Here is a 57,671-nt window from a genome sequence, read left to right on the forward strand (position 1 = left end):
AGTGAGCATGAATAAAGCTTTCCATGCATATATCAACTCCTTCTACAGCTGTCAAACTATAGCTTGTGCAAAATGGTCGATAGTATGCGACAATCATGTATAACCAAAATAAGAGTGAGGTGGCAACATGAATAAACAATTAAATGTAACAAATCCAATGTATCCAATTATGATTGCAATCGGTGTTGCTCACCTTATCAATGATACGATGCAAGCTGTTATCCCAGCGATGTTTCCTATATTTAAGAGTGAATTAGGTTTGACCTTTACACAAATTGGTATGATTTCTTTTGTTTTAAACATATTTGCTTCTGCCTTACAGCCTGCTGTAGGCTTTATCAGTGATAAAAAACCAATGCCCTATGCTTTACCTATAGGTATGATTAGTTCATTTATAGGGATTGCCATTATAGCGTTTACAACAGAGTATTGGATTATTATTATTGCGGTATTATTTATCGGCTTTGGTTCAGCTATCTTTCATCCTGAAGGATCAAGAGTTTCATTTATGGCAGCTGGCTCTAAAAGAGGACTTGCTCAGTCTATCTATCAGGTGGGGGGGAATTCAGGACAAGCTCTTGCACCGTTAATTAGTGCTTACATCTTTGATATTCTCGGGCAACGTGGTGCTGCGATTATATTAGTCATTGCAACGTTCGGTATCATTTTATTAAGTAAAATTGCAACATGGTATAAAAAACAATTGGAGCAGGAGCGTATAGCGAAGAAAAAACGTGTACTCGTCTCAACATTGCCTCCTTTAACAAAGAAACAAGTAGGAATTGCGTTAACGTTATTATTTACAATTATTTTTGCACGATCATTTTATACAACAAATATAACTAGCTTTTATGTGTTTTATTTGATGGATCACTATGATGTCAGTCTTCGACTAGGGCAAATATTAATATTCACCTTTATGGCATTTGGGGTAGTAGGTACATTTTTCGGAGGCTCTTTATCAGATCGTATTGGTAGAAAGAATGTCATAATTCTTTCTGTTGTAGTACCAATGCCATTTTGTTTAGCATTGCCTTATGTACCATTATGGACCGCTATGATATTTTTAGTCATTATCGGTACATTAATCATGATTAGCTTCTCCGTAACGGTGGTCTATGCTCAAGAGCTAGTTCCAACAAAAATTGGCACAATGGCAGGTTTAACAACGGGCTTTGCTTTTGGTATGGGAGCAATAGGGGCAATGGTTATCGGGGTTTTAATGGATCATAAAGGCATTGATTTTACAATGATTGTCGTTTCATTATTACCTTTATTATTACTAGTAGCCTTCTTCTTACCGAAGGATAAACCAGCATCTGCTGCTGTCTAATAAAAAAACGCGTATCTACGCGTTTTTTTATTCTTAGTGTTGAAAAACAAAACAGTCAATTGAAAGGTAGAAATGGATTTCCGTTGCAGGCTACTTGCTTTCCTGTGGGCGAGCGCCGAATCGCTTCCTCCGCTACCGCTCCGTGCAGGGCTTCGCCTGTCTCGCTATCCCACGGGAGTCAAGTAGCCTTCCACTCCAACCCACTGACTTTTTAGCAAAGGTGTTCAAATAAAGGGAAGGTGTTCACTACTCTTTATGAAGAGGTTTTGTCACGCTTCACTTCTCCACATTGAAAATAAGAGCTCATCCCCTCTAAGAATACAGATAATGGGCGATATGATCGCTATGCTACTATGAAAAACAGTAAAGACACTTTGCAGAATGGTTGATTGGAGTGGAGCCAGCGTCACTCCAAAGGGATTTAGCGTCACAGAGGAGACCCTGGAGCGAACGTAAGTGAGTGAAGCGGCTCATCGGACGCCCCCTGGAAAGGACGCTGACGGAACGGAAATCAACCCCTCGCCTTGCAAAGTTGCTTTTTCTGCCGTTGACATCATCTTTTTTTATTGTCTTAATGGCGCTAAAAATTCTGCTGGCAGTTTCTCCTGATCGACTACATAGCCCTCTGAAATATGAACTTCATGCATTTTATCGTTGTAAGTAAATTTAAAGATGCCATTGTCAAAATCTGTGCCAATTTCTTTGAAAAATATACCCTCAATCGATACATATTTAGGACATGTAAATGCTACTTTAAAGTTATCCTGCTCTTTAATTAAGTAAGCACGTACTCCTTTTTCATATGTTTCATTTGCATCATCGTCTGTTGGGCGTTGAACAGCTACAATATGAAAATCAACAAAAGGAACTTCTTTTAACAGTACATTTAGGAACGAACCTTTAGTAATTTCCTCCCAACGGCTTTGTGCGCTTTGCCCTACGATAATTTGCGAAATGCCATAATTCTTTGCGACTTCTGCAATAACTTTTTGTATGGGGCGTTTTTCATTATCTTGCAAAATAAATTTTTCAACCTCAAGCTCATCTGATAACTTCTTCCATTGCTCTATATAACTAGATTTCTCTGCGTCAAATGCATCAAGGGGTTGCGAATCGACTGAAAGAATATAGAGTGGGCAATCAAGCATTGTGGCCATCTTATGACCACGATGTATTAAACGCTCGCCATTTAAGCCGTAGTAAACACAAACTAATATACTTTCATCCAAACGCCCTTTTACATGCTTCATAAAAAATGTACACCTCTTATCTGTTGGTATTTTGTTAATTTCACTGTTGATTTTGAAAAAATTATCCTAAAACAGCTAAAATCAATGCTGTTACAGTGCATTATGCTCATTTATAATGTATACTTAAAAATGTATAAAAGTTAACGGAAATATATTGGAAAACCCTTGAAGGATGAAGCTTAAATCAATAATTTGAAATTATTTAATTTATGCATTCTGTGCATCAAAGCTAAATTGCTTTCATATGCCACACTATTATGCAGTGAGTTAAATAGATAGTCAAGTGTCTTCATTGTGCTGATATAAACTAAGTTGTAACTGTATAAATTATCTGATTTTCCACAAGTTATTTAGGCTTGCATCGGGTTAGAAGTGACTAAATAACTAAAATAACCATTTTTATAAACGATAAGGCACTTTAACACCCCACCACATTCCTTTAAAAAATTTCAAGAATACATCTAATATGTTACTTAGCTTGAACAAATTTCTAAAGTCTTAGCACTTTACATGCCAATCACCACAAAAATTTGCTAGATGATTTTGATAGTAGGAGGTTTTCATTTGGTCACAGTTCTCATCGCAATACTTTTGCCATTTGTTTGTGCTGCACTGATTCCATTGCTTTACAGGCGACTAAGGCGTGTCACACATCTTGGCTGGTTTGTTTTATCTGTTCCATTCATCTTATTTCTTTTACTCGCTCGCTATATTCCTCAATTAGCCGAGAGTAAAACGTTTATTCATACATATGAGTGGATTCCCTCTTTTAATATAAATTTCACAACTTACCTAGATGGACTCAGTATGATTTTTGGTCTGCTGATTACTGGTGTAGGTAGTTTAGTTATTTTATATTCTATTTTTTATTTATCAACGAAAGAATCTCTTCATCATTTTTACTGCTATTTATTACTATTCATGGGCGCTATGCTTGGCGTTGTTTTTTCAGATAACCTAATGGTATTATACACATTTTGGGAATTGACAAGTGTGTCATCATTCCTATTAATCGCATTTTGGCATCATAGAAAGGCATCTCGTGCAGGGGCCAAAAAAGCGATGATGATTACAGTCTTTGGCGGACTATCCATGCTTGCAGGCCTCTTAATGCTCTATGTAGCTTCACATACATTTAGTATTCGTGAAATTGTAGCGAATGTAGAGATTATACGGGATCATGCTCTATTTACGCCAGCCCTCATTTTAATTTTACTAGGAGCGTTTACAAAGTCTGCACAATTTCCATTCCACATTTGGTTGCCTGATGCTATGGAGGCCCCAACACCTGTTAGTGCTTACTTACATTCCGCAACAATGGTTAAGGCAGGCATTTATTTAGTTGCTCGCTTTTCACCAGTTTTTGGCGGAGAAGCAACGTGGTTCTGGCTAGTTAGTGTTATCGGTCTAGTTACATTATTCTGGGGTTCATTTAATGCGGTTCGTCAAACAGATTTAAAAGCTTTATTAGCCTTTTCAACAGTGAGTCAGCTTGGCTTAATTATGAGTCTATTTGGTCTTGGGTCTGTTGGTCACTATTATGGCTATGGTGAAGATTCTATTTTATACACACAGGCAAGCTTTGCAGCACTATTTCACCTCGTGAATCATTCGACTTTTAAAGGAGCCTTATTCATGATGGTTGGAATTGTCGATCATGAAGTAGGTACTCGTGATATTCGTCGTCTCGGTGGCTTAATGTCTTTAATGCCTATCACTTTTACAATCGCAGTCATTGGTGGCTTCTCAATGGCAGGACTACCACCATTCAATGGCTTTTTAAGTAAGGAAATGTTTTTTGCAGCAGTATTGGCTATTCGCGATGTAGAAGCATTCTCTATTGCTGATATAGGGTTATTTTTCCCATTAGTAGCATGGGTGGCAAGTATTTTTACCTTTGTCTATAGTTTGATTTTAATTAGTCGTACATTTTTGGGTAAACTACAGCCTGAGAAGATCGATAAAAAACCACATGAAGCTCCACTTGGCATGTTAATTTCGCCAATTATTTTATGCTTGTTGGTAGTTGGTATCTTTTTCTTCCCGAATGTGTTAGGTCACTATATTTTAGAGCCTGCCATGGCAAGTATTTATCCTACATTCCCGACTACAAGTGAATTAACACCACATATCCATGCATGGCATGGCATTAATGCAGAGTTATTGATGACAGTAGGTGTCATTATTATTGGGATTATCTTATTCAAAACTTTAAAAAGCTGGAAGCCACTCTATCGTCTGTTTTCACAAAAGTATACGTTTAATACGTATTACAATCGAATGATAGAGATGAGTGAAAATGGCTCACAGAAGCTTACTAATAAATATATGACAGGTAATTTAACACATTATTTTGTCTATATATATGTATTTTTTATTGCACTTATAGCTGGTTATTTTGTTTGGTCAGATGCTATGACTTTTAATTTTGACAAAGATTCCGCTATTGAATACTACGAGTTAATCCTTGTATTTGTCATGATCTTTGCAGCCGTTTGGATGATTTTCGCAAAGGGTCGAGTGACAGCGATGTTGCTTAATGGTGTACTAGGCTATTCTATTGCCTTCTTCTTTGTTATTTTCCGTGCACCAGATCTAGCTTTAACACAATTAGTTGTTGAATCGGTCACAACAGCTTTATTCCTTTTATGTTTTAAATATTTACCAGATTTAATGCCAGAGGTACCACGTAAAAGGGTTCAATGGTCAAAAGCATTGATTTCTATTTTTGTTGGGGCAACCGTAACAATTGTTGGTTTAGCAGTCGTACACTATGATCGCTTTGAACCAGTGGCTACTTACTTCAATGATGCTTATGAATTGGCTGGCGGTTCCAACATCGTTAATACAATATTAGGGGATTTCCGTGCTTTTGATACGATGCTAGAGGTTGTTGTTCTTCTGATTGCTGGCTTAGGGGTCTATGCTCTGACAAAGCTTAAGCCACGAAAGGAGGAAGCAGATCATGAAAATTAATGATGTGATTTTAAGGACCATCACCAAGGCAGTCGTGTTCATTATTTTAACACTCGGTGTGTATTTGTTCTTCGCTGGGCATCACGCTCCTGGTGGTGGCTTTATAGGTGGTCTGGTGTTAGCCTCGGGCATTGTTTTATTATATCTAGCCTACGATATTGAAACTGTGCATAAAGGGATGCCTTTCGACTTCAAAAAAGTTGCAGCTCTTGGTGTATTGCTTGCAACTGGAACTGCAATAGGTTCGTTGTTTTTCGATGTACCATTTTTAACACAAGCACATACGTATATAGATGTTCCTATATTTGGGAAAATGGGTTTTTCAACTGTCACTATTTTTGAAGCGGGTGTGGCTTTAACAGTGGTGGGGGTTGTTGTAACAATTATTTTAAGTATAAGTGAGGATGAGTAGCCAATGGAGTCTTTAATACTTGTTTTAGTAGGTATATTAGTAGCTGTTGCGACGTACTTAATCCTCTCGAAGCAGTTATTGCGTGTTATTTTAGGTACTGCTGTTTTATCACATGCTGCCCACCTACTGATTCTGACAATGGGAGGTCTAAAAAAAGGAGATGTACCATTATTAGGGGAATCAGAGGGACCATATACAGATGCGTTACCACAAGCATTAATTTTAACAGCTATTGTCATTAGCTTTGCTGTCACTGCCTTTGTTCTCGTTTTAGGCTATCGTGCGTACAAAACAAATGGTTCAGGGAATTTTGATGAATTGAGAGGTACGCCGGATGAGTAATATGATTGTTTTACCATTAATTGTACCGGTAATTACAGCTATTTTACTGGTGTTTTTAAAAGAGCATGTGATGTTACAACGTATCATCAGCTTATTGACATTGAGCTTTATTATTATCATTAGCATCATTTTATTAGTAGAGATTCAAGAACAGGGTGTGATGCGCATTGATTTTAGCGGTTGGGCACCTCCATTTGGAATCTCATTTGTTGCAGATTCATTTGCGACACTTCTAGTGTTAGTTGCAAATCTTGTAGCCCTCATTTGTATGTTATATGCAATTTTTACGATGGAGCTAAGGTATGAAAAAATGTATTTTTATTCATTTACCTTACTCATGGTAGCGGGCGTCAATGGTTCATTTTTAACTGGAGATATTTTTAACTTATTTGTATGTTTTGAAGTAATGTTGCTCGCTTCGTATGCACTTATCAGCTTAGGTGGCGAAAAAATTCAGCTACGTGAAGCATTGAAATATGTACTCATCAACATTGTTGCCTCTTGGATTTTCTTAGTGGCGTTAGCTTTTCTGTATGGAACAGTCGGCACTTTAAATATGGCTCATATCTCCGTTCGTGTAATGGAGGCAGGAGTTAATCCACTTATTACAACAGTGGCGCTTATTTTCTTAATCGTCTTTAGCTTGAAGGCTGGACTTTTATTATTCTTCTGGTTGCCAGGCTCATACAGCGTACCACCAACTGCCATTGCTGCTTTATTTGCTGCTTTATTAACAAAGGTAGGGATCTATGCACTTGTACGTAGTTTTACATTGCTGTTCCCTAATAATACTGAGGTCTCACACACAGCGCTTGGCATCATGGCTGTAATTACAATAATAGCAGGATGTATCGGTGCTCTTTCAAGTCGTGATGTTAGAACGATAGCCTCCTACAATGTGCTAATTGGTGTTGGCTTTATAATAGTTGGACTAGCGGTTGGCACTGAGTCAGCATTACAAGGTGTTATCTATTATTTAATGCATGATATGGTAGCAAAGGCTATGTTGTTTTTAGCAGTTGGTATGATGATATATGTCACTGGGGAAACAGTAATTGATAAAATGAGTGGACTGATTCGTAATTATCCTTTCTTTGGGTGGCTATTCTTTATAGCGATGTGCTCATTAGCTGGTATACCACCATTAAGCGGTTTTTTAGGAAAGGTTTTAATTGGACAAGGTGCGATAGAAGGTGGCCATTTCGTTCTATTAGGTCTAGGGTTTTTCTCTAGTTTAATTGTTTTATATTCACTGCTACGGATATTTCTTTCTTCCTTTTTTGGTGAAACGATTATTAGCTTAGAGGATGAAAAACCTTTACCAAAACGTATATTGTTGCCATTAACATTACTGGCTGCCTGTACAATTGGTTTAGGTATTGGGGCAGAAAAATTGGCACCCTTTGTAACAGATGCAGCTGAAACACTTTATACACCATCTATCTATATCGATGCAGTTTTAGATGGCGAACAATGGCAAGGTGAGGTGAATAAATAATGGCGATGCAGTTTATTTTAAATTTATTTATCGCAGCACTTTGGTTACTCCTACAGGATGAAGTGACACCACAATTTTCGACATTTTTGATGGGCTTTTTTGTAGGTATGGGTATTCTATATGCAATGCATCGCTTTTATGGTACTCAATTTTACTTGCGAAGAGTCTTTTCAATCATTAAATTATTATGGCTGTTTAACTGGGAGCTATTTTTATCAAGCTATAGTGTATTAAGACAAATCACTACACCTAAGCTAAACATTACGCCTGGTATTTTCACATATAAAACTGTACTAAAGGGAGACTGGGAGATTACAGCACTTGCATTACTGTTAACATTAACACCTGGCTCTGTCGTCATGGAAGTGTCTGAAGAGGGCGATGTTTTTTATATCCATGCCATGGACATAGAACAGTCTAAGGATGCTGTTATACGATCAATTGGAAAATTTGAGCAAGCAATAATGGAGGTGACACGCTAATGATTAACAATATATTACTTCTTGCACTTGCTTTCTTTAGTATTTCCATTGCGCTGTCATTGTATCGTGTTATCCGTGGCCCATCAATGCCGGATCGAGCAATAGCTCTCGATACAATTGGTGTTAATCTATTATCGGCTATTGCGATTGTCTCTATTATATTGAAGACGAAGGCATATTTAGAGGCTATTCTTATTTTAGGTATTTTAGCGTTTATCGGAACGATTGCCTTTACAAAATATATAGAAAGAGGTGTGATTGTTGAACGTAAATCAGATGATTGAATGGGCGGCAGTTATCCTTATTCTTATAGGTTCCATCGTGAGTGTGATTAGCGCATTTGGAATGATTCGCTTACCAGATGTCTATACACGATCACATGCTGCTACGAAAAGTTCTACGTTATCAGTTTTAACCTGTTTATTAGGAGCGTTTATTTATTTCTGGGTGCATGACGGTTTTGTTAGTGTACGGCTCATTTTAGGTATTCTTTTCGTCTTTGTGACAGCACCAGTCGCTGGACATTTAATTTGCCGTGCAGCCTATCGTTCTCACGTTCCATTAGCAGAGGGCTCTGGAGAGGACGAATTAAAGTCAAAATTATTTCCTGAAGAGCATTCGATAAAATAGAGATAGAAGGAAGACTGTTTGCCCTAAAGCAAACAGTCTCATAGTCTTGAAAAGCAAAACCATCAATAGAATTTTTGTGAAAGGTGAAAACGGATTTCCGTTGCAGGCTACTTGCTTTCCTGTGGGCGAGCGCCGAATCGCTTCCTCCGCTACCACTCTGTTTAGAGGCTCGCCTGTCTCGCTATGCTACTATGAAAATAAGTAAAGACATTTTGCAGAATGGTTGATTGGAGTCGAGCCAGCGTCACTCCAAGGGGATTTAGCGGCTCATCGGACGCCCCCTGGAAAGGACGCTGGTGGAGCGGAAATCAACCCCCTCACCTTGCTAAAAGGTTGATGGATAGATTTTTACAAGGGGGGATACAATTCTGAACTAGATGAGAGAGTAGTGGATTCTAGTCAGTAATCATTGGGCAATTCAAGTGGAAAAGGGAAGTTGATCGGTTTAATCAACTTCCCTTTCAAATTATTCAGCTTGAAAAACTAATTGATAGCCAGAGCCTCTTACCATAACAATTTTTGCTGTGTGTCCTGGGATCGTTTCCAGTTTTTTTCTTAAATTACTGATATGAACTCGTAATGCTTGTGTTTGTCCAAAGCTATCCTCGCCCCATATAAGTCGATACAGCTCAGCAGCGGGAAAGGCTTGATTACTATGCTGTGCTAAAAAGGATAAAATTTGAAATTCCTTTGTTGGTAAAGTTAATACAGTATCACCAATTGAAACTTTCCCTGAGTGTATATGAAAGTGTAATGTGTGAATAATTTTAGTTCCTTCATTCACAGAAGTATAATCAATTGGTTGTATCAACTTTTTATGACGCTTCCGTTCAAGTAGCCGCTCAATGGTTTTTAAAAGTCGGCTGTGGTCAATGGGCTTTAAAATATAATCTATAGCCTGTACATTAAAGGCCTCTAAAGCATAATTTTCATATGCTGTAACAAAGACAATATCCATGTAGCTTGAGACATCTTCTATTTTAGAAGCAAACTCAAGACCGGTCATTTCGGCCATTTCAATGTCTAAAAATAGAATATCAGGTTTTAATATATCAATATTTACTAAACCATCCTTTGGATTCTGGAAGGTTCCAATAATCTCAATAGAGCCACTTGCCTTTAGCATGGATTCTAATAAACGAATGGCTAAAATTTCATCATCTATAATAACTGCTTTTAACAAGCTGCTCACATCCTTTATGTAGTAATTATCGGAAATCTTATTTCAACAGTCGTTCCTTCATTTTCAAGGCTATCAAAATGGATAGTAGCGTTATCGAATTTTTTTAATCTTTTAGAAATATTTAGAATACCAATACCTTGACTAGCGGTTTTTTCACCGTTTTGAATTTGCTGTAAAAGCTCTGCAGATATACCAATGCCATTGTCTATCAGTTGGAAAATCACCATTTGCTTTTCCTCCTTTATAACTAATTGTAGCCTGCTATGCCCTTTTCCTACTTTCAGACCATGAAGAAGTGCATTCTCCACTAAAGGTTGAAGCAATAAAGGAGGAATAAGACATTGAATAGGCTCATCCATGCAAATTTTAAATTCTAATTGCTCTGGATATCTAGTTCGATGAATATTTACATAAGCCTCAATAAGACTAAGCTCCTTTTCTAAAGGAACAAGACTGTTGGCATTTTCAAAGGCAAAACTATTACGCAAAAATGTAGCAAAATCTGTAATCATTGTCCGTGATTTATCTAAGTCTAAATAGCTAAGTGAAAGAATGGAATTTAAGACATTATAAATAAAATGCGGTTTAATTTGTGCTTGTAAAAACGCGGTTTCCATTTTCACAGCTGTTTCTGCAGACTCCTTCAATAAAAGAAGATTACGAACTCTTGTCTTAAGCTCGGTAGCATCCAAGGGCTTATGTAAAAAGTCATTTGCACCAGATTGAAAGGCTGCAATCATATCCTCTGGGCGAATCGCTGCTGTCAACATTAAAATAGGTAGCTCTGTAGACGTGTAATTTTGTCTAACCTGTTGGCAAATCTCGTAGCCAGAAATAGTGGGCATCATAATATCCAAAATTAATAAATCAATACTAGGGTGTTGTGTAAGGTATTCAAAAACATGGTGTCCATTATCAATTGCTATAATGGAATAGTTTTCTTGCGTCAAAATATCTATTAACACCTTTAAGTTAACAGCGTCATCATCCACAATTAGGATTTTTTTCTTCCCTATATTTTCAACAATATGTGGGAATGTTAGGAAGGGATGTTGATATGTTTGGATTGGCATTGATGGTAATTCCTCGTTTGTAGGCTGTGCTTTTCGTAATTTGATTGAAAAGGTTGCGCCTTGTCCAACAATAGATTCTACAAAAATTTTTCCACCCTGCCGCTCAACAAGCTCCTTTGTAATATGTAAACCTAATCCACTCCCATCAATTGAATAGTTGAATTGTTGAAATGCATTAAAAATAGTTTTTAAATTTTCTGGCGCTATCCCACAGCCAGTATCCTTTATTTCAATCACTAAAAATGACTGTTTCTCATAACAAGTTATATCAATTTTTCCTTCATTTGTATACTTCACTGCATTATGAATTAAATTATATAAAATTTGGCGAAGGCGATTTTCATCTGCTTGGACAAAGGTTCCCCGTTCAATATGATTATAAATTTTTACATTTTTGCTGATCGTATAGGATAGCACTTCTACAGTCATATGTGTAATTGCATATAAATCTACAGAGGTCATACGCAGTGTTAATTGGTTCTCCTTCAGCTTTGAAAAATCAAGTAAATCATTGACTAAATAGGATAGACGTTCAGCAATATTGAAAATAAGTGATACTTTTTCTTTTTGTTCGTCCGCGGAGATGGGAACGCTATTGTCTTTCAGCATAGACTGCGAAATGCCAATAATACCATGTAAAGGTGTTTGGAATTCATGGGATGTTTTAGCAAGAAATTCATCCTTTAATTTATCTACACGGATAAGTGCCTCTGTTAGCTTGCCTTTTTCTAAATAAGAATCTGCAAAACGATGAGAAATATATAGTGAAAGCATTGTTAGGCAAATAAATGGCAACAGCGGTGGTAGGGCATTCAGTTCTAGATTAATATTTGTATTTAACGTTGCAACGATAAAATAAAGCAAAATGGCTAATGAGCTTAAAGTTAAATACATTACACCAGTAGCACGTTGGTAAATTGCCATAATTTGCGCATAGAAAATATAAACAATATTTGCGAATACATATAATGAGTTAATATTCTGAAATAGCGAATTAATTGATGTGGGAAGCATTGCAACAAGAATAAGAAGGGTTCCTACAGCGCAAAGCACTTTCACAACCAAACGATTCATATGTTTTTTTAGAGCACGGTAAAAATATAACAATATGAAAAGACCGACAGCTATACTAGAGATCATTTGCATTTTCTGAAATGGTGCGTAGGGCATATCTATAAAGGCTAGTAATAACTTTTCCCCATGTGTAAGGGTGTAGAGACCACTTGAAAAGCAAAATAAAGCAAAATAAAGCTGCTCTATACCAAATTTTGAATAAAGATAAGAGCCAAAAAAGTAGATAAACATTGTTAAAAAGCCTGCTAAGGTAATTAAATCGTAGAATAGTGCACCCTCTCGTAGCTTGGCAATACTAGATTGATCTCCTAAAAAAATGGAGCTAATAATTCCTCCGCCGGGTGCATAATCAAAATTTGCCACATGTACAATCAATTCAAGTTCTTTTTTATCAGGCGAAAAATAAGCAGTATATGGAGTATTGTGTGGTATATAACTGCTATCCTCAGCTGGCTCTCCGCTGTGCCCAACTCGCTTTCCGTTAATATACAATGCGTTCGACATACGGATGTTACTTGTCTTAATCCCTAAAATATCTTCGGTATCATCGATTAAAACCTTGAGACGATAAGTCCCGCTATCAAATACAGGTATTTGTTGCCCATCAATTGTATATTTTGTCCATGCTGAAGGGACATCGACAAGATAGCTTTGATAAGTATCAAAGGCTTCACCGTCAACTAAATGATTCGGGATGAATGACCACTCTCCATCCAATTTGATAGGCGTATTATCGTTAAATGTATGATGGCGTAAATCCATCACACCTTTAATCGCTTGTTGCCCATGCGACTTAGGTTGAGTTAAGAAAAAGGTAATGCCTGCTATCAGCATTGAACCAATAATAATTGCGAACAACAACGATAATTTTTTCATTATAAAAATCCCTTTCAAATGATTTAGTTGGATTATACAAGATAACTTACGCCATTAATATAAAATTCCTACTAACGATGAAATCAAACTATTGTGAGCTTAAATGATGATGATCAATCCCTGTATCTGAACCGCCTAATTTAAGTTGTTTTTATGATCGAGGAATAAATAATGATAAAACGGAAAATAGTAAAGTTACCTTATAGAAAGAACGAAAGAAAAATAAATTGACTTATCAGAAAATTATGTATAAAATATTTAGCTAAAAATTTTTTAGTTTATCTTGATTATTATTTCAAAAGAGTATATCTTAATTAGCAGATAGATTTTTTATTCTTCAATATGAATAAATATCCAATCGACTATTTTCGAGAAATGTATTCTCATACACAATAAATTATAAATAAAAGGAGTTACTGAATATGAAGAACAAGTTATTCATCACAATGCTTGTATTAGTAATAGGTGTTCTTGCAGCATGTGGCACTAAAGATAATAATGCAAGTGATACAGGATCTACTACTGATACAGAAGGTAAGCAAGTATTAAAAGTTGGAACTTCAGCAGATTATGCACCATTTGAATATGTGGATGCAGCAAAAGGTGAAGAAATTATTGGCTTTGATATTGATTTAATTAAACTCGTTGGTGAAAAAATCGGTGTTGAAATGAAGGTGCAAGATATGGATTTCAATAGTCTAGTACCAGCTTTACAAGCAGGAAAAATTGATGTCGTTATTTCTGGTATGACACCGAACCCAGAGCGTGAAAAAGTGGTTGATTTCTCTGATAAATACAATGAAACAGAGCAAGTAATACTTGTTAAAAAAGATAGCGGTATTAAAAAAGAAGCTGACTTAGCTGGTAAAAAAATAGGTGTACAGACAGCATCTATCCAAGAGAACTTAGGTAATGCAATAGCGAAAAAGGTTGATGTAAAAGTCGAAGGGCGTACACGAATTCCTGAGATCGTTCAAGATATGATGTCTAAACGTTTAGACGCAGGTATTTTAGAGGGTGGCGTTGCGAAAGGCTATTTAAAAACAAATGATCAATTAGAAGCTTTTCCTGTAGAAGAACAGCCTGAAGATTTCAAAGCAATCGCTGTGCCAAAAGGAAGCGATTTAAAAGATAAAATTAACAAAGCATTAAAAGAGCTAGCTGAAGAAGGCAAAATTCAAGAGCTAGAAGAAAAATGGCTAGAAAAAGTTGAATAATAATTGCGTGCGATAGCTCTATTTTTGGGCTATCGTTTGTGCTTTTCATTTTTATCCACTATATTTCTTCCAAATTTGTTTTTGGTACAAAAAACAAAGCTACATCATGATGAAAAAGAAAGGAGGGAGCGCTGTGAATTTAGATTTTACAGCTATTGTTCCCTCTATTCCTTATATTTTAAAAGGGATAGGTGTTACACTTCAAATTGCAATCGGTGCATCCATCATCGGTTTTATCGTAGGTATACTTTTAGCATTATGTAAAATTGGTAAAGTGAATTTTTTACGTTGGTTTGCTGATTTCTATACGTCGATTTTCCGCGGTACACCACTTGTATTACAATTACTGATTATTTATTATGCAGTACCACAATTACTAGATATTCAAATTGAACCCATTCCAACAGCGATTATTGCTTTTGGTTTAAACTCAGGTGCATATATTTCAGAAATTATCCGTGCGGGTATTAATGCAGTCGATAAAGGACAAATGGAAGCGGCACAGGCACTGGGTATTCCATATGCAAAAATGATGAAGGATATTATTATTCCGCAAGCAGTGAAAAATATTTTACCATCTTTAGTAAACGAATTTATTACATTAAATAAAGAAACGGCAGTTGTGACAGTAATCAGTGCATTAGATATTATGCGTCGTGCCTATATTGTAGGGGGTTCGACATATCGTTATCTTGAGCCATTACTTTTTGCAGGAGTAATCTATTACATCATGACGCTTGTTTTAACGTTCCTTGGTAAACGAATCGAGAAAGGAATGAGAAAAAGTGATTAAAATTGAAGATTTACACAAATCTTATGGACAGAATGAAGTATTAAAAGGCATTTCAACTGAAGTTAAAGAAAAAGAAGTAATTGCTATTATTGGACCTTCTGGATCAGGTAAATCGACATTTCTTCGTTGTTTAAACTTATTGGAAACTCCGACAAGTGGAAAGGTAACGATTGCAGGGGATGTCCTAACAGATAAAGGGACAAATATTATGAAAATACGTGAAGAAGTAGGGATGGTATTTCAGCATTTTCATCTTTTCCCTCATAAAACAGTTCTTGAAAATTTAACATATGCGCCAATTAATGTAAAGGGTATGGATAAGGCTACTGCTGTCAATAAAGCAGAAGAGTTACTAAAGAAAGTAGGTCTGTTTGAGAAGCGTCAAGAATATCCAAATCGCTTATCAGGCGGACAAAAACAACGTGTTGCGATTGCGCGAGCACTTGCTATGAATCCAAAAGTTATATTATTTGATGAGCCTACATCGGCACTTGACCCTGAAATGGTGAAAGAGGTATTGGCTGTAATGAAAAACCTCGCAGATTCTGGTATGACCATGCTGATTGTGACACATGAAATGGGCTTTGCTCGTGAGGTTGCTGATCGTATTCTTTTCCTTGATGGCGGCAAGCTTATTGAAGATGCTTCACCAGAGCAGTTTTTTACAGCGCCATCAACACAGCGTGCTAAGGATTTTTTAGAAAAAGTTTTATAAAAAATAAAAGGCATTTAGCTTCCCGTCTAGGCGAATGCTAAATGTCTTTTTTATTGAATGGACATTTCGAATTGAGCCTGTAAGGTTTCTAAAGTAAATAGCTCCTCAATATGATAGGCTCCTGATGGATGATTGTTGTTAAGGAGTTCTTTCGCAATAAATGCTGCAACTTTCGCTGTTACGAGAGATTCATCGCGTTCTAGAAAGTCTAATGTATAACTTGTTTCTTTGTGATGCTTTTTTCCAATGGCTTGTATTTGTATACCACACACATCAGAACCAATTTTAATTTTTTGAATAAGTGAAGCGAGCAAGGTTTGGATACGGTCAAATTTTAATAAGTAAGCAATTCTACTTTTTTGTAAAAAGGATACAAATCTATTGAGCGACTCTACATCAAAACCTAATCTTGTTTCGATAGGAATAGAAGGAAAATGCTTTGTTAATGTGTGCTGGTCAGAGAAATTAAATTGATACACACTACGTTTTCCAATCTTCTTAAATTTCACGGTTCTCTTATTAGTGAAATTAGCAACTCTCTGATTGTTGTAGCTACTGAACGGTTTATTTAATTGATGCAATATCCAAAGAATTGCTGCAGTGCCATGCGTATCGCCTGCCCCGAGTAAGATAGAAATATGCAGCCCCTCTACGGAGGATAATTGCTTTGCAGCATGCATGGCCATTAAATTGGTCAATCCTGGAGCCATACCAACACTAAATACGGCTGTTGAATGATTCTGTTCAGCTAGTAAATGGAGTGCCTCTAACTTTTTAAGGAAGGTATAGCTTGCAGTAATATCGATATACATAATCCCTTCATTTAAGCAAAGCTGTGCAAATGCAGTATCTTTTTGCTCTAAACACATAATAACCAGTGCTACATTATTTAATTGCTCTGGGTGCACTTTTTTCGACACATCCAATTGTAGAGGTCTTACTAAGTTATTGTGCTGGGCGCAGAAATCCTTTGCCTTTTCTATATTTCTTCCGGCAATCCATATTCTGTTAGGATAGCTTTGCAACAATAATTTTGCAATTTTCCCTCCCACTTCACCATAGCCTCCGATGATTAAGATATTCCCATTTTTCATAAAGTAGTTTCTCCCTTAATAGCGACTAAAGCGTCAATCATATGTGTTTTAAAATATGGAAGGATTGTCGTAAAACCAGCCTCTTTCAGCAAATCAATAAGCAATTCAAGAGTAATCGGGTGAGTTGTCATGCGAAAGGATTGTTCAAAGCGTTCCCAATGATCCTCGCTTATTCCGTTATGAAGCATGGAACTTCGCCAATAACGAAGCTCGTGTTTGAATGTTGGGGAAGTTAAATCAGCATTAATCGATGAGATAAATAACACACCATTTTCATTTAAGCTATCCGCAATTTTTTGAAGCATTGCCCTCTTCTGGTCCAAGTCTTCAATAAAATGTAAAACTAAATGACAACTAGCTACATCGAATAACTCATTCACTCTTAGGGAGAGTAAATCCTTATCAAGCCACTTAATAGTAAGCTCGTGTGGTAGCGATTCAATTTGTTTAGCAGCCAGATCCAGCATTACCTTTGAGGTATCGACTGCTGTGAAATGGGCAGAAGGAAAGGATTTGCCTAATGTGAGTAATTCCTGTCCGCCACCAGCACCTACTACTAAAAATTTATTTGCAGCAGTAAAATTGTGAAGTATACTGGCCATCATGTCATAGATAAGATCATAGCCTATGATTTTTTGTCGAATGGACTGTTGATATGTGTTGACAGAAGGACTGTCCCAGTTATGTAAAGATCTATTCATTAAAATACCTCCAAATTAATTAATTTCTATGCGTTAAGATTCCGAGAGCAATTCCTTCATCTTTAAGCAATCATTCGGATGAAAGGCTGATGATTGTTTAGTGAAGTCACCCAGTATTTGTGTAGGACTATTCCCAAAAATAAGTATTCGTTGTCCAAGAAAAAGAGCCTCGTGTAAATCATGTGTCACTAATAAAACGGTTGGTTGATAGTCCAACCAAAGTGTATGGACTAACTGCAACATTTCCTTTTTTAAACGGACATCCAGTGACTGGAATGGTTCATCCATTAATAAAAGAGCTGGTTGATTAACCATCGCTCGAATAAGTGAGACTCGCTGTTTCATACCTCCACTTAATTGATGCGGATAGTGTGCTTTATTGTGATAGAGCCCTGCAATTTTTAATAATTGATTTATCCGTTCCACATCAACTGTCTCACTGACCCATGCAATATTTTCAAATACGGTGAGACTAGGAAGAAGACGTGGCTCCTGAAAAACATAGCCTAAAGATCCAGTAGGAGAGCTTATTAGCCCTGAATCGGGTGATATAAGCTTTGCAATAAGCTTTAATAATGTCGTTTTTCCGATACCTGAAGAGCCTAAAATACATGTCACTGTCTGAGGGGCAATTTGTAATTGAAACTGTTGAAAAATTTCCTTTTGATTTCTTGAAAAGGATAGATTCTCAAGGATTAACATAGGCTAAGCTCCTTTCTAAAGATGTACAGGAATAATACTAGATAGATTGCTTTAGTAGTCTTTGTAGGAAAAACTCCATAGCTAGACCAACTAATGCAAGTATGATCGTCCAGGCAAACACTGTTGGGGTATCAAAGAAAACACGTGCTTGACTAAGCTGCTGACCAATCCCTCCATGACCCACAATTAACTCTGACATGACAATTGTCTTCCACCCCATTCCAACTGCTATTAATAGGGCTGAATGTAAGTAAGGTGATACTTGTGGAAAATAAATATCTCTTATCACTTTCTTACGTGAAACTCTAAAACATTGAGCTATTTCGAGCAGTTCTTGAGGAGTTTGAAGTATCCCTTTCATGACATTAAAGAAAAAGATAGGCACTAAAGTGACGAAAATAATAAAGATTTGAGCACCACCCTGTTCTCCAAACCATAAAACCGTAAATAACATCCATGAAACGGGAGGGATGGATTGAGCTAATGTAATAAGCGGTTTTATAAAATCTTTTAACTTATTTGATAAACCTGCTGCGATTCCTAAAATACTACCCAATAACAAAGACAGCAGTATTCCAATAAGAAAGGACAGTATTGTAATAAAAAAGGCGGACCAAAACACAGGGTTTCCTAATAGTTTGAATAAGACAGAAACAACTACAATAGGGCTAGGTAATAGTACGTCAGGATATTTAGTAGCTAATATAATCCAGAGAAGTATTAGCACGATCATGCTACCTGTTGAACGAAGTAGGCTATTCATTGTAATAGAAGTCTTCATTAGGTAATGCACCACCTATAGAGTCAGGTGCAATTTCTAGTAAAATCTTAAAATAAGCTTCTGTTTCATTCCGCGCTTGTTGAGCGGTTTGAAAGTGTAAGGAGCTATTTGTTAATGCACTTTCAATGATTTTTTCATTGCTTTTGAAAAAATCACTCAATAAGGGCAATGAAACATCAGGCTGTTGATATAAATCAGTAATTGCTTGTTCAGAAAGTGCTTGAAATTGTTTAATAGCATGTTGGTTACTAGATGCCCAAGCCTTATTTACAAAAATACCGGTTTGAGGTAATTGTTTGCTAAATTGTTTCTGCCATACTTCTTCAAAATTGATGGCAATATGTAAATCTGTCTGTAAATTAGCTTGCACTATACTTAACAATGGCTCTGGAATAACAACATGTTGAATAGCTCCTGATGCTAGTTGTTGACCAATTTCAGTTAGATTGACAAAGGAGAGCTTAACACCTGGGATATTATTTTGAGCAATTAAGTAATTTGTTAAAATATCTGGTGGACCACCTTGACTAGGTACGAAAATAGTTTGATGTGCTAAATCTTCTAATTTTTGAACCTTGTCATCCGTAGAAACAAGAAACATAGAGCCAAATGTATTGACTTGAATAAGCTGTAAAGGCATACCTTTTGCATATAGATTTGCCCCCATATTAAGAGGAAGTGCAATAAATTGTGCTTGTTTTTTTTGTATTTGAGCTAAAAGGGTATCTGCTGTTTCCCAGGTAATAAGTTCAATATCCTTCTGTTGCTCTGCCAATAAGATACTTGGAAAAATAGCTGGCGATTTAGGTGCACTAATAGTAGCTTTAAGAGTTTGCTGTTCTTCTGAATTCTGATCACTACCCGCAGTTGCTTGAGATGATTTCTCTGAGCAGCCACTAATAACGGCAGTTGTTAGTAAGACAATAAAAAATAAAAAATAAAATTTCTTCAAAATAGTATTCCTCCTTGTTGAACTTCTGTACAATTCAATTAAGAATTATTCTCAATTATAAACTTTCGGAAAAAAAGAACTATCCCATATTTCTGGGGGGAGGTAGGTTTTTATGAAGGAAGCACACTATTGGCAAAGAAAATCTGAACAATGTTTCAAGCACAGCAAAAATTCATTTGAATATCGTCAATTGATGATAGAAGCTCTACGAACACATATAAATTTTGATGCTTATTGCTGTACATTAACGGATGCACATACACTTTTTTCAGTAGGAGCAGTCACAGAACAATCAATAGAGGCGATTCATCAGAAGATTATGGAGTTGGAGTATACGACAGAAGATGTAAATAAATATGGATTCTTAGTACAAAGTGGTCAAAACATAGGCAGGTTAAGCGATTCGTCAAGTCAAAGCTTCCGTTATAAAGAAGTGTTTATGCCCAATGGTTTTAGCGATGAAATAAGAGCTGCATTAACCTATCAAGGACAATGCTATGGGTTTTTAACACTTTTCAAAAGAGCTGAAAATGAGCAGCCTTTATTTCAAGATCAAGATCTAGTGCTTATAAAAATACTGATGCCAATTATGGGGGAATCGTTAAAGGAGTTCCATCATTATATTATTGAGGAGAGGATTCCAGCTGTAGAAGGAGAACAAGGCATTGTTATTTTTGATAAAAGGTTAAAAATTCTTTCAAGTAATACCAAAGCTTGTGAATTGCTATCTATATTAAGAAAGTATGAAGGTTTAGCCGATATACAAGTACCTAAGCCTATTCAAGCTATATGTGCAAAGCTACTAGCTGACAATTACAATTCAAATACTTCTTTAATAGTACCTATCAAAGATACAGGCTATATTGCTATTCGGGCATCACTATTGCTGACAAGCCAACAAGAACAGCAAATTGCTTTATTAATAAATGAAGCATCATCAAGAGAAATGCTCAATTTTTTAATAACGGCCTATAATCTTACCCCTAGAGAAAAGGAAGTAGTGTTTGAAATTATTAAAGGGATTCCTACAAAAGAAATTGCTCATAATCTTGATATTTCAACTTACACAGTACAAGATCATTTAAAGGTAATTTTTCAAAAAGTAAATGTCTCGAATCGGAATGAACTAGTTTGGAAGATCTTCTCCCGATTCCAATTAGATTAATAAGGTGAACAATCAAAAGAATCTGCTAGCTTTCTGGCAGATTCTTCATTGTGTTGAAAAAAGATGATGTCAATGGCAGAAAAAGCAACTTTGCAAGGTGAGAGGTTGATTTCCGTTCCGCCAGCGTCCTTTCCAGGGGGCGTCCGATGAGCCGCTTCACTCACTTCCGTTCGCTCCAGGGTCACATCTGTGACGCTAAATCCCCTAGGAGTGACGCTGGCTCCACTCCAATCAACCATTCTGCAAAATGTCTTTACTTTTTTCATACTAGCATAGCAATCAATTAGTCCATTATCTGGATTCTTAGAGGGGATAAGCTCTTATTTTCAATGTGGAGAAGTGATGCGTGACAACACCCTTCCATAAAGAGTAGTGAACACCTTCACTTTATTTGAAATCCATTTCTACCTTTCAATTGACTGTTTTGTTTTTCAACACTAATAAGAATCTGCTAGCTTTCTAGCAGATTCTTATTGTTTATTAACATTCCATCAGTAGGTGTGTGATTGGAAGCTATTAAGCTACATCAGTGATAGTTAAAAAGAAGCCAATAACTATACTTTAGCTACTAACATCACTAATCATAATAAAAGGTTAAGAAAAATTAACCTAAAAAATGGAATAAATTCATAGTGAAATCTATTGACCTATAATATAATGAAAAAAAGGCTGAAAGTCACCAAATAAATGCAATAATAGACTTTAAATTTGGGTATTAAGGATTAGTTATTAATAGGGTTTAAAAAATCTGAATTTTAAGATAAATGAAGTGGGAGAGATATAACAGACATGGGTTATAACTCTATAATCATTAAGATTTTCAAGAAAAGAAGGGGGTGAGAGGATGAAAGTAGAGCTTAAATCTACTACAAAAGATGATGAGCCATTCCTTTACGAAGTCTATGCTTCTTCTCGTAGGAAGGAAATAGATTCATGGGGATGGTCTGCTGAACAAATACAGCACTTTTTAGAAATGCAGTGGTGCGCACAGCAGACCTCATATAGACAGCGATTCCCACAGGCAAACCACTGTATTATTACTTCAAATGAGCAATATATAGGGAGATTGTTAACAGAAGACTTACCTGAGCAACTACATATGATTGATATCTCTATTCTGCCAAGTTTCCAAGGTAACGGAGTAGGAACTTATCTAATTAGCGATCTTCAGCAAAAGGCAAATGAAGAAAATAAACCAGTGATATTGCAAGTTCTTCATACAAATCCTGCAAAAAATCTATATGAGCGATTAGGATTTCAAGTAGTGTCAACGGATGAAATCTATTTAAAAATGAGATGGCAATAAACAAAATAGATTTGAGTGTTTCCACTCTTTTAAAGCTGCAACCCGTCCATTATTAAAAACTAAAGAGAGGTGAATGTGAATTGCCAATATCAAATACGGCTTTACAGACATATGAAGAAGATTTACGGCAAACGATTCAGTGCTTTTTTAATTTAGAGGGACAAGTCGAAAGTATCATTGTTCACATTGACAGCAATATCAAAAGCTATATTCGAAAAAAAGAAAGAGGATTTTTATTAGCGAGTAAAAAGAAAGAAAAATACCTAAGAGAACTAAAAATACTACAATCGGATTTACAAAAATCTTTAATCGGTATTTCTCATATCAAACAGCTACTTGTCAATGAAATAAACACTTTGCTAAAAGATAGCAGAGAATTTCAGCAAGCTTTTAAGGAGATGCTTCCCTTACTGCCATTTGCACTATCAAGCTATCCCTTTGAGACAAGCCTTTCTTCAAATGTTCAATTTAGCGTATTTCTGTCCCCCTTAATTGAAAAAGAGATAGTAACAAAATTGCCACTACTAACTGCAGCATTTGAATCGAGCCAAGTGAACGGGATAATAGTAACTCTAGAAAAATTTGATGTGAACATAAAAGAGCAAATAAATGAAGCCAAAAGCAGTGTAGCTAAATTAATGTCTAGCGTAACGGAAACAGAAAATGAATTGGATAGGCAATTTGGTAATGTCATCTCAAATTTAAATCAAAGTGATAGATTGTCAGAATCGCCCTCTACTCAACAGGACTTCATTGCTGAGATTAAAAGCAAGGGAGAGCAGTTGAAAATATGGGCGGACCATTATCAAATGTTTCATACAATGCTTGGAAAAGATATGGAATTCCAAGAAGCTATACATCTAACGGCAAAAGTATTAAGCGAAAGTTTAGAGGAACCAGCGCAAATCTATCAAAACCAGAGAATTTTACAAGGAGCTTATCTACTTGAAACAGGCGCGACCTATATGACATTAGCACAAGATTTAAAGCTTTCTGAACAACAGGCAAAGCTGTTAGTAGCGGCATACTTATTGCTAAACCAAGAGAGCATAGTAGTAGTTGCTGAACAAGTGAATTTGGAATTGATGGAGATTGAAGCTTTTTATAAAGAAAATAAAGAATTTTTTTCTTTAATTATTTCCTAAACAGAAAGGAGAAAATGCTATGCCAATTTCGGAATACCAATTAGACAATTATGTGAAGGAACTTCAACCCAGTATTAAAAATATAATTGAACTAGAAGACAAGCTTGGAAAAGCCGGTGGAGATATAGACAGTATTTTATCCAAATTAAATGATGAAGGATTTGATCTTGGTGCATGGCTTGGTGACAATCTATTTCGGACAGATAACCCGAAAAGGAAAGAAACAGCTATTCAACTGTTAAATGACTTAAACAATGAATTAAGTTATGCAAAAATTGATTTGAATATTTTAAAGCATGATATCCAAGATGAATTAAATACTTTATTAAAGGAATATGGGGAATGGAAAACTTACTTTGATAATAGGTTACCATTCATTGCATTTTCCATAGCTGTACCTAAATTCCAGGCTTCTAATCCCTTTCATCGATTAATGCTAGGGTTTGTATTAACCATCGTATTGAAAGATATATTATTACCAATATTTGAGGTGTTAGGGTTAGGTGTTGTAGGTCTTATCGTGGTGGTGGTGTTAATAGATGGAATAATTCAAGGCGAAAAAAGAATGGAGCTATTTGAAAATATCCAAAAAGAAACAAAAGTAGCGATGGAAGATGTTAAAAAGCTAAGGCAGGATATCAATGATGTGCAGGTACAAGTAAATACCTTTTTTGAAGATGTGGCAAAGAGCTTTCAAGAAACAGGCTTGTTAACGAAGCCATATACAAACCATCAGGAGCTAGTATCGTTTGTAAAATTACAGGCTGGGACATTAAGACGTTGGTCGGATCAATATGATTCGATGAAGCGAATGATTAATAAAGGCTTAGATATTGAATTTTCAGCAGAAGTGGTTGCTGCAAATCTAGTAAATAAACAAGATGATAAAAGTGAATTAGACAATTATACCAAGCTGTTAATGGGTGCATACCTTATTGAAATGGGAGAGTCCAATAGTGTAGTGTCTCAAAAGCTTGATATGTCCTTAGAAAGAATTAAAAAAGTAAAAGCAACCTACATGTTATTTAAAATGCATACACCAGATGAAATTGCACAAATCTTGGAAATGGATGTAAACGAGGTCATGACGATTCAAGAGACGAATAGCGATTTAATAGCAATTGTTAGCTAAAAAATAATCTTAGAATGGATGGATAATATGGCGATTACAGAAGCGACATTAGCAACCTATGTAGAAGAATTACAGCCTGCTCTAAAAAATATTTATGAGGTAGAAGACAAGCTGGCTGAGTGTAAAGAGGGAATTGATAGCATCATTTCTAAGCTATTAGACGAGGATTTAGAAATTAGTGCATGGCTTGGTGATAATCTATTTCGTACAGATAATCCAGAGCGAAAAGCTCAAGCAATTAAGCTTTTAAAAGAGCTGAAAAGTGAGTTAAGTGGAACATCAATTGACTTAAATATTTTAAAGCATGATATCCAAGATGATTTAAATAGTTTGCTAATGGAATTCCTCGAATGGAGAAAATGCTTTAAAAATACGTTGCCGCTGATTTCTTTATCAATCGTTGTGCCTTCTTATAAAAAAATCGCTTTAGATAAATATGTGGCGCTTACATTATTTGTAGTTAATCAATGGATTGGAAAAATAAAAGTGCTGGATAGCTTAGTTGCGAAACTAGGTACGCTTGGTGCAATAGCCGCTGTCCTTTACCTTATTACAGGAATTATTCAAGGAGAATTGCGGAAAGAGTATTTTGAAAATATTCAAGCAGAAACGAATAAGGCAAAAGAGGATTTAACTAAGACTAAACAAGAGATTAATCGTGGACAAAGTCAAGTTAATGCTTTCTTTAAAGATCTTGCAATGACATTTAAGGAGACAGGACTTTTACAAGATACTGTTGTAAATCATCGAGAGCTAGTTTTCTTAGTAAAGGAGCAAAACTTTACATTACGCAAATGGTCTGATCAATTTAATGCTATGAAACGGATGCATGAAAAAGGGATGGATTTATCCGTGGCAGCGAGTATAGCTGCTGAAGCATTAAGTAAAAACACAGCGGATCCAAATGAGTTACAAAAAGTCACTAATACTTTATTAGGTTCGTATTTAATAGAGAGTCATACAGATTTAGCTGAAATCTCCAATACCTTAAAAGTTTCTGGGGATCAAGCAAAGAAAATAAAGGCTATGTATATGTTATTTACGAAGCATACACCATCCGAGATAGCAAGAGTCTTAGAAATGGAAATCCAAGAAGTCGAATCTATTAAAGAAGAAAATAAGGATATTTTAGCGAGTGTTGCTTAATATAGCATTCATCGAAATCACAATAAGGGAGGATGTGCATAATGTCAGATCAATATGTAGGAGAAATACGCATGTTTAGCGGTAAATATGCTCCAGTAGGGTGGGAATTATGCAATGGTCAATTATTGACTATTACAGGTAATGAGGCACTTTTTTCATTAATAGGTGTCAAATATGGGGGAGATGGTAGAACGAATTTTGCATTGCCAGATTTACGTGGAAGACTACCAATTCATAATAGTTCCCAGTTCCCATGGGCAAGTAAAGGTGGCACAGAGACAGTTACATTAACAGAGGAAAACTTACCTGCCCATACACATGGAGTATATGCCAATAATATACCAAATGAAGCAACCGAAAACTCACCAGCTAATAATACCTGGGGAATATCTAGCCTTACAAACTATCAAACGAATGTTTCCAGTAATATTGTACAAATGAACAACGAGTTAGTTTCTAATGTAGGCGGAAACCAATTTCATAATAACATTATGCCTTCATTTGTCCTTAATTTTATAATAGCAACGCAGGGACTTTATCCCGATTTTCAATAAAAAGGAGTGAGTATAATGGCAGAGCCATTTTTAGGCGAAATACGTCTTTTTAGTTTCAATAAAATACCGAGAGGGTGGCTTCCTTGTAATGGTCAAATATTACCTATAACTGGAAATGTTGCGTTGTATTCATTGTTAGGAGTTACGTATGGAGGGGATGGCAAGACAACCTTTGCGCTTCCGAATTTACAAGGTAGAGTACCATTACATCAAGGTAATCAGATTGCTTACGGAACAGTAGGAGGAGAGGAAGCACATACATTGACAGTTAACGAGATACCCTCTCATACCCATGAAATAACAGCAGATTCCTCAACAACAGATAAGCCTTCACCAAAAGACAATACATGGGGTGCAGTTAATGGAAAGAATATTTATGCTAAAAACCATAATACAGCTATGAATGAAGCTGCTTTGTCAAGTACAGGACAGAATAAAGCGCATAATAATATGCAGCCCTATTTAAGCTTATCATTTTGTATTGCAACAATGGGCATTTTTCCAAGTAGAGGATAAGGAGGGACTACAGAATGGATCCGTATTTAGGTGAGATTAGAATTTTCGCAGGAAACTATGCTCCGAGAGATTGGGCATTTTGTGATGGCAGTCTATTGTCTATTGTTCAATACAATGCTTTATACTCCATTATCGGAATAACTTATGGTGGAGATGGTAAGACAACATTTCAGTTACCTGATTTAAGGGGACGTGCCCCCATGCACTATGGCGATGGTCCTGGTTTAACGCCAAGGACATTTGCCCAATCAATAGGATCAAGTACAGTAACTCTTAATGAAACACAAATGCCTATTCATAAACATATAACACAGGGGTCCTCTGTAGTAGCAGGTGGCATTAACAACCCCACTAATGCTATTTGGGGTAGTGAGTCAGCGCTTTCGGCAAAACCATATGTTAATTTAAAAAATGCAATTGCAATGAAAGTAGATATAGTAAATCCACAAGGTGGAAATCAACCACATAATAATATGCAGCCATTTGTCGCAATGAATTTTATTATTTGTTTAGACGGAATATATCCTCAGAAGCCATAAGAAGGTGGAGTGAGAATGGAATTAGCTTCTTTTATAAAATCAACAGTATATAAAATATTAATAATTTTAACCATTTCTACAATGGTTTTCTCAACCTTAGGAATACAACCTGCAAGTGCTAGTTCTACAGACACATTATCTCCTGTAGAACAGATGAATGTAAAAAAGGATTCTAACGGTCAACTTTTAGGGGAATATAATGACCCTGCTATGATGAATGTTGCAACTAAAGATTTTGCTGCTTTGAAATTTAGTATTGATACATCTAAACCCATCCTTTCAGCTCAGCTTGCTTTAGCTGGAATAAATCAAGATAATAAACCTTTTTCTAATCTAGAAGTTAGAATAGGTAATAATAATTGGAATAGTACTTCTCCAGGAAATAACTTTCCAGATTTTATACAGGGAATTCCTACAAAAAATGAAGCTGTAGCTCAAGGTGACGGTGAACAAGTTTATGAAGAATTGATTGATGTGACAGATCTAGTAACAAATTCATCAGCAATTATAGGTAATAATGTAACATTTATATTAACGAGTAATTCAAATGAGATGACTGTAGTTAAATTTAGTAGCTCGATGGATTCTGAATTGGCACCCTTGGCACCTACTCTAAAAATTACCTATGGTGATGGTCAAAATAGTGTACCCACCGATATATCATTAAATCCAGCTACAGTAGAAGAAAACCAACCAACAGGAACAACCGTGGGAATGTTAAGTACTACAGACCCCGATGCAGGAGAGACGTTTACGTATAGTTTAGTAAATGGCCCAGAGGATAACGATAATAATAGCTTTAGCATCGATGGAACACAGTTAAAAACAGCAGGTGTGTTTGACTATGAAGCCAAGAGCAGTTTTAGTGTACGGATCAGGGTAACTGATAAAGGTGGTCAAGGTCTATCATTTGATAAATCGTTTACTATCAATGTGACAGATGTCAATGAAGCCCCAACAGATATTTCATTAAACCCAACGACAGTAGCAGAAAATCAACCATCAGGAACCAAAGTCGGAACATTAAGTGCTACTGATCCTGATGCAGGTTCCTCTTTTACGTATAGTTTAGTAAATGGAGCAGGTTCAACAGATAATAGTAGCTTTAGCATAGTAGGTAATGAACTCCGAACAAATAGTTCGTTTGATTATCAAACAAAGAACAGCTATAGTGTTCGAATTCAGGTAACGGATAATAAAGGATTAACGTTTGAAAAAATATTTACCATTTCGGTGACAGAATTGAATGAGGGTCCAACAGATATTACGCTAAGCTCACTTACAGTAGCGGAAAATGAGCCTGTAGGAACGGTTGTTGGTACATTTAGCACTACTGATCCTAATGTTGGAGACACATTTACTTACAGCTTAGTGGCTGGCACAGGAGCTACAGATAACAGTAGCTTTACCATCGATGGGAATCAGCTAAAAACCGCAGAAATATTTGATTATGAGACGAAGGATAACTACAGTGTGCGAATTAAAGTATCCGATAGTACCAATAATTTATATGAAAAAGCATTCACTATAAGTATTTCAGATGTCAATGAAGCCCCAACAGATATTTCATTAAGCCCAACATCAATAGCAGAAAATCAACCATCAGGAACCAAAGTCGGAACATTAAGTACCATGGATGCTGATGTAGGAGAGACGTTCACGTATAGTTTAGTAGTTGGTACAGGTGATACCGATAATAGTAGCTTTATTATAGTCGGGGATGAACTGCGGACAAATAGCTCATTTGATTACGAAACCAAGAATAGCTATAGTGTTCGGATTAGGGTAACAGATAAAGATAGCTTATTTTATGATAAAGAATTTACTATATCGGTTACCGATGTCAACGAAGACCCAATACCTACACTGATATCAACAGCACCAGCCAATAATGCAACAAATATTCCAATTAACCCTACACTAACTTTAACATTTAGCGAAAATGTGAGTGGTGTTGCAGGAAAGAACATTCGTATCTATGGTCCAAATAATAGTTTAATAGATACAATAGACGCTACTAATGCAACAGTAAATGGCTCTACGGTATCAATTCAACCAACTAATACTCTATTAAAAGAGATAACTTATTATGTATTAATGGACGATGGGGCATTTGTAGACACAGCCAATCAGGGTGTAGCAGGTATAACAGCAAATAATATATGGCATTTTACTACGCTATCTCCTAGTGATAATGCCAATTTAAGTAGTTTAGTTATTTCATCAGGCAATTTAAATCCTAATTTTACAGATAGTACAGTGAATTATCAGGTTAATGTTGCTTATAATGTTGAAAATATTGAAATAACGCCAACGACCGCAGATAGTAGTGCAATCCTTAAATTCAATGGTATCTCCATTGCAAGTGGACAATTGAGAACAATACCTCTAAATGTAGGTAGTAACACGATTACCATTGTTGTAACTGCTGAAAACGGAGTAGCAACTAAAACATATACCCTCACGGTGATAAGAGCATTACCTACTCTCGAACAAGTAGACAATGTGGCTTTAAGCACTAGTGGTATTGCGACATGGACAGATATAGCAGGTGAATCTTCCTATGCTGTACAGCTCTATAAAGATAGCTCTCCGATTGGTAGTGTCGTTGACATATCAGCAGATACAACAACGCATAATTTCCTAACAGCAATGCGTGCTGCTGGAGTGGGAGCGTATACAGTAACCGTAAAAGCCAAGGGAGATGGGTTAACATATTTAGATGGTGCTCCGTCAATCTCTTCTAACACACAAACGATTATTAAACTAGCAAGTATTACAAACGGTTTGAACTGGGATGGAGATATTGCGAAATGGCAGGCTATTCCTAATGCGGTGAGCTATGATGTGCTTCTGTATAAGGGCGGTATAGCAGTTGGAACAGCAACAAATGTATTAGCTGGTAATATCAATGAAGGTGTTGACTTTACTACCGCATTCCAAACAAATGGCATAGGAAGCTATACTTTTACTGTACAGCCAAAAGGTGATGGACTACTAATTTTAGATGGGGATCAAGGAGTATCGTCTTCAACAAAAATCATTTCACCTTTAACTTATACAGTTTTATACGATGGTAACGGTAATACAGGTGGAACTGTACCTCAAGATAATGCAATATATAGTCAAAATGACGATGTCACTGTAGCTGCCAATGATGGCGGTCTAGTTAAAACTGGGCACTCATTTATAAGCTGGAATACAAAGGCGAATGGTACAGGTACATCTTATCTGCCAAATAATACATTTAAAATAGCAACCGAAAATATCACACTTTTTGCACAATGGGCAATTAATCATTATACAGTGAGCTTTGATGTAGATGGAGGAAGTACCATCTCGAATCAAACAATAGATTATGGGGAAAAAGCTAGTCAGCCAACCCCTGCGCCAACGAAAGCTGACCATATATTTGAAGGCTGGTATACGAGTAATGCCTATACAACATCATATGATTTTAACAGTGCTATTACTAGACACACAACAATCTATGCAAAATGGAGTCCTGTGATGTATACGGTGAGTTTTGATGCCAACGGAGGAAGTGCCGTCTCGAATCAAACGGTAGGGCATGGGAAAAAAGCAAGTCAGCCGACACCAACGCCAACAAAAACTGGTCATACATTTGGAGGCTGGTATACAAGTAATGCCTACACAATGCCATTTGATTTTAACAGTGTCATTACAGGGAACACAACAATCTATGCAAAATGGAATCCTGTGACGTATACGGTGAGATTTGATGTAGACGGAGGAAGTGCCGTATCAAATCAGACGGTGACACATGAAGGAAAAGCAAGTCAACCGACATCTGCGCCAACAAAAGCTGACTATACATTTGGAGGTTGGTATACAAATAATGCCTACACAACACCATATAATTTTGATACTGCAATTACAGCCAACACAGTGATCTATGCAAAATGGATTAGTAATAATACAGGTGGTGGTAATACCGATCCTTCACCAAATCCTGATTCAGGTTCATCAACACCTTCAACCAATGTAGAGGAAATTGTGGTAGATGTTGAGTCTGGTGAGGGTGACCTAGTTTCTAAAACAACAATAAAACGAACAAAAAATGTAGATAACACTATAGACGATGAAGTGACATTAACTGCTGAGAGCGCAACAGAGACGATTAGAAAATTAAAGGAACAAGGAAATGATAAAGCAAGAATCATCATTCCGGATCAGCAGGATCAAGTAAATCAAGTTCATGTGTCTATACCCAATAATGTGGTGACACTTCTACAAAATGGTGCAGTCCATCTTGAAATTGTCACAGATAACGTCAAAATTGAAGTGCCAAAAACTTCGTTGGAAATGTTTAATGATAATCTCTATTTCAGACTTATTCCTATAAGAGGGCAGGCTGAACAATTGGATATCCAAGAACAAGCAAAAAAGGAAAGGGTTGTGCAGCAGTTGGCTGGAAGTGCAGTTGTTGAGTTGCTTGGTCGTCCAATGATCATTGAAACAAATATGCAAAGCCGTCCCGTCACATTAACGTTACCTTTACCTACTGATTTAACGCAGGAACAGCTCAATCATCTGGCTATCTATATTGAGCATAGTGATGGCACAAAAGAGGTTGTGTATGGAAAGATTGTAGAATATGAAAAAGGAATAGCAGGTTTACAGTTTGAGGTAAATAGGTTCTCTACATTCTCTATTCTTTACTTACCAGAAAAGGAAGAAGTGAAGGAGCCAACTACTGACGCCGTTACACATTCACCTTATATCCAAGGCTATCCAGATGGTACCTTCCGTCCGAATGCACCTGTTACACGAGCACAAATGGCAAGTATGTTTGCCCGTCAATTAACAGGTAATGCAATTCCGCAAGCGAAGGCAACCTATACAGATACCATTCAGCATTACGCAAAAGATGCGATTGAATTTGCAAAGGAAAAGGGTTTGTTTACAGGGGTTACGGCAACTAACTTTAATCCAAACGGCTTGATTACGCGTGCACAGATGGCAACAGTAGCTGCCCGCTGGATAGAACAGCAATGTGTAGATCGTCCTGATGCAGATTTCTGTCAACCAACCTTACAAAGTGCAGTATTCAAAGATATGAGCGACAATCATTGGGCAGTGAAAGCGATTGATACTGTCAATACAGCGGGAATTATGACAGGAGTAACAGCAGATACATTCAATCCAGATGGCTACTTAACACGTGCACAAGCGGTGAAAGTATTAAATCGACTGTTTGAGCGTCAAGTCCTCGTTGAAAATCAACCACCATTATTTACAGATGTGCCAAGACAGCATTGGGCATTTTATGAAATTCAAGAAGCAGCAAAAAAATAAGCTGAAAATTGGGCGCGACGATTCGTTATGTAATCGCCGTGCCCAATTTTCATGATTCAAATAGAAATTGATACCCAGAACCTCTCACGGTTACAATCCTAGCTCTATGGCCAGTGACAGATTCCAGTTTTTTTCGTAAATTACTAATATGAACCTTTAATGCCTGAGTATGCCCAATACTTTCCTCTGCCCAAATAAGCTTATACAATTCTGAAGGATGAAAAATTTGTCCTGGCCGTTGTGCTAGAAAGAAAAATATTTGAAATTCCTTTGTGGATAAGGCTAAAGCTGTGTTACCAATATAAACTCTTCCTGAGTGAACATGAAAGTGAAAATCTTCTATAGTACGAGCATCTTCATCTATTGGGTGTACATCGGCTTTTAATTGAAACTGCTTTCTACGCAAAGAAATTCTTTCAATTGTTTTCATTAAACGTTCTTTCTCAATAGGTTTTAAAATATAATCAAAAGCCTGTACAGTAAAAGCCTCTAAGGCATAATGTTCATAGGCAGTTACAAAAACAATGTCTATTAAATGCACAAAGTTTGCAAATTTACTGGCCAATTCAATACCATTCATTTCGGCCATTTCGATATCTAAAAAAAGAATATCTGGTTTGAGTGTAGGGATGTTTGCTATAGCTTCTAGTGGATTTAGAAATTTCCCCACAATAGTAACAGCACCATTGTCGTTTAATGTAGCTTCTAATAAATTGATTGCCAAAATTTCATCGTCTACAATGATGGCTTTTAACATTTTTTCACCTCTTTTCATCTAAAATTAGGGGGCTTTTTCAAATATCACTAAGAAGTTGGTAGAAGTAAAACTTCTGTCACCAATGCTATACTTTATCCACAGCAACGGGACATCCACTAAATAATTACATGTTTTTGAAAATTCAATAATTTTGAGGTGGCAGAACGCCGTTCGCCGTCCAATTTAATTGGAATATTATCCTGCAAATTTTACTAGCGCAGGTCTATTACTCCTTTAACTGTTTTAGGTTTATTAGTATTCTCGCACCTTAGTAAATGAGATGCATCTCTCAAATCGTGATGTATTATGAATGGATACTTAATTATGCCATTCTACCCATAGTATAGCATGTCAAAAGTTAACTAAGAATAGATAAAACCGTGCATCCTTATCTAATGATAGAAACTTTAATCAAAGGGATTTTGTGCATTTTGTGTATTTAAAGTGCATATACTTACAATCACTCTGTTTTTTGCTTATAATAGGAAAGTCAGAATTTTTTCTGAAAAAAGTAGCCACAAAGTGAGCGATTGCGATTGAAAAAATTATTATATGGTATTTTCTTTGTTGTTTTTATAGTCATTTTTTTGTACGTAAACAATCACTGGCTAGTCGTAAGTAAACATGTGTTTGAATCAGAAAATGTACCTGCTAGCTTCGATGGGCTACGCATAGTACAAGTTTCGGATTTACATGATGCCGTCTTTGGTGACAATCAACGAAAACTGATTGCAAAGGTGAAGGATACAAAACCTGATTATATTTTTATCACAGGTGACGTAATCGATAGTAATCGCTATGATTTAAAACAAAGTCTACAGGCAGTGAAAGGACTAGTTGAAATAGCGGATGTTTATTATGTACTAGGTAACCATGAGGTAGCAACGAATAAGGTGAGTGAAATTTATGAGGCGCTGTCATCGTTAGGGGTACATATAATGGCCAACGAATCGACCGTGTTAGAGCGCGACGGGGAGCGCTTGGCGATTGTTGGAATTGAGGATCCGTTAATGGGTAGAACAACAGAAGACATGCTGGACATTGCAACAGCCTATTTGCCAGATGATATGTTTAAGTTGTTACTAGCACATAGACCAGAAATGTTTAATACGTATGTAAATTATCACATAGATCTAGTATTTTCGGGACATGCGCATGGTGGACAAGTTCGTATTCCTGGACTAGGAGGACTTGTTGCACCAGGACAGGGATTGTTCCCAAAATATACAGCTGGTATCTACGAAGCAGGCGCGACGAAAATGGTGGTTAGTAGAGGGTTAGGCAATAGCTCCGTACCATATCGTATTTTTAATCTACCAGAAATTATTGTGATGGATTTAAAGAAAAAATAAGCACTGCGTAAAATCTACGCAGTGCTTTCAATTTGTTTGCGTTCTATACGTTTAACGAGATAGATACTTATTTCATATAAAATAATCATTGGTATTAATACAAGTAGCTGGCTTATAAAGTCTGGTGGCGTGATAACAGCAGAGCCTACGCCCATAGCGATATAAGACCAGCCCCGTATCTTTTTCATGGATTCAGCAGTCAGTACACCAATGGCTGATAAGAATAGGGCAACAATCGGTAACTCGAATAATAAACCAAGCGGTACTGTGGTCATGATTAAAAAGTGCATATATTCATTTGCTGATACCATGACATCGAAATTGGTAGCCCCAACGCTTACTAAGAATGTATAGCTAAGTGGGTTTACGACGAAATAACCAAAAGCTATCCCTACTAAAAAAAGAATTAGCATGATCGGTGCATAGAGGCCTAAAAATCGACTTTCCTCTTCCTTTAAGCCTGGTTTTATAAAGCTCCACAGAAAATGGACAAGAAAAGGCATTGCAAGACCAAATGCTAAAGTAGTTGAAATCGTCATGTAAAATTTAACTACTTCTAGGGGTCCTAAAATAACGAGTGAGTGACCTCGCGTTATGAAAGGAAACCAAATATTAATTGTGGAAAAGACAACAATGAAAAATAGAATAAAAACCGTTAGCCCTTTGATAATCTGCTTACGTAAATCAGTAAGATGCTCCAATAATGAAGTAACAGGTATCAGGGGCTCAGTTGAAACATGATCCTCTTCAATTGCTACCACAGGTATTTCAATTAAAGCCTCCACAGGTGCTGGAGGCTCGGCTTGAGGTTTGTCAAGAGGGCTTAAATATTTTCTTTTTCCGTCTTCATATGGATCCATAGGAACCCCTCCTACGAAGCATCAGATTTTTTTTCGACCTTTTTCACGGTATCCTCTTCATCATCCATAAGCCCCTTAGTAGACTTTTTAAATTCTGCAAACGTTTTACCAACTGCTCCACCGATTTCAGGTAATTTTTTCGGACCAAATACAATTAATACAATAACTAAAATAATGATTAATCCAGGTACTCCAATTGCTCCAAGACCTCCCATAAGTCTTGCCTCCCTTATAATGTTTTTTTACACTAAAGACCCACCTGATTGACTATATTTAATAACCCCTTCAGCACAACGGTAGGCAAGCGCACCTAATGTGCCTGTTGGATTGTAACCACTATTGTGTGCAAAGTTTCCCGCACTTACTGCGAAAAGATTATCAACATCCCAGTGCTGTAAGTAATTATTCACAACGCCTTGTTCGGGTGTTAAACTCATCACCGTTCCACCAGTGTTATGCGTTGTTTGGTAAGGTACGATATTATAATCGGTAATTTCCGCGTTAGGGACGATTGTTTTTGCACCCATTTCCTTCATAATATCCGCTGCACGTGCAGAGATATATTTATGAAGTGCACGATCCTGCCCAGTAAAATTGTACGTTAATTGCATTAATGGCAAGCCGTAAGCATCCTTATAGGTAGGATCCAGTGATAGATAGTTTTGCTTATGTGGCATAGATGCTCCTTGCGCACCAATACCGAATGAGCGTGTATAGTAATAAATAGATTGCTTTTTAAATTCTGGTCCCCAAGTAGGTGTATCTGGCGGTGTTGGATTGGAACCGATTGGTCGAGTGCCTGTCTGTGTAAGCGCAATATTTCCTCCGTGAATAAAATCTAAATCACTATGGTCAAAATTATCCCCATTGTAGTCGTCTATACACATGCCTAATGAACCTGCGCCCATAAATGTATTGTATTGTTCCTCGAAGAACCCAGCGGCACCAGGCAAGATTTGATAGCAATAGTTTCTGCCAAGTGTTCCTTTACCAGTAGTAGGGTCATATCTTTCACCTATGTCAGAGACCATTAATAGCTTGGCATTATTAAAGACATAACTAGTTAATACAACAGCATTAGCAGGCTGAATGAATTCTTCTCCCGAAACGGTATCGATATATCTAACACCTGTAGCCTTATTACCCTGCTTTAAAATTTCTACAACATTGGAATTGAAGCGTAAATCAAAATTTCCTGTCTTCAGAGCAGTAGGGACAACCGTAATTTCTGCAGATGATTTTGCACCGTATTCGCATCCAAAACGTTCACAAAAACCGCAATATTGGCAAGCATTGATCGTTTCGCCATCTGGATTTTTATAAACCTCTGACACGTTGGCTGAAGGTACCATATAAGGTGTTAGCTTCAGGTTTGCTGCAGCTTTTTCGAATTGTGCAAGCATAGGCGTTTTTTTCATAGGCGGTGTTGGATAGGGATTCGAGCGCTTCCCACTAAATTTATTTTTATCATCCCCTGAAATACCAGCTGTTTTCTCGAACTTATCGAAATAGGGCTCAAGTTGATCATATGTTAAACCCCAATCCTGAATCAGATAATCTGGCCCAAGCTTATTAGGCCCGTAACGTTTATCTGTTAACGTTTTGATTTGAAAATCATAGGGTAAAAATCGATAAGTCATCCCATTCCAGTGTGTTCCTGATCCGCCCAGACCCTCTCCAAGCAAAAAGGAGCCAAGCTGACGCATTGGCAATGCTTTCATATTTCGATCATTACGAAAGCTTACCGTTTCTTTGGATAGATTTTGCATTAAATCATAACGAATGGCATAACGGTATTCATCATGAACATTTAAGTAATCTTCGGTACCACGCTTTTGACCACGCTCTAAACCGACTACCTTTAAGCCAGCTTTGGCACACTCGGCAGCAACGATACCGCCTGTCCAACCTACACCAACTGTTACCACGTCTACACTTGGTAATGTTTTAGCCATTTTCTAACCCCCTTAATGGTTGCCTAATGGATTAGGCTCGATTTTTTGGAATTTCGCATCTTCTATTTGTGTAATATAGGCCATTTGGTGACCAGGGAAGCCCTTCATGCGCCAGCCATCCATATTACGATTTCCTCCATACATTGGGTCAGAATAAGCTCCCTCTAATGTAGCCGCGCGTAATAGTGCAAAGAAGAACGCGGATGTAACCCCAACCATTTCTATGTCACCCTTTTGAAACGCTGTTAATATCTCATCCATTTGTTTGCCATCTATATCGTTAAAGCTTTTTTTATAACGCTTTTGTGCTTCGTCCTCCATTTTTTGAATACCCTGCCTAAAAATTTCCGCTCGCGTTAAGCGGCTCTGATAGCCTTGAGTTGGGGCACCCACATCGAATGGACCTTGCATATATTCTTTAGAGTTACTCCCATAATTTCCTGCAAGCTGATGATCGATAAAATAGGGAACATCTAAACCTATAGCACCTGGTCCCAAATCGTCTTCTGGGAAGATACGTTCTGTGGCCTTTGATAAGATACTAAAATCTCTTTCGTTTCTAAAAAACATCTTAGCCTTAGGTGAACCTGTTGCCTCATTCGTTGTTTCATGACCACCATGCTCCAAGGTAGAAGTGCCTTTACCATGGATGTTGTAGCCTACTAGACCTCCAATTAATCCACCACCGACTAATGTACCAGCAGCAATACCTGTTGTTTTTAAAAAGTCTCGACGAGAAACATTGTTTTTGTCTGAACTCATAGAAATCCTCCCCTCAAAATGTTTTAAACGGATCCTATCTTTAATAATCAGCAAAAAATGTGAATTATAATCAATTTTTGTTGGAAAATGTTTTAATTTCATCCATTGGATTTATGTACCCTGTCTTTTTATAACAAGATGGATCAATGAATTGAAAATTTTGTAGAAAATTGTTAGCACTATAAAGATAGTGTAAATGGTATTATTATACATTTATTAATCATATTGGAAAACTTTTGTTGACTTCTACTTTTAGTGACCTTACTCTGAAGTTATGCATAAATATGTGAATGATATAGCTAAAAATGGAAGAAGTGAGAAAAAGGGAAATGTGGTTAAAAGGTATTGGTGGTAAATTAATTGTTGCAATTATAGCTCTTGTATTTGTAACATGTGGCACACTAGGGTTATCTACTTGGATAAATAGTACAAAAGCTATGAATGAACAAGTGGAATCAAATTTGGTTTCTAGAGCAGAGGATGTTTCACAATACATAGAAGAACACTTCCAATTAACATTAGTAGAAGTTGAAGCAATCGCAGAGCAAGAGGCAGTTCGTAGCATGGACTTTGAGAAGCAGAAACAATATTTATCGAAACGTCTTGCTAATAATGAAAATTACTTAGGTTTTGGCATTATTAACGCTGATGGGGTTGCTCATTACCTTGATGATACAACAGCTGAACTAGGGGATCGTGATTATGTAAAGGAAGGTTTTACTGGTAAGTCTGTTATGTCAGAAATTACGATTAGTCGTGTAACAGGTGAACCAGTTATTTTAATCGTTTCACCAATTGAAACAGCGACTGGTGAAAAAGCTTTATTACTAGCGCGTATCGATGGCTATTACCTATCTAAAATTGTAGAAGGCATTAAGGTTGGAGACAGTGGCTACACATTTATGTTAGACGCTAACGGAACAATTATTGGACATAATAATCACTCGTATGTGAAGGAACAATACAATCCAATCAAGGAAGCAGACGAAACAGGTATCATGACAGGCAGGGCATTGGCTGCTAAAGAAATGCTTGCTAATGATAACGGTTATTTTTCTTTTGAAACAAAAGATGCTGGAACTAACTTAATGGGCTATCACACCCTTGATAATGGTTGGAAAATGGGTGTTATCGCATTAGAGAATGAGATGTTTTCAGGGCTTTCTAAGCTTAAGACGAACTTCATTGTCACAACAATCATTGTTTCGATACTAGGGCTATGCATCTCGTTTGCCATTTCACGCTCTGTTAGTAGACCACTTCGACATGTACTTCGCATTAGTGAGGGCTTATCAGAAGGAGACTTTACACAGGAGATTCCAGAAAAATATTTGAAACGTATTGATGAAATGGGAACGATGGCACGTGCATTAGATCGCATGACTGATAATATGCGGGAAATGATAGCTAAAGTGAGTCAAGAAGCAACTGCAGTGAATGAAGCTTCGTGTGATTTAATGGGAGATGTAGTCGGAGTAACAAAGCATTCGAAGCAAATTGCTGGTGCAATAAGTGAAGTAGACCGAGGGGCACAAAGCCAAACTGTGATGGCAGAGGAAAGTGCCTCAGCAATGGAGCAAATGGCAATGGGGATACAAAATGTAGCTGAAGTTGCCTCAACCATTGCTTGTAATACAGATTTTATTTCCCAGAAAATTAGTGAAAGCAATTATGCAGTCCAGCAATCCATTCGACGTATGAATGAGATTCAGCAAGGCACAACAGATGAACTAACCATTATTCACAAACTAGAAAAAGAGTCAGAAGAAATTAGCTTAATTTCAAAAATGATTACCGATATTTCCGATCAAACGAATTTATTGGCATTGAATGCTTCTATTGAAGCAGCACGGGCAGGGGATGCTGGTAAAGGCTTTGCCGTTGTGGCGGAAGAAGTTCGCAAGCTATCAGAGCAAACAGCAGAATCAGCTACCAAAATTAATGTGCTAATTGAAAGAGTTCAATCTTACACATTAGAAGTAGTAAAAGCTGCGGAATCAGGTGAAGATAATGTGGAGCGTGGTTTAGCTTCCATTGAGGCAGTAGGAGAGCGCTTCGAGGAAATGGTTCAAGCAGTGGGAGAAATAGCAGGTCAAATTGAAGAAATGAATGCTTCGGCTGAACAAATGTCTGCCAATACGGAGGAAGTTTCAGCTTCTATGGAAGAAATGGCGGCCACTGCACATGCGGCAAGTGATTATGTGCATGAGGTAACAGATGCAACAGCCGAACAATTGAAGACTGTAGCAACAATGAACAATCAAACTGAAAAACTATCAGAAATGGCAAAACGTTTATATGAAGCCATTCAAAAATTTAAATATTAAATTAGAGGAGAAGCTGTCTTATAATGACAGCTTCTCTTTTAGTGTTGAAAAACAAAACAATCAATAGAATTTTTGTGAAAAGTGAAAATGAATTTCCGTTGCAGGCTACTTGCTTTCCTGTGGGCGAGCGCCGAATCGCTTCCTCCGCTACCGCTCCGTGCAGTGTTTCGCCTGTCTCGCTATCCCACGGGAGTCAAGTAGCCTTTTAGCAAAGGTTTTCAAATAAAGTGAAGGTGTTCTCTACTCTTTATGAAAAGGTGTTGTCACGCATCACTTCTCCACATTGAAAATAAGAGTTTATCCCCTCTAAGAATACAAATAATGGGCGATTTAATCGCTATGCTGCTATGAAAAAAGTAAAGACACTTTGCAGCATGGTTGATTGGAGTGGAGCCAGTGTCACTCCTAGGGGATTTAGCGTCACAGAGGAGACCCTGGAGCGAACGCAAGTGAGTGAAGCGGCTCATCGGACGCCCCCTGGAAAGGACGCTGGCGGAACGGAAATCAACCCCTCACCTTGCTAAAAGGTCTTTTTCTGCTAGTGACATGATCTTTTTTCAACAACATGGGAGGAGCTGTCTATTAATGACAGCTCCTCTTTTATGATGCAATTAAGCGTCTTGCATAGCTGCTAGTAACGCTTCTTTAGAAATGGTGCAATCGCCACCGCCTTGTACCATTTGATCGCTTCCGCCACCTTTACCATTAATAAGAGGCAGTGCCTTTTGGGCAATATCCTTCATGCTTTTTGAAACATTCGTACCTCTTGCTGCAACGAATTGTAGCTTGTCTACATTTTCAGACACAAGAAGAGTTATTACATCTTTCTGTTCCGTGACAATAATGCGGGCTATTTTTTGTAGCTCCTGCATTGTTCGTTGATTAAAAGCCGCAGTTACTATGCCTTCGCTATTAACAAGAGCCTTTGCTTCATAAGTGAGTAACTCCTCTTTTGCAGCAGCAAGTGCTTTTTCTGTGGTTTTTTGAGCAGAGAGAACTTTTGAGAGTGCTGTAGCAGCTTCAATCTCAGGGACACTTAATTGTCGAGCAACGTCCCCTAATACTTTTTTTCGCATGCCAAGCTCAGTTAAAACACGTTGACCACAAACAAAAGAAACGCGCACATTACCCTTCATTTTTTCGATACCTAATATTTTTATGGCACTAACTTGTCCAGTAGATGTGGGGTGAGTGCCACCACAACCGTTGTAATCAAAATGAGGGATAATCACAAGTCGAATGTCCCCCGTCACTGCAACTTCTTTACGAAGATTATAGTTGCCAAGCTCATGTTCTGTAACCCAGGTTGTTTGAATGGGACGGTTTTCTAAAATGATGTCATTGGCTCTTGCTTCTGCCGCTGCAAGGTGTTGTTCAGACAGCGTATCAACTGCAATATCAATTGTGACTTGCTCACTGCCTAGATGAAAGCTTACAGTCTGCGCATTAAAAAGCTCTACAAAAGCAGCTGTTAAAATATGCTGCCCAGCATGTTGCTGCATATGATCAAATCGTCTTGGCCAATTTATCTTGCCATGTATGATACCATCTAAAGTCGATGGATCACCTTGAATATAGTGACGAATTTCATCATCCACCTTTTCAACATCTATGACTTCCATCGCATTCAATGTACCGGTATCGTGAGGCTGACCTCCACCAGTTGGATAGAAGGCGGTATTCGATAGTACAACATAATGACGGCCAGATTTATCAGTCCCTTTACTAATAATAGTTGCATCAAACTCTTGCAACATAACGTCTTGGTAATATAATAGCTCTTTCATGAAAAAGCCTCCTTTATGTAGGGAAATTAAACTCTAATTTAATTCCATTTAATTGTGGCATAATTACTTACAGGTGTATACGGCTTTTCTAGTTGACCCATGCTGAAATTGATTTAATATAGAAAAGAACAGCTAAAGAAAAAAGGAGCTAACATAATGGAAATTACACAATTCTCAATGGAAGAAATTTTAGACCCAACAAATATTATAGAAGGTAAGCGTTATGAATTTATTTTGGATGTAGAAATTGATGAAGAGGATGAGCTATACCACGAAGCCGGCATTGAAATTCGTGTTCTTATTGGCGAAAAGGGAGAAGAGCCATTTATTTTAAATTACTTCATCATAGAAAAGGCTGAAGGTGAATATTTAGACTTTGCACTAGAGGATGTTGAACTAGAAGAAATTTTGGCATTCTGTAAAGAAGAAATAGCGAAAGCATAATAAGTAACAGGTAGAGAGTATATATATTCTTTACCTGTTTTTTTATTGAATTAAGGATTATGTAAGCTTGATGAAATATACATGTAGTATTGAAGAACTAAACTTAGTTTTAGTGTTTAGAAAATAGGGCAATTTAAAGAGAGAGGTGTTTCTATGTCAACGTACACGCAATCCATTTTTATAGCGTTTTTCATAACCATTATTTTATCCTTTGTACTGTTTATACCATGGTTGATTTATACGTATCGCAAGTATGGATACTTATCGATGTCCAAAACCATTATCATGTTCTCATTTATTTTTTACTTTTTATCTGCGCTTTGTTTAGTATTATTACCATTTCCATCTACAAGAGATACTTGCTCACTTCAATCCCCGGACACCGTTCATACTAATTTGAGACTTTTTCAATTTGTTGATGATGTTTTAAAGGACAGTGGGGTTGTTGTCACAAATCCATCTACATGGCTTGCTATCACAAAACAGCAGGCATTTTTTCAAGCCTTCTTTAATTTCTTACTACTGATGCCATTCGGCGTTTACTTGCGCTATTTTCTTAAAGAAAGAAGGTACTGGAAACGTGCATTTTTAATTAGCTTTTTGCTAACATTGTTTTATGAGGTCACACAAAGAACAGGCATTTATGGCATCTTTAATTGTGCATACCGAATCTTTGATGTAGATGACTTATTACTAAACAGTGTAGGTGCACTATTAGGCTTCTTCTTAGCACCAATTGTTTGGGCATTATTCCCTTCGCATGAAGAGGTTGAGGCTAAAGCTGCTGAAATGGAAAAAAATGATATTGTTAAGCCGATTTCTATTTTGCTGGCATTGGTCATTGACTTAATTATCGCCCAACTGATTTGGATGATGATTGGTGTTCTGACAGGGTATAGCGGTACTTTTGAATTCTTAGTGGAAATGGCTCTGTACATGATACTCTTCGGTTTGATGCCAAGTATGATGAAAGGTGCAACGCTCGGTATGAAAGTGATGCGTTTTACAATGGTCAACAAGAATGGCAAAAGTATTGTAAGGCAATCGTGGCGTCGCTGTATTGCTATTATTGCTACCTTGTGTTTATCAGAGGCCATTACAACGCTAGGTGACATTCAATTAGATATGGATTCACCATTTTATGTTCTGCAAATTGTCATTTCTCTACTTGCCGCTATAGCAGGTTTTGCACTTACAATGATAATAGCTATTCATGTGATATGGGTCATCGTAAGTGGTGGAAATCGACGTTTGTATATCGATCAATATGCAGATTTAATGGCAACAAGGAAAAAATAAGGGGGCTTGTAGAATGAAATACGTCATCATTGGGGGAGATGCTGCAGGTATGTCTGCAGCAATGGAAATCTATCGGAATGTTCCAGGAGCAGAAATAACTTCTTTAGAACGTGGTTTTATTTATTCATATGGGCAATGTGGATTGCCATATGTTGTAGATGGTCGTATTTCATCAACCAAACGTTTAATTGCAAGAGATGTCGAGACTTTTCGAGATAAATATGCCATTGATGCAAGAGTTGGCTATGAGGTAGAGCATGTAGATATAGAGAAGAAGATTATTACAGGTACACAAGCAAGTGGCGAAAACTTTGAGATTACCTACGATAAACTTCTTATCGCAACGGGGGCTAGTCCAGTCATGCCTGTGAAAAAAGGGATTGAGCTAGAAGGTATCCATACCGTGAAAACAATTCCTCAACTGGAAGATTTACTGGCTGATTTAACGTCAGATATTGAACAGGTAACCATCATAGGTGGTGGCTATATTGGATTAGAAATGGCTGAAACGCTACATGCCTGCGGGAAAAAGGTAAGACTGGTTCAACGAGGGAGCCATGTAGCAAGAATTTTAGATGAAGAGCTTGCTCAGCATGTTCATGAGGAAGCAAAAAAGAACGATGTAGAGCTGTTATTAAATACGAGTGTTGAAGCATTTGAAGGAAATAAACGGGTTGAACGCGTTGTTACAGACAACGGTATTTTGGAGACAGATTTAGTGATTGTCGCTTCAGGCATTCAACCAAATACGCAGTTTTTAAAGGATACTGGGATTGCACTTGCAAAAAATGGAGCAATCATTGTAAATCGCCATTTAGAGACTTCTATTGAAAATATTTATGCAGCAGGAGATTGTGCAACCCATTTTAATATTGTAAAGGAACGTTTAGATTATATACCTTTAGGAACAACAGCCAATAAGCAAGGTCGTTTAGCTGGTCTCAATATGTCAGGCAAATTTGCGCCGTTTAGAGGAATTGTGGGCACTTCTATTTTAAAATTTTTCAATCTAACCATAGCTACAACAGGCATTAATGAGCGCAATGCTAAAGAGCTGGGCTTTGACTATGAGGCATTTAAATTATCTGCACGCCATATAGCTGGCTATTATCCAGGTGCACAACGTATGTTTATTAAAGTGGTCGTTCGCAAACGTGATCAATTGTTACTGGGTGCGCAAATCGTGGGACCTGCGGGAGTCGATAAGCGTATCGATGTGTTTGCTACGGCATTATATAGTAAAATGACACTACCTGATTTGCTAGATTTAGATTTAGCCTATGCACCACCATTTAACGGTGTTTGGGATCCTTTGCAGCAGGTGGCAAGAATGAATGGACGTTTATAATAGGAGGTAGAGAGAGATGAGCATTTATGATATTAACGTAACTTTAGAAGATGGTACTATCTATAGCCTCGAACGTTATAAAGGAAAGCCCTTGTTAATTGTTAATACAGCTTCCAAATGTGGCTTTACACCACAATTTGAAGAATTAGAAGGTCTCTATGAAAAATATCAGGAGCAAGGTCTGGTTGTACTTGGTTTTCCGTCAAATCAATTTAAACAAGAGCTAGCGACAGCTGAAGAAGCGGCCTCCCAATGTCGACTGACATATGGTGTGACGTTCCCAATGCATGAGATAGTTAAGGTAAATGGTAAAGAAGCACATCCTATTTTCGATTATCTTACTTCTCACTCCAAAGGATTTTTAGGTAATAGTGTTAAATGGAACTTTACAAAATTCCTTGTAAATCGTAATGGAGAGGTTGTTGGACGGTATGCATCAGCAGATAAGCCAAGTAGCTTTGAGGAAGATATTCAAAAAGTATTAGCACAATAGATTAGAAAAGGTTCATGCACAGTTTGTGTATGAATCTTTTTTTGTCTACAAATTTCAAAAAGCAGATGATTTAAGGTTGCTGTAAGCTTGCGACAAATTTGTTGTAAGTTTGAGGTCGTATACTAAAGTCAGAAAGAAGAGGTGAGCGTATATGACGCCATTATTAAAGGTACAAAACGTTGGAAAAACTTACGGCAAAGGCGCAAATACTTTTACAGCGCTATCGAATATATCATTTGAAGTTGAAAAAGGAGAGTTTGTTGGTGTAATGGGTCCTTCTGGGGCTGGGAAATCTACGCTTCTAAATGTATTAGCAACGATTGATACACCAACGACTGGTGAAATAATTATTGAGGATACTCATTTAGCACGTATGAAGGATGCTGAATTAGCGGATTTTCGTCGTGATAATTTAGGGTTTATTTTCCAAGACTATAACTTGCTTGATTCTTTAACAGTGCGAGAAAATATTGTTTTACCACTAGCGATTGCAAAAATGCCGACAAGGGCTATTAATGCAAGGGTTGATCGTATTGCTGCACTGTTTGGTATAAGTGATTTGCTAGATAAATATCCTTATCAAATATCAGGTGGGCAAAAGCAACGTACTGCCTCCTCACGAGCATTAGTGACAGAGCCGAAACTAATCTTTGCCGATGAGCCTACAGGTGCGCTTGATTCAAAATCCGCAACAGATTTACTAGAAAGCTTAAGTGATTTGAACCAATCTCAAGCCGCAACGATTATGATGGTAACCCATGATGCCTTTGCAGCTAGCTTCTGCCAGCGCATATTATTTATTCAGGATGGACAGCTTTCTAAGGAAATTCAACGTGGGACTCTAACAAGGAAGCAATTTTTCCAAGAGATCTTACAGGTGCTGTCTAGCATCGGGGGTGGAGTAAATGACGTTATTTAGCTTAGCGCGGAAAAATATTCAACGCAATATGTCGAATTACTTTTTATATATTGCCTCGATGGTATTTAGTATCGTTATTTACTTTACGTTTGTGACGCTCAAATACAATGATGATCTTTCAGCCTTAAAGCAATCGTCACAACAAATTAAAGGATTGATGAGTGCCTCGTCCGTAGTACTTCTGTTCTTCATTGTTATCTTTATGGCCTATTCCAATTCGTTTTTTATGAAGAAGCGGAAAAAAGAAGTGGCCCTTTACTCTTTACTAGGTGTGCGTAAGCAAAAAATCGGCTTAATGCTCTTTTTTGAGAATTTAGTGATAGGGCTTGTTTCTCTAGTACTTGGTATTGTTCTAGGATTCTTTATGTCTCAAGGGCTGTTAATGATTTTAGTACGCTTAATGGGCTATGAAGTGGTTGGTAGCCTGACATTTTCAATGGAGGCACTAATTAATACAACGGGCATTTTTACTCTACTGTTTTTATTTACGTCCTTACAGGGATATCGTGTGATTTATCAATTTAAGCTAATTGATTTATTCCATGCAGACAAACAGGGGGAGCAAATTCCACGTGCATCATTAGTAGCCGCTTTACTTGGTACTGTACTTATTGCATTTGGTTATTATACAGCTGCCTCTGATATGTTTACGAGTGAAATATGGCGATTCTTTACGGTGTTAGGGACGCCATTAATGGTTATAGGCGTAACGATTGCAGGGACATACCTTCTATTCCATAGTGTGAGCGTCTTTGTGTTAACGGCATTAAAAAGAGCAACATCATGGTCTTGGAAGGGCTTAAACTTAATTGGTGTTTCTCAATTATTGTATCGTATCAGAGCCAATGCAAAATCGTTGTCGATCATTGCAATTTTAAGTGCCACAACGATTACTGCTGGCGGTGGTGTCTTTGGCATGTATTACAATGCAGAAGCAAGTGTGCGTCAGATGCTGCCAAATACATTTATGTGGAAAGGCGAGACAGTAGAATTTTCTCAAGAAGATGTCTTATATAATGAAGCACTGGCTGTGAAAAATCTACGTGTTGATAATGAATTGTCGTTTTTCGAATATACATTACTGAAGGAATCGGATTATAATCGATTAGCGAAATTACAAGGCAAGGATAGAGAGCTACACATTGCAGATGGCTCTACGGTTTTACTTGATGCAGCCTTCGATGAACGATTTTCACATGATTTTACAGGTGAAGATTTTAAACTACAAAACGGAGATTCCTTCCATGTAGATAAAATGTACATGGATAGCGTCCTAAACTTTATAGCAGCGGGAACAGTACTCGTTGTGAATGATCAGGAATTTAAGGCTACAGATGCCGATGAGATGATCATGCAGGTCGTTGGATTGGACAATGATTTGAAACAGCAGGATGTGTCAAAAGACATTTACAAGCAATTGTCTTTTGAACAGCAAGAATCCTTCTCGAGTGTACCGCAAAGCTATGAGGATAGTTTAGCAACAGTTGGTGCCCTATTGTTTGTAGGAAGCTTTCTGGGATTGGTTTTCCTAGCGGCAACGGGTAGTATCATCTATTTCAAAATTTTAACGGAAGCTGAAGAAGATCAGGCGAAATATGCTATTTTAAATAAAATTGGTGTAAATAGTAAGCAAATATTAAAGACAGTAGCAGGACAGGTGGCTGTCATTTTTAGTGCTCCACTTATTGTAGGTATTGTGCATAGTGCGTTTGCATTACTAGCATTTTCACAGCTATTTGGCATGAATATTACAAAGCCAGTCATTCTGTGGATGATTGCATATTCAGCTATTTACTTTATTTATTATGTCTTTACCGTGCGTTCGTTCTATAAAATAGTGAGACAGGGGAATTAATATGAAAAAAGTATTTTTCGGAATAGGTGCGTTGTTCATCTTATTCGTAGCAGGATTGGTTGTATTGATGACTGTAGACTTTAACCGATTAAATAAAGACACATACTATGTCCATATTACAGCTGATGGTGAGGTAGAGGAGTATAAGACAGATAGTGGTGAAATCTTTAAAATGTATTGGTATGAGCTACCTACTTACGATAAAAATGGGGAAGAGAAAACATTAAAGTTTTCAGCTCACAAAAATTTACGCCAGGATGCTTATTTAAAGCTTTACGTGAAAAAGGAAACGGAAGTCACTTCATTTGATGAAGTAAAATTCCATGAATTACCTAAAAAAGTACAGAATCAAATGAAATAGCACAAAGGGGGAGTCTCATAAATTTGAGACTCCTCCTTTTCTACACAAAAGCAAAGTATAACGAAGCACCAGTGGCAAAAGTGTATTAAAATTTCCTGTTTTTAAGAGAATCCTAAATTTCTTGGTTTGGACTTGGAAATTCCTTTTGTAAATAAATAATAACGCTTGTACCTTTTCCTTTTTCTGAGGTGATGGTCACTGTTCCTCCATGGGCCTCGATGATATCTCTAGCAATTGCTGTACCTAAACCAGTACCAGCTGTTTTGTCCGTATTTGTACCTCGGTAATAGCGCTCAAAAATATGTTCAAGATCCTCTGGGGCTATCCCTTTGCCATTATCACAAATTGTAATAGTATTCTCATCAACAGACACATGAACAGATACATCTGGAACATTATGAAGGAGCGCATTGTGTAAAAAGTTCATGATAGCTCTGCGCATAAAATGTTCATCGATTTGATGCAGACTATTCTCAGTGACTGCCTCGAACGCAAGATTAGCCTGTTCATATTGTGGTGTATTTAATGTTTCAATCACTATCTCACGAATGAAAGGCACCATGTTAACTTCTTTTCGTGTAAGTGGAAGCTGTTGATGTCTTAAACGCATCGTTAAATTTAAGTCATCCAGTAGATTTTGCATATGCAATGATTGTTTTTCTATAATTTGTGCGTACGCCATTTGCTCAATATTTGTTATTTGTGCATCATTTAATAGTTCTGCATAACCCCGAATAGAGGCTAGTGGCGTTTTCATATCGTGGGAGACATTACTGATCCATTCTTCACGCATAATCTCTAGTCTCTTTCTCTCCTGTTCATGGGCTGCCAATTCTCGTGATACTTCATTTAAGTTTTCAAAAACTGGCTTGTAGACACCACCAGGAGCTTTAACAGACTTATGATCATGATTCTTTAAATGATGAATGCGCTCTATCATCGCATATAGAGGTTTCGTTAATGTACGACCAAAAAGCCATCCTACCAATGTAGCTACTAATAAGTCAGCAATCACGATGAACAATCCAAATTTCCCTATAAACTGTAAGAGTGATGTACCAGAAACATGCGTAACAAATCTTGTAACACCACTACCTTTAATACCAATTAAATAACTAAAAGCATCCTTACTGCCAATATACACCGTAGTATCAGAATCAAATTCTTTATATTTATATACTTGAATTAAGTCGATAGGTGCATAGTGCGATGGTGCTTTATCTGGCGCAAAATGAGCATCAATAACTTGACCATTTTCATCAAGCAATTGTATCCAAGCATTTCTTTGATGCAATTGTTCAAGTCCGTCTGCATTGATGGAGGTTGCTCCATTTTTTATTTCAATATATTTTTGAAATTCCCGCACAAAGTTTTCCTCTTTAGTGGCAGAAGCGCCTTCAGAATCAGTTGCAAACCGATAAGTAAGAAGTCCCATGAAGATAGCTGTATTGACGAAAATAACAATGATGACTATAGAAAGCACGGAAAGGAGAAAGCGAGCCGTTAATTTCCACTTCATTCTTGTGCCTCTTTTGGAATGATAAATTTATAGCCAAGTCCTTTTACGGTTGTGATATATAGCGGGTTAGAGGGATCCTGCTCAATTTTTTCACGTAAACGGCGAATATGCACCATAACCGTGTTATCAGAACCAAAAAAATCCTCTCCCCATACACGTTCAAACAATGTTTCTTTACTTAAGATTCGATTGGGATTGTGCATAAAGCACGCCATTAAACCAATTTCCTTAGCTGTTAACTCCAATAAAACGCCATCTTTATGGACCTCTGTTTCATCTGCATTCAACTGAAATGGTCCAATCTGTAGCGCTTTTTCGACAATGTTCGTTACGGTATCTTGTGTTTGATAGCCAGCTCTACGTAATTGAGCCTTCACACGATAAGCAACTTCTTTAGGGCTAAAAGGTTTTGTAATATAATCATCTCCGCCAATGGCAAGCCCTAAAATTTTATCAATTTCTTCATTTTTAGCAGACATAAAGAGCACAGGGACATGTGATACTTCACGGATACGTCTACATAAATCGTAGCCCTCACCATCTGGAAGCATGACATCTAGAAGTACAATATCGGGTGTTGTTTGTTGAAAGCTTGTCCAAGCATCGTGGATGGTGCCAGCTGTATGAATTTGTTTATAGCCCTCTTTTTGTAAGCTTACTTTTAGCAGATTGGCTAAATCAGCCTCATCATCCACTACTAAAATAGTTGGTTCTTGCACTTGTTCACACGACCTTTCGATTTGGAAAAATTTTTTACTGACAATCATTATAAATGAAATGTATAGGAAAGAGGAAATGTTGAGTAGTATAGCTTAACCAGCAAATGCTTTTATTCTAAAAGAGAAGCAGTCATTTTGTATATAAAACGCTACATTGTGAAACCTTTACAGATTGTAAAGCGTAAAAAGAGTATGACAAATTAGGAGGAATGACGATGTTTAAAAAAATAGCAGCAGATGCACTTGGACTTTCAGATATCGGGGTGGTTGTGCCGCGAGAGGATTATGATAAAACAGATGCAGATGATTTTATCCTACATGAAATTGACGAAAAAATTTATTTTTTAATTAAAACGAAAGCAGATGAATATTGCTTTACGAATCGTGCCATTATTCATGTGGATGGCGAAAGCGCTATGAGCAAGAAACGATTACTGCGACGCTATGACTATTCTATGTATACTGTGACAGAAGTTTTTCTCGAAACAGCAGGAACAATCGACCTTGATGTCGAAATTAAGTTTACAATCGGAAATTCCCCACTATCCATCGACATTCATAAACGCTTTATTGATGACATTAAAGATTTATATAAAGCACTACATGCTATTAGCTATGAGCAAAAGAACAATGCCTATAAGTTAGAAGTAGCAGAAAAAAGTCTAAACATTGCTTCTTCATCACTTGGACGAATTGGCAATGACAACATTTCTCCATCAGCGTCATTCGAGGAAATTACGCGCTTTGCGAATACTTGGATGATCGATCATAAAGATAAGTATAAAAAAGAAGACTTCTCACATATTTTTGATTTATATATGAACAATTGATAAAAATAGCTCTCTGCAAGTGTGGAGAGCATTTTTAACATATAACGTTATACATAAAAATTATTCTAGGAGCGTGATGAAAAATGACAAACGAATTGCATGTGCTAGAAAAAGAAGAGGTAGAAAGTGAAGATTTTATACAGCAACCACAAGCCGCTGAGACATTGTTCGTAAATGAGTTTATTGATGGTATTTTAGATCCATCACAAAAGATGTTAGGGCCGGTTAAGGATGGTGGAACGATTATTGCCAATACAACACCTGGATGTTGGGGACCCATGCTTACACCCACTATTCGTGGAGGACATGAAGTAACGAAGCCTGTGTTTGTAGAAGGGGCAGAGGTGGGTGACGCTATTGTTATAAAAATTAAATCGATTCAGGTCACATCGCTTGCAACTTCGTCTGGTCATGATGAGGCAATTGTAGATCGATTCATTGGCGATCCGTTTGTTTCTGTAAAATGTCCAGGCTGTGGCAAACTTCACCCAAGCACAGTTGTCAAAGGAATAGGTCCACATGCAATTCGATGTTCGACATGTGATACAGAAACGGCACCTTTTAAAATGACAAATGGCTATACGATGGCACTAGATCATAAAGGGCAAATGGGTGTGACTGTTGGACGAGAGGGTGCTAGACGAATTGCACTTGATGCCAGAAATTACATGAGAACACCTGAAAATTCTGTACAAAATCCTGTTGTTGCATTAGCTCCCAGCGACTTAGTAGGCGTAATAGCAAGAATGCGTCCATTTTTAGGTCAGCTTGGTACAACCCCTTCGAAAGCGATGCCAGATTCTCATAATGCTGGAGATTTTGGTTCATTCTTAATTGGAGCACCACATGAATATGCCTTTACCCAAGATGAATTGGATTTACATCGTACCGATGGACATATGGATATTAGCCGAGTGCGAGAAGGAGCGACTATAATTTGTCCGGTCAAGATACCAGGCGGTGGTGTATATATTGGAGACATGCATGCCATGCAAGGGGATGGCGAGATTGCTGGTCATACAACCGATGTAGCGGGTATTGTCCAGCTTCAAGTGAAGGTCTTGAAAAAAGTAGCATTGGAAGGCCCAATTTTACTACCAAATGTAGAAGATTTACCTTATACAGCAAAGCCCTTTACAAAGGAAGAAAAACGTCGTGCACGTGAGCTAGCGGAGGAATTCGGTGTTAAACAGGTAGAGGATGTATTTCCAGTGTCGGTGGTTGGTTCTGGTAAAACGTTAAATGAGGCGACTGATAACGCGATAAGTCGAGCTGCGAAGCTATTTGAGATGAGCGAGCCAGAGGTTTTAAATAGAGCAACAATCACAGGCTCCATTGAAATCGGACGCCATCCAGGAGTTGTCACAGCCACTTTCCAAGTACCTAAAACAATATTGAAAAAGGTAAGAATATATAAAACTGTGAAAAGGCAATATGACTAATAGATGATTTCTTGCAAAAGCAAACTTTTAAAAGTTTGCTTTTTTGTATGAGTTATAAGTTGAAAAAGTAAATGTTTGTCTGAAATTTGAAGTTTGGATTGAAATCTATTGTCGTGTTGATATAATAGTTAAAGTTTAACAATGATTAACATGTTCGTATTTAAATAGATGAGTATTGAAGAGAAAAGTTGGTGTCCAATGACAGAAATCCTAGGTGTGGAAAATAAGATAGAGAAAAAGAATAGCATTAAACCCTTTATATTAAAAATGAGAGGAGGAGGTCATGCGCCTTCTCGAACAAATTTCGCTGATGCCTTTACTGGAGCAATGGGTGGATTAATATGCATTTTTGTGTTGCTATGGTTAACCAACTTTACTGATTCACCTTGGCTAATGGCATCATTAGGTGGTAGCTGCGTGCTTGTATTTGTCGTCTGGAATGCACCTTTGTCTCAGCCTCGAAATATAATCGGAGGTCATTTTATTTCCGCCTTTATTGGCTTGGCCATGTATTCCTTATTAGGTTCCAATATATTGTCGATTAGTCTAGGTGTTGGATTAACCATATTTTTTATGGCCTTTTTAGGTGTCATTCATCCGCCAGCAGGCGCCAATCCTATAATTATTATTTTAGGAGGTTACGGTTGGAGTTACTTACTCACACCGGTGTTAATTGGAGCAGTCATCATTGTGTTTTTCGGGTTGTTGATAAATAATTTACGAGAAAAAAGAAAATATCCGATGTTTTGGTAATGAAGTTATCCATCTATGAAGTGTGTTCACTTAATAGATGGTTTTTTTATTTGTTAACGTTTTCGCTATGCATACCAAAATTTCTTTAGCATATGTTAGTTAAGATTTGTTATATTGAAGAAAGAGTGTAAAAAACATGTATTTGAATGATAGGGGAAGATCGTTGTTGGTAGAATTTGATGGGAGGATCCAATTGTATGCTGTTGGACTGTGATGAGCAATTATTCATGGCGTATAAACAAAGAAGTGAAAAGGGTGCTGAAAATATACTAGCAACATGGCTGGAGGCAGAGTCCAATCTGCAAGAAGATCCAAAAATACTTGGTACTTCGCTTTCACCCAATCTATTTTTAGTAGACGAAGAAACGGCTAAGAATATTGCTTTTTCCACAGCACGTAAATACTGGGGTCATGTATCAACAGAAATGCAAATGTATTTTGACAAATATGGTTTAGATTCAAAATTCGTGAATGAGCGGCTTAGTGCTTTTTTCTATACGCAAAAAGGCAAAGATACTTTTTTTGAGCAGCTTTTTGCACAACATACAATAGACCTAGAACGATTAATTTGGTTAGTTTTTGGGAAACGAATGCAAATAGCTATGCCAGTTAATGAGCTACAATCAATTATTTTATATAAATTTCAAGATGAATATTTAGTGCATATGATGTATAAAGAGCATGCATCTTTTTGGCATTGGCTTTTCACAAAAAAAGTTTATTCACTTCTTATCCACAGACCTTTAGAGCAATTCACATTTCTTTATGAAATAATGGGACATTTCGAGCAATCTGTGAGAGAAAATTGTGAACATGTGGATAACTTTGTGAATAACTATAAATCAATACTGGATAAGTGTATAACTCATGTGGATAAGCATAATGCTAGCTGTTTGGCAAAGAAACAGTTACGTCTTTACCAAATTGTTACTCATTATTGCTTATCAGAAGGTGATTTTAATAGTGTTAAAGCGTTTATTACCTCATTCGAAGCGGAATGGCGCTATTCAATGTATGCACTATCAGAGAAGGAAAAAGTATTAATTGCCTATATTTTATTTCATATAGCCAATAAAGAACAGCAGAGTGAAGAAGTTATACATTATGGTGAATATTTATTAGAAGATGAACGAATAAATAATTACGCTATTGAAATATTACTTGAGTATAAAGAGCTATTACCAAATCGTAAACCAACACCACCTGCCATTATTAAAAATTATCAGCTAAATTATTTAGAAAATTTATATGCTATTCTACTTGAGCATTATGTAAAAATGGCACGTTATGAGGATGGCTTACTTTTATTAAAGGAGCATGTCCTAGCATCTAATAAAAAAATTAATACTTCATTAGTACAAAAAAACTTTAGTAGTGAACAGCTTATTGCGATTGAGGCGTATGTTCAACAGGATATAGCACTACATGTGAATAACTCTCTCCAACATATTGGTTTGTCTGTGGAAGAGTGGCGACGCAATTATCGTCAACCAGATGCACCATACTATGTTGTAGCACAAAGTGCCTCTCTGCATATGTTAAATATTTTAAGAGTATTGTTTGTAACTGAGCAGTTCGAGCTTTTTGAAAAATTAATGGAAATCTATAAAAAATATCTGCTAATTGATGATCACTTTGAAAGCCTTCGTATGTTTATTAGTGCGTATGTATAAAAAAGATGATGTCAACGGCAGAAAAAGCAACTTTGCAAGGTGAGAGGTTGATTTCCGTTCCGCCAACATCCTTTCCAGGGGGCGTCCGATGAGCCGCTCCACTCACTTGCGTTCGTTCCAGGGTCTCATCTGTGACGCAGGCTCCACTCCAATCAACCATGCTGCAAATTTTCATAGTAGCTTAGCGATTAAATAGCCCATTATTTGTATTCTTAGAGGGGATAAGCTCTTATTGGAGAAGTGATGCGTGACAACACCTCTCCATAAAGAGTAGTAAATACCTTCACTTTATTTGAAAACCTTTGCTAAAAAGTTAAATATTTATGGGTTGGAGTGGAGGGCTACTTCACTCCCGTGGGATAGCGAGACAGGTAAAACTCTAAACGGAGCGGTAGCGGAGGAAGCGATTCGGCGCTCGCCCACAGGAAAGCAAGTAGCCTGCAACGGAGATCCATTTCTACTTTTCAATTGACTGTTTTGTTTTTCAACACTAAGAAAGGTGTCTAATACGTCACAGTATTAGACACCTTTTTTTACTCTAAAACACCTTTTTCTTTCAAAGCATCGATTTGTTCAGCATCAAAGCCCAGAGACAATAAAACTTCCTCATTATGCTCGCCTAACTTAGCACCAACATGCTTGTATTCAGGCTGCGCACCATCAAATTTAAACGGAGAAGCAATTTGTTTTTGCATAGTCCCATCGCTTTTGGGAATAGTCACAATCATCTCCCGTGCTTTTAGCTGCGGATGTTCACATGCTTCAGGAAATGTTAGAACTGGCTCAACACAACCTTCAAAATCCTCATTAAATACTTCAAGCCATTCCTCATATGTCTTGGACAAAAAGGCATCGTGAACAGCTTCTTTAAAACGAATTTGCGTATAGTAGGAATCATTGAAGGTATTATCGATCAACTCAGGAATATCGAGTGCTTCACAGAGCAATTTGCGAAATTGAGGCTCTAAACTACCGACAGAGAAAAATCGTCCATCCTTTGTTTTGTAAAAATCATAGTAACTGCCTCCGTTTAAAATTTCTTGCTCTGGCTGTGGAACACGTCCACCTCCAATAAAGGCAGCACCATACATAGCATTAAGTGAAAAGACAGCATCTGTCATACTTATATCGATGAATTGTCCTTCCCCTGTTTTTTCACGATGAAGTGCAGCAGCCAGCACGCCAATTGCGGCATGCATTGTTCCCCCAGCTATATCAGCTAGTTGAACTCCCATCGAAACAGGCTTTTTATCTTTATGGCGCGAATAATCGAGTACGCCTGCTAAGGATAGATAGTTATTATCGTGTCC

At 37.2% G+C, this 57,671-nt stretch carries 51 protein-coding genes (2 of these 51 running past the window's edge); 33 read left to right on the plus strand and 18 right to left on the minus strand.

The annotated features are described in order from the left end of the window. Positions 1–25 carry the beginning of a YetF domain-containing protein gene (locus JTI58_RS09740; RefSeq protein WP_205446412.1) on the minus strand. Its footprint begins 695 nt before the window's first position, so the window shows 25 of its 720 coding nt (coding positions 1–25); the start codon lies at positions 23–25; the stop codon falls past the left edge of the window. A gap of 102 nt (positions 26–127) precedes the next feature. On the opposite strand from JTI58_RS09740, the gene JTI58_RS09745 reads away from it, so the two are divergent. After that, the gene (locus JTI58_RS09745; RefSeq protein WP_205446413.1) at positions 128–1,333 is read left to right on the plus strand and encodes an MFS transporter; all 1,206 of its coding nucleotides are present in this window, start codon (positions 128–130) and stop codon (positions 1,331–1,333) included. 563 nt (positions 1,334–1,896) lie between these two features. Here the strand turns inward: JTI58_RS09745 and JTI58_RS09750 are convergent. Further along, positions 1,897–2,583 (minus strand): adenine nucleotide alpha hydrolase family protein, encoded by a 687-nt coding sequence (locus JTI58_RS09750; protein ID WP_205446414.1) that lies wholly within the window; start codon positions 2,581–2,583, stop codon positions 1,897–1,899. A 564-nt stretch (positions 2,584–3,147) separates the two neighbouring features. On the opposite strand from JTI58_RS09750, the gene JTI58_RS09755 reads away from it, so the two are divergent. From JTI58_RS09755 to JTI58_RS09785, 7 genes are read left to right on the plus strand one after another with little or no spacing between them, the layout of a single operon-like run. After that, entirely contained in the window at positions 3,148–5,559 is a 2,412-nt protein-coding gene (locus JTI58_RS09755) for a Na+/H+ antiporter subunit A (RefSeq protein WP_205446415.1), read from the plus strand. Further along, positions 5,549–5,971 carry a Na(+)/H(+) antiporter subunit B gene (locus JTI58_RS09760; RefSeq protein WP_205446416.1) on the plus strand — a complete coding sequence of 141 codons (423 nt, stop codon included), beginning with the start codon at positions 5,549–5,551 and terminating at the stop codon, positions 5,969–5,971. The genes JTI58_RS09755 and JTI58_RS09760 overlap by 11 nt, the downstream gene beginning before the upstream one ends. Positions 5,972–5,974: 3 nt before the next feature. Continuing rightward, positions 5,975–6,313 carry a Na(+)/H(+) antiporter subunit C gene (locus JTI58_RS09765; protein ID WP_004233143.1) on the plus strand — a complete coding sequence of 113 codons (339 nt, stop codon included), beginning with the start codon at positions 5,975–5,977 and terminating at the stop codon, positions 6,311–6,313. Continuing rightward, complete coding sequence (locus tag JTI58_RS09770; RefSeq protein WP_205446417.1) at positions 6,306–7,811, plus strand: Na+/H+ antiporter subunit D; 1,506 nt, start codon at positions 6,306–6,308, stop codon at positions 7,809–7,811. The genes JTI58_RS09765 and JTI58_RS09770 overlap by 8 nt, the downstream gene beginning before the upstream one ends. Continuing rightward, on the plus strand, positions 7,811–8,293 hold the full coding sequence (locus JTI58_RS09775; protein ID WP_205446418.1) for a Na+/H+ antiporter subunit E: 483 nt from the start codon (positions 7,811–7,813) through the stop codon (positions 8,291–8,293). Before JTI58_RS09770 ends, JTI58_RS09775 begins: the two co-directional genes overlap by 1 nt. Next, positions 8,293–8,577, plus strand: a complete 285-nt coding sequence (locus JTI58_RS09780; protein ID WP_205446419.1) for a Na(+)/H(+) antiporter subunit F1 — start codon at positions 8,293–8,295, stop codon at positions 8,575–8,577. The genes JTI58_RS09775 and JTI58_RS09780 overlap by 1 nt, the downstream gene beginning before the upstream one ends. Next, entirely contained in the window at positions 8,555–8,923 is a 369-nt protein-coding gene (locus tag JTI58_RS09785; RefSeq protein WP_205446420.1) for a Na+/H+ antiporter subunit G, read from the plus strand. The genes JTI58_RS09780 and JTI58_RS09785 overlap by 23 nt, the downstream gene beginning before the upstream one ends. 466 nt (positions 8,924–9,389) lie before the next feature. Here the strand turns inward: JTI58_RS09785 and JTI58_RS09790 are convergent, their stop codons facing one another. Next, complete coding sequence (locus JTI58_RS09790; protein WP_205446421.1) at positions 9,390–10,106, minus strand: DNA-binding response regulator; 717 nt, start codon at positions 10,104–10,106, stop codon at positions 9,390–9,392. Between the two features lie 14 nt (positions 10,107–10,120). Beyond that, on the minus strand, positions 10,121–13,129 hold the full coding sequence (locus tag JTI58_RS09795) for an ATP-binding protein (protein WP_205446422.1): 3,009 nt from the start codon (positions 13,127–13,129) through the stop codon (positions 10,121–10,123). Positions 13,130–13,551: 422 nt separating this feature from the next. Here JTI58_RS09795 and JTI58_RS09800 point away from each other — a divergent pair, with 422 nt between their 5' ends. The 3 genes from JTI58_RS09800 to JTI58_RS09810 all read left to right on the plus strand — a co-directional run bounded on the left by JTI58_RS09800 (position 13,552) and on the right by JTI58_RS09810 (position 15,854). Next, positions 13,552–14,346, plus strand: coding sequence for a transporter substrate-binding domain-containing protein (locus tag JTI58_RS09800; RefSeq protein ID WP_205446423.1), 795 nt, complete (start codon positions 13,552–13,554; stop codon positions 14,344–14,346). A gap of 133 nt (positions 14,347–14,479) precedes the next feature. Beyond that, a complete protein-coding gene (locus tag JTI58_RS09805) occupies positions 14,480–15,139 on the plus strand; it encodes an amino acid ABC transporter permease (RefSeq protein WP_036075291.1) in 660 nt (219 codons plus the stop codon). Continuing rightward, complete coding sequence (locus JTI58_RS09810; RefSeq protein ID WP_205446424.1) at positions 15,132–15,854, plus strand: amino acid ABC transporter ATP-binding protein; 723 nt, start codon at positions 15,132–15,134, stop codon at positions 15,852–15,854. The genes JTI58_RS09805 and JTI58_RS09810 overlap by 8 nt, the downstream gene beginning before the upstream one ends. A 50-nt stretch (positions 15,855–15,904) precedes the next feature. Here JTI58_RS09810 and JTI58_RS09815 read toward each other — a convergent pair whose 3' ends face one another. Genes JTI58_RS09815 through JTI58_RS09835 form a run of 5 tightly spaced genes read right to left on the minus strand, consistent with a single transcriptional unit; the run spans position 15,905 to position 20,084 of the window. Beyond that, positions 15,905–16,948: a saccharopine dehydrogenase family protein gene (locus JTI58_RS09815; RefSeq protein WP_205446425.1), complete on the minus strand. Its 1,044-nt coding sequence runs from the start codon at positions 16,946–16,948 to the stop codon at positions 15,905–15,907. After that, a complete protein-coding gene (locus JTI58_RS09820) occupies positions 16,945–17,649 on the minus strand; it encodes a class I SAM-dependent methyltransferase (protein ID WP_205446426.1) in 705 nt (234 codons plus the stop codon). The genes JTI58_RS09815 and JTI58_RS09820 overlap by 4 nt, the downstream gene beginning before the upstream one ends. Before the next feature lie 33 nt (positions 17,650–17,682). Further along, a complete protein-coding gene (locus JTI58_RS09825; protein WP_205446427.1) occupies positions 17,683–18,351 on the minus strand; it encodes an ABC transporter ATP-binding protein in 669 nt (222 codons plus the stop codon). A gap of 37 nt (positions 18,352–18,388) precedes the next feature. Then, positions 18,389–19,132, minus strand: coding sequence for an ABC transporter permease (locus JTI58_RS09830; protein WP_205446428.1), 744 nt, complete (start codon positions 19,130–19,132; stop codon positions 18,389–18,391). Continuing rightward, complete coding sequence (locus JTI58_RS09835; RefSeq protein ID WP_205446429.1) at positions 19,107–20,084, minus strand: ABC transporter substrate-binding protein; 978 nt, start codon at positions 20,082–20,084, stop codon at positions 19,107–19,109. Before JTI58_RS09835 ends, JTI58_RS09830 begins: the two co-directional genes overlap by 26 nt. Positions 20,085–20,196: 112 nt before the next feature. Between JTI58_RS09835 and JTI58_RS09840 the strand changes: the two genes are divergently transcribed. From JTI58_RS09840 to JTI58_RS09880, 9 genes are all read left to right on the plus strand, one after another. Further along, on the plus strand, positions 20,197–21,249 hold the full coding sequence (locus tag JTI58_RS09840) for a helix-turn-helix transcriptional regulator (RefSeq protein WP_205446430.1): 1,053 nt from the start codon (positions 20,197–20,199) through the stop codon (positions 21,247–21,249). Positions 21,250–22,093: 844 nt separating this feature from the next. Beyond that, positions 22,094–22,555, plus strand: a complete 462-nt coding sequence (locus JTI58_RS09845) for a GNAT family N-acetyltransferase (protein WP_205446431.1) — start codon at positions 22,094–22,096, stop codon at positions 22,553–22,555. An 80-nt stretch (positions 22,556–22,635) separates the two neighbouring features. After that, on the plus strand, positions 22,636–23,700 hold the full coding sequence (locus JTI58_RS09850) for a hypothetical protein (protein WP_205446432.1): 1,065 nt from the start codon (positions 22,636–22,638) through the stop codon (positions 23,698–23,700). Between the two features lie 19 nt (positions 23,701–23,719). After that, positions 23,720–24,832: a hypothetical protein gene (locus JTI58_RS09855; protein ID WP_205446433.1), complete on the plus strand. Its 1,113-nt coding sequence runs from the start codon at positions 23,720–23,722 to the stop codon at positions 24,830–24,832. A gap of 27 nt (positions 24,833–24,859) precedes the next feature. After that, positions 24,860–25,978, plus strand: coding sequence for a hypothetical protein (locus tag JTI58_RS09860; protein ID WP_205446434.1), 1,119 nt, complete (start codon positions 24,860–24,862; stop codon positions 25,976–25,978). A gap of 41 nt (positions 25,979–26,019) precedes the next feature. Next, on the plus strand, positions 26,020–26,532 hold the full coding sequence (locus tag JTI58_RS09865; RefSeq protein ID WP_205446435.1) for a phage tail protein: 513 nt from the start codon (positions 26,020–26,022) through the stop codon (positions 26,530–26,532). 15 nt (positions 26,533–26,547) lie between these two features. Then, on the plus strand, positions 26,548–27,048 hold the full coding sequence (locus JTI58_RS09870; RefSeq protein ID WP_205446436.1) for a phage tail protein: 501 nt from the start codon (positions 26,548–26,550) through the stop codon (positions 27,046–27,048). Between the two features lie 14 nt (positions 27,049–27,062). After that, complete coding sequence (locus JTI58_RS09875; protein ID WP_205446437.1) at positions 27,063–27,587, plus strand: phage tail protein; 525 nt, start codon at positions 27,063–27,065, stop codon at positions 27,585–27,587. Positions 27,588–27,602: 15 nt separating this feature from the next. Further along, positions 27,603–32,906, plus strand: coding sequence for an InlB B-repeat-containing protein (locus tag JTI58_RS09880; protein ID WP_205446438.1), 5,304 nt, complete (start codon positions 27,603–27,605; stop codon positions 32,904–32,906). A 49-nt stretch (positions 32,907–32,955) separates the two neighbouring features. On the opposite strand, the gene JTI58_RS09885 is transcribed toward JTI58_RS09880, so the two are convergent. Continuing rightward, the gene (locus JTI58_RS09885) at positions 32,956–33,663 is read right to left on the minus strand and encodes a response regulator transcription factor (protein ID WP_205446439.1); all 708 of its coding nucleotides are present in this window, start codon (positions 33,661–33,663) and stop codon (positions 32,956–32,958) included. A 536-nt stretch (positions 33,664–34,199) separates the two neighbouring features. Here JTI58_RS09885 and JTI58_RS09890 point away from each other — a divergent pair. Further along, a complete protein-coding gene (locus JTI58_RS09890; protein ID WP_205446440.1) occupies positions 34,200–35,015 on the plus strand; it encodes a metallophosphoesterase in 816 nt (271 codons plus the stop codon). Positions 35,016–35,029: 14 nt separating this feature from the next. On the opposite strand, the gene tatC is transcribed toward JTI58_RS09890, so the two are convergent. Genes tatC through JTI58_RS09910 form a run of 4 tightly spaced genes read right to left on the minus strand, consistent with a single transcriptional unit; the run spans position 35,030 to position 38,592 of the window. Beyond that, entirely contained in the window at positions 35,030–35,875 is an 846-nt protein-coding gene (gene tatC, locus JTI58_RS09895; RefSeq protein WP_205446441.1) for a twin-arginine translocase subunit TatC, read from the minus strand. A gap of 11 nt (positions 35,876–35,886) precedes the next feature. Next, positions 35,887–36,090: a twin-arginine translocase TatA/TatE family subunit gene (tatA, locus tag JTI58_RS09900; RefSeq protein WP_205446442.1), complete on the minus strand. Its 204-nt coding sequence runs from the start codon at positions 36,088–36,090 to the stop codon at positions 35,887–35,889. Positions 36,091–36,117: 27 nt separating this feature from the next. Next, positions 36,118–37,830, minus strand: a complete 1,713-nt coding sequence (locus tag JTI58_RS09905; protein WP_205446443.1) for a GMC family oxidoreductase — start codon at positions 37,828–37,830, stop codon at positions 36,118–36,120. Between the two features lie 12 nt (positions 37,831–37,842). Then, a complete protein-coding gene (locus JTI58_RS09910; RefSeq protein ID WP_205446444.1) occupies positions 37,843–38,592 on the minus strand; it encodes a gluconate 2-dehydrogenase subunit 3 family protein in 750 nt (249 codons plus the stop codon). A gap of 329 nt (positions 38,593–38,921) precedes the next feature. Between JTI58_RS09910 and JTI58_RS09915 the strand changes: the two genes are divergently transcribed. Then, complete coding sequence (locus tag JTI58_RS09915) at positions 38,922–40,919, plus strand: methyl-accepting chemotaxis protein (RefSeq protein ID WP_205446445.1); 1,998 nt, start codon at positions 38,922–38,924, stop codon at positions 40,917–40,919. A gap of 611 nt (positions 40,920–41,530) precedes the next feature. On the opposite strand, the gene JTI58_RS09920 is transcribed toward JTI58_RS09915, so the two are convergent. Beyond that, positions 41,531–42,706 (minus strand): alanyl-tRNA editing protein, encoded by a 1,176-nt coding sequence (locus JTI58_RS09920; protein WP_205446446.1) that lies wholly within the window; start codon positions 42,704–42,706, stop codon positions 41,531–41,533. A 156-nt stretch (positions 42,707–42,862) separates the two neighbouring features. On the opposite strand from JTI58_RS09920, the gene JTI58_RS09925 reads away from it, so the two are divergent. From JTI58_RS09925 to JTI58_RS09955, 7 genes are all read left to right on the plus strand, one after another. Further along, positions 42,863–43,150 (plus strand): DUF6509 family protein, encoded by a 288-nt coding sequence (locus JTI58_RS09925; protein WP_205446447.1) that lies wholly within the window; start codon positions 42,863–42,865, stop codon positions 43,148–43,150. 153 nt (positions 43,151–43,303) lie between these two features. Further along, positions 43,304–44,449, plus strand: coding sequence for a VanZ family protein (locus JTI58_RS09930; RefSeq protein WP_205446448.1), 1,146 nt, complete (start codon positions 43,304–43,306; stop codon positions 44,447–44,449). A 13-nt stretch (positions 44,450–44,462) separates the two neighbouring features. Then, positions 44,463–45,797: an FAD-dependent oxidoreductase gene (locus JTI58_RS09935; RefSeq protein ID WP_205446449.1), complete on the plus strand. Its 1,335-nt coding sequence runs from the start codon at positions 44,463–44,465 to the stop codon at positions 45,795–45,797. A gap of 16 nt (positions 45,798–45,813) precedes the next feature. After that, complete coding sequence (locus tag JTI58_RS09940) at positions 45,814–46,290, plus strand: glutathione peroxidase (RefSeq protein ID WP_205446450.1); 477 nt, start codon at positions 45,814–45,816, stop codon at positions 46,288–46,290. 151 nt (positions 46,291–46,441) lie between these two features. Beyond that, positions 46,442–47,209, plus strand: coding sequence for an ABC transporter ATP-binding protein (locus tag JTI58_RS09945; protein ID WP_205446451.1), 768 nt, complete (start codon positions 46,442–46,444; stop codon positions 47,207–47,209). Next, complete coding sequence (locus JTI58_RS09950; RefSeq protein WP_205446452.1) at positions 47,196–49,064, plus strand: ABC transporter permease; 1,869 nt, start codon at positions 47,196–47,198, stop codon at positions 49,062–49,064. Before JTI58_RS09945 ends, JTI58_RS09950 begins: the two co-directional genes overlap by 14 nt. A 1-nt stretch (position 49,065) precedes the next feature. Continuing rightward, entirely contained in the window at positions 49,066–49,425 is a 360-nt protein-coding gene (locus JTI58_RS09955) for a YxeA family protein (protein WP_205446453.1), read from the plus strand. A 112-nt stretch (positions 49,426–49,537) separates the two neighbouring features. Here JTI58_RS09955 and JTI58_RS09960 read toward each other — a convergent pair whose 3' ends face one another. Together JTI58_RS09960 and JTI58_RS09965 are read right to left on the minus strand one after the other, a co-directional pair. Continuing rightward, a complete protein-coding gene (locus JTI58_RS09960) occupies positions 49,538–50,944 on the minus strand; it encodes a sensor histidine kinase (protein ID WP_205446454.1) in 1,407 nt (468 codons plus the stop codon). Then, positions 50,941–51,663, minus strand: a complete 723-nt coding sequence (locus tag JTI58_RS09965) for a response regulator transcription factor (protein WP_205446455.1) — start codon at positions 51,661–51,663, stop codon at positions 50,941–50,943. The genes JTI58_RS09960 and JTI58_RS09965 overlap by 4 nt, the downstream gene beginning before the upstream one ends. Positions 51,664–51,878: 215 nt before the next feature. On the opposite strand from JTI58_RS09965, the gene JTI58_RS09970 reads away from it, so the two are divergent. The 4 genes from JTI58_RS09970 (at position 51,879) to JTI58_RS09985 (ending at position 56,361) form a co-directional block, all read left to right on the plus strand. Continuing rightward, positions 51,879–52,493, plus strand: a complete 615-nt coding sequence (locus JTI58_RS09970) for a PH domain-containing protein (protein WP_205446456.1) — start codon at positions 51,879–51,881, stop codon at positions 52,491–52,493. An 83-nt stretch (positions 52,494–52,576) separates the two neighbouring features. Continuing rightward, positions 52,577–53,935, plus strand: a complete 1,359-nt coding sequence (locus JTI58_RS09975; protein WP_205446457.1) for an acetamidase/formamidase family protein — start codon at positions 52,577–52,579, stop codon at positions 53,933–53,935. A 198-nt stretch (positions 53,936–54,133) separates the two neighbouring features. After that, the gene (locus JTI58_RS09980) at positions 54,134–54,688 is read left to right on the plus strand and encodes an HPP family protein (RefSeq protein WP_205446458.1); all 555 of its coding nucleotides are present in this window, start codon (positions 54,134–54,136) and stop codon (positions 54,686–54,688) included. 197 nt (positions 54,689–54,885) lie between these two features. Then, entirely contained in the window at positions 54,886–56,361 is a 1,476-nt protein-coding gene (locus tag JTI58_RS09985; RefSeq protein WP_205446459.1) for a hypothetical protein, read from the plus strand. 533 nt (positions 56,362–56,894) lie between these two features. Here JTI58_RS09985 and JTI58_RS09990 read toward each other — a convergent pair. Then, positions 56,895–57,671, minus strand: partial view of a CaiB/BaiF CoA transferase family protein gene (locus JTI58_RS09990; RefSeq protein ID WP_205446460.1) — the 3' portion only. Its footprint extends 408 nt past the window's final position; only the last 777 of its 1,185 coding nucleotides appear in the window; its start codon lies beyond the right edge, outside the window; its stop codon occupies positions 56,895–56,897.

The organism is Lysinibacillus fusiformis, assembly GCF_016925635.1.
Taxonomy (GTDB): Bacteria; Bacillota; Bacilli; order Bacillales_A; family Planococcaceae; genus Lysinibacillus; species Lysinibacillus fusiformis_F.

Coding starts and splice junctions, on each gene's coding strand:
- JTI58_RS09745 (WP_205446413.1), top strand. CDS start 128: ATGAATAAACAATTAAATGTAACAAATCCAATGTATCCAATTATGATT.
- JTI58_RS09750 (WP_205446414.1), bottom strand. CDS start 2,583: ATGAAGCATGTAAAAGGGCGTTTGGATGAAAGTATATTAGTTTGTGTT.
- JTI58_RS09760 (WP_205446416.1), top strand. CDS start 5,549: ATGAAAATTAATGATGTGATTTTAAGGACCATCACCAAGGCAGTCGTG.
- JTI58_RS09765 (WP_004233143.1), top strand. CDS start 5,975: ATGGAGTCTTTAATACTTGTTTTAGTAGGTATATTAGTAGCTGTTGCG.
- JTI58_RS09770 (WP_205446417.1), top strand. CDS start 6,306: ATGAGTAATATGATTGTTTTACCATTAATTGTACCGGTAATTACAGCT.
- JTI58_RS09775 (WP_205446418.1), top strand. CDS start 7,811: ATGGCGATGCAGTTTATTTTAAATTTATTTATCGCAGCACTTTGGTTA.
- JTI58_RS09780 (WP_205446419.1), top strand. CDS start 8,293: ATGATTAACAATATATTACTTCTTGCACTTGCTTTCTTTAGTATTTCC.
- JTI58_RS09795 (WP_205446422.1), bottom strand. CDS start 13,129: ATGAAAAAATTATCGTTGTTGTTCGCAATTATTATTGGTTCAATGCTG.
- JTI58_RS09800 (WP_205446423.1), top strand. CDS start 13,552: ATGAAGAACAAGTTATTCATCACAATGCTTGTATTAGTAATAGGTGTT.
- JTI58_RS09815 (WP_205446425.1), bottom strand. CDS start 16,948: ATGAAAAATGGGAATATCTTAATCATCGGAGGCTATGGTGAAGTGGGA.
- JTI58_RS09820 (WP_205446426.1), bottom strand. CDS start 17,649: ATGAATAGATCTTTACATAACTGGGACAGTCCTTCTGTCAACACATAT.
- JTI58_RS09825 (WP_205446427.1), bottom strand. CDS start 18,351: ATGTTAATCCTTGAGAATCTATCCTTTTCAAGAAATCAAAAGGAAATT.
- JTI58_RS09830 (WP_205446428.1), bottom strand. CDS start 19,132: ATGAAGACTTCTATTACAATGAATAGCCTACTTCGTTCAACAGGTAGC.
- JTI58_RS09840 (WP_205446430.1), top strand. CDS start 20,197: ATGAAGGAAGCACACTATTGGCAAAGAAAATCTGAACAATGTTTCAAG.
- JTI58_RS09845 (WP_205446431.1), top strand. CDS start 22,094: ATGAAAGTAGAGCTTAAATCTACTACAAAAGATGATGAGCCATTCCTT.
- JTI58_RS09855 (WP_205446433.1), top strand. CDS start 23,720: ATGCCAATTTCGGAATACCAATTAGACAATTATGTGAAGGAACTTCAA.
- JTI58_RS09860 (WP_205446434.1), top strand. CDS start 24,860: ATGGCGATTACAGAAGCGACATTAGCAACCTATGTAGAAGAATTACAG.
- JTI58_RS09865 (WP_205446435.1), top strand. CDS start 26,020: ATGTCAGATCAATATGTAGGAGAAATACGCATGTTTAGCGGTAAATAT.
- JTI58_RS09870 (WP_205446436.1), top strand. CDS start 26,548: ATGGCAGAGCCATTTTTAGGCGAAATACGTCTTTTTAGTTTCAATAAA.
- JTI58_RS09875 (WP_205446437.1), top strand. CDS start 27,063: ATGGATCCGTATTTAGGTGAGATTAGAATTTTCGCAGGAAACTATGCT.
- JTI58_RS09880 (WP_205446438.1), top strand. CDS start 27,603: ATGGAATTAGCTTCTTTTATAAAATCAACAGTATATAAAATATTAATA.
- JTI58_RS09885 (WP_205446439.1), bottom strand. CDS start 33,663: ATGTTAAAAGCCATCATTGTAGACGATGAAATTTTGGCAATCAATTTA.
- tatC (WP_205446441.1), bottom strand. CDS start 35,875: ATGGATCCATATGAAGACGGAAAAAGAAAATATTTAAGCCCTCTTGAC.
- tatA (WP_205446442.1), bottom strand. CDS start 36,090: ATGGGAGGTCTTGGAGCAATTGGAGTACCTGGATTAATCATTATTTTA.
- JTI58_RS09905 (WP_205446443.1), bottom strand. CDS start 37,830: ATGGCTAAAACATTACCAAGTGTAGACGTGGTAACAGTTGGTGTAGGT.
- JTI58_RS09910 (WP_205446444.1), bottom strand. CDS start 38,592: ATGAGTTCAGACAAAAACAATGTTTCTCGTCGAGACTTTTTAAAAACA.
- JTI58_RS09915 (WP_205446445.1), top strand. CDS start 38,922: ATGTGGTTAAAAGGTATTGGTGGTAAATTAATTGTTGCAATTATAGCT.
- JTI58_RS09920 (WP_205446446.1), bottom strand. CDS start 42,706: ATGAAAGAGCTATTATATTACCAAGACGTTATGTTGCAAGAGTTTGAT.
- JTI58_RS09925 (WP_205446447.1), top strand. CDS start 42,863: ATGGAAATTACACAATTCTCAATGGAAGAAATTTTAGACCCAACAAAT.
- JTI58_RS09930 (WP_205446448.1), top strand. CDS start 43,304: ATGTCAACGTACACGCAATCCATTTTTATAGCGTTTTTCATAACCATT.
- JTI58_RS09935 (WP_205446449.1), top strand. CDS start 44,463: ATGAAATACGTCATCATTGGGGGAGATGCTGCAGGTATGTCTGCAGCA.
- JTI58_RS09940 (WP_205446450.1), top strand. CDS start 45,814: ATGAGCATTTATGATATTAACGTAACTTTAGAAGATGGTACTATCTAT.
- JTI58_RS09945 (WP_205446451.1), top strand. CDS start 46,442: ATGACGCCATTATTAAAGGTACAAAACGTTGGAAAAACTTACGGCAAA.
- JTI58_RS09950 (WP_205446452.1), top strand. CDS start 47,196: ATGACGTTATTTAGCTTAGCGCGGAAAAATATTCAACGCAATATGTCG.
- JTI58_RS09955 (WP_205446453.1), top strand. CDS start 49,066: ATGAAAAAAGTATTTTTCGGAATAGGTGCGTTGTTCATCTTATTCGTA.
- JTI58_RS09960 (WP_205446454.1), bottom strand. CDS start 50,944: ATGAAGTGGAAATTAACGGCTCGCTTTCTCCTTTCCGTGCTTTCTATA.
- JTI58_RS09970 (WP_205446456.1), top strand. CDS start 51,879: ATGTTTAAAAAAATAGCAGCAGATGCACTTGGACTTTCAGATATCGGG.
- JTI58_RS09975 (WP_205446457.1), top strand. CDS start 52,577: ATGACAAACGAATTGCATGTGCTAGAAAAAGAAGAGGTAGAAAGTGAA.
- JTI58_RS09980 (WP_205446458.1), top strand. CDS start 54,134: ATGACAGAAATCCTAGGTGTGGAAAATAAGATAGAGAAAAAGAATAGC.
- JTI58_RS09985 (WP_205446459.1), top strand. CDS start 54,886: ATGCTGTTGGACTGTGATGAGCAATTATTCATGGCGTATAAACAAAGA.